50 protein-coding genes (1 of these 50 running past the window's edge) are annotated in these 57671 nt (G+C 65.2%); 17 read left to right on the forward strand and 33 right to left on the reverse strand.

Annotated features, from left to right (window positions below; genetic code table 11):
* Positions 1-46: 46 nt before the first annotated feature.
* The 4 genes from WFI16_RS14915 to WFI16_RS14930 all read right to left on the reverse strand — a co-directional run bounded on the left by WFI16_RS14915 (position 47) and on the right by WFI16_RS14930 (position 3394).
* Positions 47-289, reverse strand: coding sequence for a hypothetical protein (locus WFI16_RS14915; RefSeq protein ID WP_419898614.1), 243 nt, complete (start codon positions 287-289; stop codon positions 47-49).
* 329 nt (positions 290-618) lie between these two features.
* Positions 619-810, reverse strand: coding sequence for a hypothetical protein (locus WFI16_RS14920; RefSeq protein WP_419898615.1), 192 nt, complete (start codon positions 808-810; stop codon positions 619-621).
* A gap of 204 nt (positions 811-1014) precedes the next feature.
* Positions 1015-1323, reverse strand: a complete 309-nt coding sequence (locus WFI16_RS14925) for a hypothetical protein (protein ID WP_419898616.1) — start codon at positions 1321-1323, stop codon at positions 1015-1017.
* Positions 1324-1627: 304 nt separating this feature from the next.
* On the reverse strand, positions 1628-3394 hold the full coding sequence (locus WFI16_RS14930) for a putative bifunctional diguanylate cyclase/phosphodiesterase (RefSeq protein ID WP_419898617.1): 1767 nt from the start codon (positions 3392-3394) through the stop codon (positions 1628-1630).
* A 165-nt stretch (positions 3395-3559) separates the two neighbouring features.
* Here WFI16_RS14930 and WFI16_RS14935 point away from each other — a divergent pair, with 165 nt between their 5' ends.
* From WFI16_RS14935 to WFI16_RS14950, 4 genes are all read left to right on the forward strand, one after another.
* Positions 3560-4267: a response regulator transcription factor gene (locus WFI16_RS14935; protein ID WP_419898618.1), complete on the forward strand. Its 708-nt coding sequence runs from the start codon at positions 3560-3562 to the stop codon at positions 4265-4267.
* 179 nt (positions 4268-4446) lie between these two features.
* Entirely contained in the window at positions 4447-6558 is a 2112-nt protein-coding gene (locus tag WFI16_RS14940; protein ID WP_419898619.1) for an ATP-binding protein, read from the forward strand.
* Positions 6559-6679: 121 nt separating this feature from the next.
* Positions 6680-8347 (forward strand): methyl-accepting chemotaxis protein, encoded by a 1668-nt coding sequence (locus WFI16_RS14945; RefSeq protein ID WP_419898620.1) that lies wholly within the window; start codon positions 6680-6682, stop codon positions 8345-8347.
* Positions 8348-9435: 1088 nt separating this feature from the next.
* Positions 9436-9759, forward strand: coding sequence for a helix-turn-helix domain-containing protein (locus WFI16_RS14950; RefSeq protein ID WP_419898621.1), 324 nt, complete (start codon positions 9436-9438; stop codon positions 9757-9759).
* Between the two features lie 27 nt (positions 9760-9786).
* Here WFI16_RS14950 and WFI16_RS14955 read toward each other — a convergent pair whose 3' ends face one another.
* From WFI16_RS14955 to WFI16_RS15005, 11 genes are all read right to left on the reverse strand, one after another.
* Positions 9787-10095 (reverse strand): IS66 family transposase, encoded by a 309-nt coding sequence (locus WFI16_RS14955; protein WP_419898622.1) that lies wholly within the window; start codon positions 10093-10095, stop codon positions 9787-9789.
* Positions 10096-10257: 162 nt separating this feature from the next.
* Positions 10258-11817 (reverse strand): IS66 family transposase, encoded by a 1560-nt coding sequence (tnpC, locus tag WFI16_RS14960; RefSeq protein ID WP_419898623.1) that lies wholly within the window; start codon positions 11815-11817, stop codon positions 10258-10260.
* A 46-nt stretch (positions 11818-11863) separates the two neighbouring features.
* On the reverse strand, positions 11864-12211 hold the full coding sequence (gene tnpB, locus WFI16_RS14965; protein WP_419898624.1) for an IS66 family insertion sequence element accessory protein TnpB: 348 nt from the start codon (positions 12209-12211) through the stop codon (positions 11864-11866).
* Positions 12208-12657: an IS66-like element accessory protein TnpA gene (gene tnpA / locus WFI16_RS14970; protein ID WP_419898625.1), complete on the reverse strand. Its 450-nt coding sequence runs from the start codon at positions 12655-12657 to the stop codon at positions 12208-12210. Before tnpA ends, tnpB begins: the two co-directional genes overlap by 4 nt.
* Before the next feature lie 1317 nt (positions 12658-13974).
* Positions 13975-16260 (reverse strand): TniQ family protein, encoded by a 2286-nt coding sequence (locus WFI16_RS14975; protein WP_419898626.1) that lies wholly within the window; start codon positions 16258-16260, stop codon positions 13975-13977.
* Positions 16257-17231 (reverse strand): TniB family NTP-binding protein, encoded by a 975-nt coding sequence (locus WFI16_RS14980; RefSeq protein ID WP_419898627.1) that lies wholly within the window; start codon positions 17229-17231, stop codon positions 16257-16259. Before WFI16_RS14980 ends, WFI16_RS14975 begins: the two co-directional genes overlap by 4 nt.
* Positions 17231-19360 (reverse strand): DDE-type integrase/transposase/recombinase, encoded by a 2130-nt coding sequence (locus WFI16_RS14985; protein WP_419898628.1) that lies wholly within the window; start codon positions 19358-19360, stop codon positions 17231-17233. Before WFI16_RS14985 ends, WFI16_RS14980 begins: the two co-directional genes overlap by 1 nt.
* Complete coding sequence (locus WFI16_RS14990) at positions 19360-19887, reverse strand: hypothetical protein (protein ID WP_419898629.1); 528 nt, start codon at positions 19885-19887, stop codon at positions 19360-19362. The genes WFI16_RS14985 and WFI16_RS14990 overlap by 1 nt, the downstream gene beginning before the upstream one ends.
* Positions 19888-20158: 271 nt before the next feature.
* Complete coding sequence (locus WFI16_RS14995; protein WP_419898630.1) at positions 20159-20953, reverse strand: hypothetical protein; 795 nt, start codon at positions 20951-20953, stop codon at positions 20159-20161.
* A 349-nt stretch (positions 20954-21302) separates the two neighbouring features.
* The gene (locus WFI16_RS15000; RefSeq protein WP_419898631.1) at positions 21303-22325 is read right to left on the reverse strand and encodes a nucleotidyl transferase AbiEii/AbiGii toxin family protein; all 1023 of its coding nucleotides are present in this window, start codon (positions 22323-22325) and stop codon (positions 21303-21305) included.
* Positions 22326-22329: 4 nt separating this feature from the next.
* Positions 22330-22881, reverse strand: a complete 552-nt coding sequence (locus tag WFI16_RS15005; protein ID WP_419898632.1) for a type IV toxin-antitoxin system AbiEi family antitoxin domain-containing protein — start codon at positions 22879-22881, stop codon at positions 22330-22332.
* A gap of 415 nt (positions 22882-23296) precedes the next feature.
* On the opposite strand from WFI16_RS15005, the gene WFI16_RS15010 reads away from it, so the two are divergent.
* From WFI16_RS15010 to WFI16_RS15020, 3 genes are all read left to right on the forward strand, one after another.
* Positions 23297-23605: a DUF6634 family protein gene (locus tag WFI16_RS15010; RefSeq protein WP_419898633.1), complete on the forward strand. Its 309-nt coding sequence runs from the start codon at positions 23297-23299 to the stop codon at positions 23603-23605.
* A 582-nt stretch (positions 23606-24187) separates the two neighbouring features.
* Complete coding sequence (locus WFI16_RS15015; protein ID WP_419898634.1) at positions 24188-24820, forward strand: hypothetical protein; 633 nt, start codon at positions 24188-24190, stop codon at positions 24818-24820.
* Between the two features lie 83 nt (positions 24821-24903).
* The gene (locus tag WFI16_RS15020) at positions 24904-25551 is read left to right on the forward strand and encodes a hypothetical protein (RefSeq protein ID WP_419898635.1); all 648 of its coding nucleotides are present in this window, start codon (positions 24904-24906) and stop codon (positions 25549-25551) included.
* A gap of 1630 nt (positions 25552-27181) precedes the next feature.
* On the opposite strand, the gene WFI16_RS15025 is transcribed toward WFI16_RS15020, so the two are convergent.
* On the reverse strand, positions 27182-27397 hold the full coding sequence (locus WFI16_RS15025; RefSeq protein WP_419898636.1) for a hypothetical protein: 216 nt from the start codon (positions 27395-27397) through the stop codon (positions 27182-27184).
* 1599 nt (positions 27398-28996) lie between these two features.
* On the opposite strand from WFI16_RS15025, the gene WFI16_RS15030 reads away from it, so the two are divergent.
* Positions 28997-29263, forward strand: a complete 267-nt coding sequence (locus tag WFI16_RS15030; protein WP_419898637.1) for a hypothetical protein — start codon at positions 28997-28999, stop codon at positions 29261-29263.
* A gap of 553 nt (positions 29264-29816) precedes the next feature.
* On the opposite strand, the gene WFI16_RS15035 is transcribed toward WFI16_RS15030, so the two are convergent.
* Entirely contained in the window at positions 29817-30437 is a 621-nt protein-coding gene (locus WFI16_RS15035; RefSeq protein WP_419898638.1) for a type IV toxin-antitoxin system AbiEi family antitoxin domain-containing protein, read from the reverse strand.
* Positions 30438-31564: 1127 nt separating this feature from the next.
* Between WFI16_RS15035 and WFI16_RS15040 the strand changes: the two genes are divergently transcribed.
* Positions 31565-31738, forward strand: coding sequence for a hypothetical protein (locus tag WFI16_RS15040; RefSeq protein WP_419898639.1), 174 nt, complete (start codon positions 31565-31567; stop codon positions 31736-31738).
* 735 nt (positions 31739-32473) lie between these two features.
* Here the strand turns inward: WFI16_RS15040 and WFI16_RS15045 are convergent.
* The 3 genes from WFI16_RS15045 to WFI16_RS15055 all read right to left on the reverse strand — a co-directional run bounded on the left by WFI16_RS15045 (position 32474) and on the right by WFI16_RS15055 (position 33751).
* Complete coding sequence (locus WFI16_RS15045; RefSeq protein WP_419898640.1) at positions 32474-32641, reverse strand: hypothetical protein; 168 nt, start codon at positions 32639-32641, stop codon at positions 32474-32476.
* 169 nt (positions 32642-32810) lie between these two features.
* Complete coding sequence (locus WFI16_RS15050; RefSeq protein WP_419898641.1) at positions 32811-33149, reverse strand: hypothetical protein; 339 nt, start codon at positions 33147-33149, stop codon at positions 32811-32813.
* A 104-nt stretch (positions 33150-33253) separates the two neighbouring features.
* Positions 33254-33751 carry a DUF3990 domain-containing protein gene (locus WFI16_RS15055; protein WP_419898642.1) on the reverse strand — a complete coding sequence of 166 codons (498 nt, stop codon included), beginning with the start codon at positions 33749-33751 and terminating at the stop codon, positions 33254-33256.
* A 694-nt stretch (positions 33752-34445) separates the two neighbouring features.
* Here WFI16_RS15055 and WFI16_RS15060 point away from each other — a divergent pair.
* Genes WFI16_RS15060 through WFI16_RS15070 form a run of 3 tightly spaced genes read left to right on the forward strand, consistent with a single transcriptional unit; the run spans position 34446 to position 37066 of the window.
* Positions 34446-36335, forward strand: coding sequence for an AAA family ATPase (locus tag WFI16_RS15060; protein ID WP_419898643.1), 1890 nt, complete (start codon positions 34446-34448; stop codon positions 36333-36335).
* A 15-nt stretch (positions 36336-36350) separates the two neighbouring features.
* Positions 36351-36629: a hypothetical protein gene (locus WFI16_RS15065; RefSeq protein ID WP_419898644.1), complete on the forward strand. Its 279-nt coding sequence runs from the start codon at positions 36351-36353 to the stop codon at positions 36627-36629.
* Between the two features lie 47 nt (positions 36630-36676).
* On the forward strand, positions 36677-37066 hold the full coding sequence (locus WFI16_RS15070) for a hypothetical protein (protein WP_419898645.1): 390 nt from the start codon (positions 36677-36679) through the stop codon (positions 37064-37066).
* On the opposite strand, the gene WFI16_RS15075 is transcribed toward WFI16_RS15070, so the two are convergent.
* Both WFI16_RS15075 and WFI16_RS15080 read right to left on the reverse strand, forming a co-directional pair.
* On the reverse strand, positions 37063-37467 hold the full coding sequence (locus tag WFI16_RS15075) for a hypothetical protein (RefSeq protein WP_419898646.1): 405 nt from the start codon (positions 37465-37467) through the stop codon (positions 37063-37065). The two genes, WFI16_RS15070 and WFI16_RS15075, sit on opposite strands and share 4 nt — an antisense overlap.
* 676 nt (positions 37468-38143) lie before the next feature.
* Positions 38144-38635 carry a hypothetical protein gene (locus WFI16_RS15080; RefSeq protein ID WP_419898647.1) on the reverse strand — a complete coding sequence of 164 codons (492 nt, stop codon included), beginning with the start codon at positions 38633-38635 and terminating at the stop codon, positions 38144-38146.
* Between the two features lie 412 nt (positions 38636-39047).
* Between WFI16_RS15080 and WFI16_RS15085 the strand changes: the two genes are divergently transcribed.
* Together WFI16_RS15085 and WFI16_RS15090 are read left to right on the forward strand one after the other, a co-directional pair.
* Positions 39048-39260, forward strand: a complete 213-nt coding sequence (locus tag WFI16_RS15085) for a hypothetical protein (RefSeq protein WP_419898648.1) — start codon at positions 39048-39050, stop codon at positions 39258-39260.
* 630 nt (positions 39261-39890) lie between these two features.
* Complete coding sequence (locus WFI16_RS15090; protein ID WP_419898649.1) at positions 39891-40556, forward strand: DedA family protein; 666 nt, start codon at positions 39891-39893, stop codon at positions 40554-40556.
* Positions 40557-40607: 51 nt separating this feature from the next.
* On the opposite strand, the gene WFI16_RS15095 is transcribed toward WFI16_RS15090, so the two are convergent.
* From WFI16_RS15095 to WFI16_RS15110, 4 genes are read right to left on the reverse strand one after another with little or no spacing between them, the layout of a single operon-like run.
* The gene (locus WFI16_RS15095; protein WP_419898650.1) at positions 40608-41579 is read right to left on the reverse strand and encodes a Bug family tripartite tricarboxylate transporter substrate binding protein; all 972 of its coding nucleotides are present in this window, start codon (positions 41577-41579) and stop codon (positions 40608-40610) included.
* A gap of 57 nt (positions 41580-41636) precedes the next feature.
* Entirely contained in the window at positions 41637-43301 is a 1665-nt protein-coding gene (locus tag WFI16_RS15100) for an acyl-CoA dehydrogenase family protein (protein WP_419898651.1), read from the reverse strand.
* 15 nt (positions 43302-43316) lie between these two features.
* A complete protein-coding gene (locus WFI16_RS15105) occupies positions 43317-44540 on the reverse strand; it encodes a CoA transferase (protein WP_419898652.1) in 1224 nt (407 codons plus the stop codon).
* Positions 44537-47101, reverse strand: coding sequence for a 2-oxoglutarate dehydrogenase E1 component (locus WFI16_RS15110; RefSeq protein ID WP_419898653.1), 2565 nt, complete (start codon positions 47099-47101; stop codon positions 44537-44539). The genes WFI16_RS15105 and WFI16_RS15110 overlap by 4 nt, the downstream gene beginning before the upstream one ends.
* A 145-nt stretch (positions 47102-47246) precedes the next feature.
* Here WFI16_RS15110 and WFI16_RS15115 point away from each other — a divergent pair, with 145 nt between their 5' ends.
* Both WFI16_RS15115 and WFI16_RS15120 read left to right on the forward strand, forming a co-directional pair.
* Complete coding sequence (locus WFI16_RS15115; protein WP_419898654.1) at positions 47247-48230, forward strand: LysR family transcriptional regulator; 984 nt, start codon at positions 47247-47249, stop codon at positions 48228-48230.
* 120 nt (positions 48231-48350) lie between these two features.
* Positions 48351-49850, forward strand: coding sequence for an FAD-binding oxidoreductase (locus WFI16_RS15120; protein ID WP_419898655.1), 1500 nt, complete (start codon positions 48351-48353; stop codon positions 49848-49850).
* A 65-nt stretch (positions 49851-49915) separates the two neighbouring features.
* On the opposite strand, the gene otnC is transcribed toward WFI16_RS15120, so the two are convergent.
* The 7 genes from otnC to ltnD form a co-directional block, all read right to left on the reverse strand.
* Positions 49916-50548, reverse strand: coding sequence for a 3-oxo-tetronate 4-phosphate decarboxylase (gene otnC / locus WFI16_RS15125; protein WP_419898656.1), 633 nt, complete (start codon positions 50546-50548; stop codon positions 49916-49918).
* Between the two features lie 60 nt (positions 50549-50608).
* Positions 50609-52021: a GntP family permease gene (locus WFI16_RS15130; protein WP_419898657.1), complete on the reverse strand. Its 1413-nt coding sequence runs from the start codon at positions 52019-52021 to the stop codon at positions 50609-50611.
* Positions 52022-52096: 75 nt separating this feature from the next.
* Positions 52097-53059 (reverse strand): D-erythronate dehydrogenase, encoded by a 963-nt coding sequence (gene denD / locus WFI16_RS15135; RefSeq protein WP_419898658.1) that lies wholly within the window; start codon positions 53057-53059, stop codon positions 52097-52099.
* A complete protein-coding gene (locus WFI16_RS15140; RefSeq protein ID WP_419898659.1) occupies positions 53056-53850 on the reverse strand; it encodes a DeoR/GlpR family DNA-binding transcription regulator in 795 nt (264 codons plus the stop codon). Before WFI16_RS15140 ends, denD begins: the two co-directional genes overlap by 4 nt.
* A gap of 9 nt (positions 53851-53859) precedes the next feature.
* A complete protein-coding gene (gene otnI, locus WFI16_RS15145) occupies positions 53860-54639 on the reverse strand; it encodes a 2-oxo-tetronate isomerase (RefSeq protein WP_419898660.1) in 780 nt (259 codons plus the stop codon).
* A gap of 12 nt (positions 54640-54651) precedes the next feature.
* Positions 54652-55917: a 3-oxo-tetronate kinase gene (gene otnK, locus WFI16_RS15150; protein WP_419898972.1), complete on the reverse strand. Its 1266-nt coding sequence runs from the start codon at positions 55915-55917 to the stop codon at positions 54652-54654.
* A gap of 2 nt (positions 55918-55919) precedes the next feature.
* Entirely contained in the window at positions 55920-56828 is a 909-nt protein-coding gene (ltnD, locus tag WFI16_RS15155; RefSeq protein WP_419898661.1) for an L-threonate dehydrogenase, read from the reverse strand.
* Between the two features lie 248 nt (positions 56829-57076).
* Here ltnD and WFI16_RS15160 point away from each other — a divergent pair, with 248 nt between their 5' ends.
* Positions 57077-57671, forward strand: partial view of an aminotransferase class V-fold PLP-dependent enzyme gene (locus WFI16_RS15160; RefSeq protein ID WP_419898662.1) — the 5' portion only. It continues 581 nt past the right edge of the window; only the first 595 of its 1176 coding nucleotides appear in the window; it begins with the start codon at positions 57077-57079; its stop codon lies off the right edge, out of view.

Here is a 57671-nt window from a genome sequence, read left to right on the forward strand (position 1 = left end):
GCGCTCTGCTCATCACCACCGGCCTCCTCCCGGCCAACAGGGTGAATCAGATTTCCAGCCGCCCGGGAATCCCCGTCCGAGTCAAACAGGTCGGATCATGCTCTAGGCGCCAATCCTTAGCGTGCTCCACCATCTCGGCAAAGGATATCCGGCACTCGCCCTTGGGCGCCCGCATCTTCCCACGGGAAAGGAGAGTGCTCAACCGGCCGTAGCTGGCGCGGTCCGTCGGCCAGGCCAGCCAAGCCGAGCCGTCGTCCAGCACCAGTCGGTCGCCGACCACGTAGGGCACTTTCTCCTAGCGTGCGGCGACGTGGCCGCGGACCACCCCTGCCAGGATACTGGTGTCGCAGATGCCAATCCAGGCATGCCCCAGCGCCTTGGCACTCAGGGCCAGCTCGGCCGGATGCGACGCTCCGTCAGCAAGGAGAAGTTGGAGCGGGCGCCGAGCTCCACGTAGCCAGAGGACATGGCGTCACGCGAGCTCCCCGTGGAGGAACCAGCGCGGCGCCGCTCCGTCCTCGCGCAACCGGCAGATCCACAGGCGGGGTCCTTCGGCCGTCTGGATCAGGTAGCAGTCCCGGGTAGGCCGGATCAAATCCTCGCCCCACCCCTCCGGTTTCAGACGCTCAGGCCCAGCGCTGCAAGGACTTGGTAGACGTAGCTCCTGCACCGCAGGCGGACCGGCGGTCCGTTTGGCATGCCTACGATAGCCGCCGGGTCGTGATAGCCGTCGCTGTTGAAGCTTTTCAGCACGGCTGCAAGCAGCGTAGGCCCACCGCCGAACAGCGCCTTGACGGCGGTGACGTGCACCGTCAGGCCTCACAGCTATTACCGGCCGACATCGGCCCGAGGCACATCACCCACGTGCCAGTCGCTTCAAGACAGCTACGTCACTGCCGGAGCCCTCGGTGGCGGCGATAAGGTCAGAGCAAAACAGCGTAAGCATCAGCGACCGGACCGGGAAAGGTCCTTAGAGAGTTTAACAGTCTCGCAGCGGAGGAAGGTGAACGCGAATCAGCAGTCGCCTACATTTGATACGTCGGTCAAGGCCGCATCGCGCAGTTCCATAATTGCTGCAGCTATACGTTCAGCGTCGTCAACATGTAGAGCGGCGGCAAGCAGATAAACGGCGCCATGCTGCCGTCCGTCGAATTCAGGGATGGCTGACAGGGTATCGTTAAGAGAATTCAGAATGCCAATGCAAACCTCCTTCCAGGCAGGCGGCACGTCTGTTTCCGGCGTAAGCCATCTCAGATGGCGTAGATAGGCGGCAGCAACGCCGAACCTCCAATCGCCGGGACGGCCAGCCATCATCGGGTACATCGTCAACGCTTCCCGTGCAGCGTCGAGAAGGTAAGACCTTTGGGTGGGCGCAAGCATAGTTGTGAGCCGTATCCGTTAATGTGAGGGATATGACAACTGTCTAGAAATAACCGGATGAACATCTCCTCAGGGGCGACGTCAGCACTCCGATTGCAATGCTTAATCTTTGATAATGGCGCGTCTCCATTAGTTACTGGATTGGTCCGCAAGGGATCGACGGCGTAGAAAGGCGTTGCAGCAGCCTGCATGCCGCCGGACAAGCTGCATCGCGAGTCAACCAAAAGTAGGCAAGTAATAACTCCATTCAGACTTTCTTAAACATTGAGGCGAGTTGCCCTGCGACAATTCCTGGAACCGGCTTTCCAAGGAGGAATCCTTGAGCTGCTTGGAACCCCGCTGAGCAAACAACGTCGAGTTGAGCTTCTTTCTCTATGCCTTCAGCGATAACTACGAGACCCAGCGACTGAACCGCAGCGGTCAAGCCACGAAAGAGCGTTAGTCTATCACTTGAAGCGCCATCATCGGGCAGCAACGAGCGGTCAAATTTCACTATGCTTACAGGTAGTGTGCAGAGGTTACCAAGTGACGAGAAGCCGCTCCCAAAATCGTCCAGCGCGCACCTGACTCCCACCCGCTGTAGTCCATCAATAAACCTCTTGGCACCCGGTCCTAATGCCACACTTTCGGTGAGTTCAACCACCAGTGCCGAACCCGGCAGCGAAAGCTCCGTCAACATCGCCTCGATTCGTTGAAGCAGGCGATCTTGTTCCATTTGACGCGCTGAAACATTGACGGCTACATAAAGTCCTCGGCGACCAGCGCCGTTCCAGCTTGCCAAGTATCGTAGAGCAGTCTCCATCACCCACTCGCCCAATATCCTTATGCTCCCGGTTTCTTCCGCGATGGGAATAAATTCATCTGGGCGAACGCTTCCGAGGGTAGGGGAGCACCACCGTGTCAATGCCTCAAATCCGAGGAGCGACTTCCCTCGTGGCTCGTAAATCGGCTGAAAGTGAAGGCTAAGCTCGTTAGATGCCATAGCTCCTGGCAGCGCTCGCTCAATCGCCAGCCGCCGCTCGGCAGCAGACCGCATCGATTGCCGAAACAATATGCTACGCCCACCTCCATCCGCCTTTGCATGCTGAAGAGCCACATATGCCGCCACTTCGGGCGGAGTCCCGTCATTTTCCGGTCCTGCGGACAGGCCAAGGCTCGGCACGATGACCCAGCGCTGCTGTTTTACCAACAAAGGCATTTCAAGCGAGCGTCGTATCGCTTCAGCTCGGTCGACGAATGCATCCGCAGACGGTGCAACTCCGGCCACGACGCCAAACTCATAGTCGCCAACTCGCGCAAGAAGCCAGTCAGGTTCGAGGAGAGCCGAGATCCGCTCTGCAATCAGACGCAGTACCGCATCGCCTACACCGCTGCCTGCTGCTGAGTTGACCAAGGAGAGGCGGTCGATAGCAATAAGGATAAGTCCAGCGCGCAATGGATCTACGTCAGAAAGACGCGCTTGATATGCAGCCCTGTTCGGTATGCCGGTTGAGGCATCTTCCGAAGCCAATGCATCTCGCTGACGCGTTACTTCCTGTAGCTCAAGGCGCCGCTGATCGTCTTCGATTGCTGATGCGCGGCGGTGACTTGCACGCTGTTGGGCACGTTGAACTACTTCGATCATCGCAGATAGAGTGAAGGGCTTGCGGATGAAGTCGAAAGCGCCAGCCCTCACGGCTGCGGCCGCGTCCTCGATGGTGGCATGGCCGGTCATTACTACCAGCTCAATCGCAGCTTGGGGGCATCGATCCGCAAGGAGGCGCCGGGCAAGTGCTAGCCCATCTCCTCCAGGCATCCTGACGTCGGTGACGACCACAAGGATCTCAGGATGAAGATCCAGGTATGCCTCCGCTGCAGTCGAGGAATTGACGATTGCGGATTTGAGGCCGCTGTCGCTCATGCCTAAGGCAAGTTCCTCTGCGAGCATAAGCTCATCGTCCACGATGAGAATGGAGGGTGCGCCACCATCGCCGCCAGCCTCATCGCCGCAGTTGTTCTCGTCCGAGGGTAGCATTTCATCCCTTCCACATAGCATGGAGACGAGCAGGGAGCACGCATCGCTGCTTTAACAGGGCCATGGATTCTGCCAGGGTATAGCGTTACGTAAAAATCCCAACTTGTCGCGATTTGTCGTTTACGCCAATCCACCCTCACCAATTCGGACCAGGAAACTCGTTGGATGTCTTCTAGGGCAAAGGATATAGACATATCGCATTCACGCATCCTCATTGCTGAGGATGATGTGGCTCTTGCAGATGAGCTTCGCATCGCGCTTGAGGACTATGGAATGTCGCCTCGGGTGGCCGTGACCTGGGACCAGCTATCGGCGCTCCTGAAGGCTGAACTCCCCGAGATCCTGCTTCTCGATCAGCGACTGGGAGAGATTGATGCAGTCACCAAAATACCATCAATAAAAGCGATGGGTGTTTTGAGGGTGATCGTCTTGACGGGCAATCATAGGGAAGTAGACAGGATAGTGGCCTTAGAAATAGGCGCGGATGACTTCCTTCTTAAGCCAATATCATGCCGGGAAGTAGTTGCTAGGATTAGAGCTCATTTGCGGAACTTGCATCCGGCAGAAGCAAAATTTGGTAATGGTTGGGTTTTTTCCTTGGACAGCCGTTCGCTGAAGCGGCCAGATGGAGGAGAGGTTATCCTTACTGCTGCAGAGTTTGACCTGCTTGCAGTCTTCGTCGCGCGTAGAGGCGAAGCCGTAGACCGGCGGGTGTTAACGCAGGAAGTACTAAGGAGGCCATGGCAACCTAACGATCGAGCACTCGACAATTTGGTGATGCGCCTTCGTCAGAAGTTTGGAAACGGAGGGGATCGTGCGATCCAATCGGTGCGGAACGCAGGATATTTATTTGCAGGGTTTCCTGAGAATTAACGCTAACCTTAACGACAAAACGCGAACTTAAACTACATCCAGCTTCCAGGGAGCGCGCGTATAAGTTGCGGCGGTTAGGTCGCGCACAGCCGAAGCCGCTCTGCCTCCCTGAGAAAGCTAAGCAAAATGATTCGCGGGCTTCGCACCACCAGAGACTGTCCGTTGCGGGCGCGCGCATAATGCCGATTCATCGACGCGGCGTGCTCGTCGCAATCGCTATATGGATAGGCTGCCTGCTACTCATCGCCGGTGGAAGCTGCCTGTACATCCAACGTGAGTTCCGAGATGCCGAGCATGAGGAGGAAGCAACTTTAGAGGCGGAAGTTGTCGCCGTAGAGCAAGCACTGCTGCGCGTAGCTGAGGAAGTTGACTGGCTGCATCGGTTGGCAGCGTCCCGACACGGACTTGAGGACAAGGGCAACTTCGGGGCGGCTCAGGCGCTGGCTGAGCAACTCGTGAGTGCAGCGAAGAAGGGCGCCTTTGGAGTTGCGCAGGTTGCGCTCATTGGAGCGAACGGCCACCTAGAGTGGTCAACTGTTCCCGGCTTTCAGCCTGTGGACCTTCGAGATCGGCTGCACTGGCGGGTGTTCGCGGAGCGCCAGATTCCCTACGACGAGACATTCATCACGGCGCCGGTGTTGGGTCGTGCCTCCAACCGCTCGACGATGCAATTTGCTCGCGCTCAACTGAATGATCGCGGGAGTCTGATTGGGGTCAGCGTCGTCTCACTAGACCCTCAGGTGGTTTCAGGAATCCTTGATTCCGTCGGGGGTCGCTCAGGCCACCTGGTGAGCGCACTTCGTATCCCAGGAGGGGCCATCTTGGGTCGCAGCAGGTCTGGCGATCCCACAGCTCTGCACCTGGCCAATTCAACGATGCGAGTCATCGGCACTTCGCTTGATAGGGGCGATCGACGCGCCTACCTGCGTCGCGACTACGATCCTGATGAGGGCATGACTATCAACGCGGTCCGCCCTGTACTCGGATCGTCAATGGCAGCCGTCGTTTCCACAAGTTCCAAGCGCATCAGAGGCGCGGTTCTCGATGAGCAGCTCCCAGCGATTCTCATGGTTGACACTGCTCTTGCCAGTTTGTCCCTCCTCGGGTGTTTTGCCCTTTGGATCGCGGCTGACCGCAGGCGGGTGCGGCAGGCGCTGGCGGAAGCCGCTCATGAGCAGAGGGCTATGGAGTTGGCCCTCGCGGATACCGAACGCCTCCTGCGTGGCCTCCCTGCTGCAGTTTACCGTGGTCACCTGGATGCATCAGGAAACCTAGAAATTAACTTTATCAGCAACAATGCTTGCAGAATTTCTGGGTGGAAAGACCTCACCGTGGTCACACCTTCCTGGCTGTGGCAGCACATGGAACCGGAAGCTCTACAGGCACAGAGCGACTTCAATAGGAAGCTGGCGATGCATGGTGAGGCCAAGCGAGAGTTCCAGTTTAGAAAGCAGAGTGGCGGCTGGCTTCTCATTCGGGACAGCGCACGGATAGAGCAACGTGGAGATGACGGTTCGGCGATAGTGATTGGCCAGCTCATCGATGTCACGGAAGAACGGCTTCTTCAGCAGCGGGCACAAGCTACCTCGCGGATGGCAGCCCTCGGCGAAATGGCCTCCGGATTGGCCCATGAAATTAATCAGCCGTTCGCCATTTCGTCGCTCGCGGCTGAAAACGTGGCTTTCTCACTTCGCCGCTTAGAAATGCCGCTGCCGGAATCCGTATTTTCCAGGCTGGCACGTATAGTTGCGCAAAGTGCCAGAGGGCAGGCAATCCTCGATCAGCTCAGAGCGTTTTGCAAGGATGATGATGGCGTATTTGAAGTCGTTAATCTTGCTGATGTTGTTGATAGCGCTCTTATACTTTATAGGCACACTTTACATTCTTCCGGAATCAGTCTTGACCTGAAGATTGACCCAGATGTGAAAGAAGTAATTGCAACGCCCGCTAAGCTGCAGCAAGTTTTGGTCAGTGTGTTGACCAACGCACGCGAGGCGATCTTGGAGAGAAATCCGGATGTGCGGCGAGTGCTTGTCACTCTTTCCGAAGAGGATGAAGGGCCGGTACTAACGATTGCAGATTCGGGAGGCGGTATAAAGCCCGAAGTACAAAGTCGTATGTTCGAACCGTTCTTCACAACAAAAGGCGATGGCCAAGGCCGCGGCTTGGGTCTGTCAGTTTGCCGTAGTGTGCTGATGGCGATCGGCGGCCGAATCGAGGCCTACAATAATGATGAAGGCGGGGCTTCTTTTTCATTCCATTTCAAAAGAGCTCAGCAATCCGTCAGTTGAGGACAAGCGGCTCTAGCATCTGCTTGCCTCATCAAAGGCCGAATGCCGCCTAGGTCCTGAGCTTCGCTAGTGCAAATTGCCACGTCGGCCGCAACTTGCGGCTCACACAAGGAGTCTGAGAATGTTTTCAAGCATTCGCGGTAAGCTTATCGTCGGATTTGGAGTATTTCTCCTCTTCTTTTTTGTTAATACTGGGCTCTCGCTCATGCAAATGAGGTGGATTGGTGAGTCGACCGACGAGCTTCGGGATCGCTGGATGACTGCGATTTCGGCTATTGGCGACGTCAAAGTGGCGGTTAGTCGTGAGCGCACGCGCGTCTCGCGAGTTATCGGGATTGCCGAGCCTGAGGCGCATGCCAAGGCCATGGCGGATCTCTTGGCCATGTCCAACATCGTCGACCGAAGCATTGAGCATTACCGCAAGAGCGCTCCAGATGAAGAAGGTCGGCGTCGGTTTGCCGAGTTCCTAGAGGGGTATCGCGCCTATCGACAGGACGTAAACAGTCTTGTCGAACGACCCGGTGACGCTGCCCTGATGCATACCCTTAATGGTTCGTCAGCACAGGATTTCACGCGTCTTATCGATTCCCTGGAGGACGCCTCTCGCCTGGTAGTTCTCGGGGCAGACCGCGCGAGCTCGGACGCTGATGCCGTGTTTCACAGAGCTATCCTTATCAACGCGGCTGCAGCGTTGATGGCGATTTTGGTCGTCGGCGCCACAATTGCCTGGCTGACGCGGGACGTCGCAGGAGGCATTCGTGGACTTGCAAGCCTTATGCTGAGGCTTGCGCAACGTGATTACGAGTTCGACCTTCCGCAGGCCCAGCGTCGCGACGAGGTCGGCGCAATGGCTCAGGCTATCGCGAGTTGCAGGAGTGGCCTGCGGGAGGCAGACGATTTGGCTGCCCGACAAGCTGCAGAAACAGAGGCAAAGCTTGAGAGGGGCAGGCGGACCGATGCCCTCGTGACAAGCTTTGACTCGGATGCCGCCAGTATCCTTGGACTTGTCGCGCACGCAGCTAACGACTTGAAGCTGACATCTGAGCAGATGTCCACCATTGCCCACGATGGCATATTGCGGGCGACGTCTGTTGCCGCTGCCTCCGAGGAAGCGAGCACCAACGTGCAAACGGTTGCAGCTTCTGCCGAAGAACTAGCTGCTTCGATAGCGGAGGTCACGCGCCAAGTTGTCCATTGTGCGGAAGTAACTGGACGTGCGTCGCGGGCTGCGCGAGATACCAGCGCCGTTGTAGAAGTGTTGGCGACGAGTAGTCAAAAGATCGGGGATGTCGTTCTCCTGATTAGCGACATTGCAAAGCAGACCAACCTACTGGCGCTGAATGCCACAATCGAAGCTGCTCGTGCTGGCGAAGCTGGTCGAGGTTTTGCTGTGGTTGCGAATGAAGTAAAGGCGTTGGCCCAACAGACTGCCGCCGCGACCGAACAGATTGGTGCGCAGATTACCTGTATGCAAAATGATACTGAGCGAGCCGTGGTAGTCATCTCGGAGATTGTGCGGACTATTGATGAGATTGACGACATCAGTAATCAACTTGCGGCAGCAGCAGAGGAGCAGTCAGCTGCAACCCGCGAGATTGGGAGAGCCGTGGGGGAAGCAGCAGCCGGAGCGCAGGAGGCGGCACGCCATACCGCGGGCGTAACTGGTGACGCCGAGCGTACCGGCACTGTTGCAAGCGACGTCCGTGGTGCGTCGGAAAGTTTGGCGCGCCAAGCAGAAATCCTCCGCGCACGGGTGGACAATTTTTTGAGCAATATCAAGGCAGCCTAGATCCAATACAATTTCACCGCTCGCCGCTGCGCCGCTTCAGCATCAACCCCCAAGATGTTGAGGCGCTCAGTGGTCCGAGGCCGTGATTGCAGTCCCTGGCGATTGTCATCGGTCAGCTTTGACAGCGCCAATTGGCTCAAGGTGCTGCCAGCCTGATCAAAGGTGCTGGTGGCGCCCTAGATTTCCTGTCGTGCTGCTCTGGCGTGGCTCTGCATGCGGCCGGTCTAGAGGGCCTAGTGCCAGGGCTGCCGAATAAGACCATCGTGGCCTGGGTGCAGGTTGCCCGTCGTGCCGGTCGCCTGGTGCTGCACAACCAGGCGAAGATGTAGCGCTACAGGGGCTGACGGTGGAGCTGGAGGTGCTGGCCAATTGGCTGGGGACCGTGGCCCGAGAGGTGAAGCCTATGGTGTGGCGCCTGCGCGAGATCCTGCTCGCCTCGTCACCGCGGTTGGTCCACTAGACGAGGCCTGCCGGTGCTCGATCTCTGACGTGGCAACGTGAAGACGGGGTAGCCCTAGGCGCTTACTTGGGACGGCCGCGCTCGCGGCGGCTAGGATCGTTCACCTCTGGTACTCCATTACGTGTCTCGCCACGGGCAGCGTACTGGGGCGTTGCGGGCAAGGGATCATGGCATCGTCCTACGAGCTCGATAGCTGCCTTCAAGAATGTGGCTTAAGATACGATGCTGGTTTCCTGCCGGGCACATTTCCGGCTTAAGGTGTTCGCCCTCGCTAAAATCGCTTCATCACTGGTGGTCCAGCCAGTGCCCAGCATCGCCTGACCGTTCGAGGCTGAGTGTAGGTGAACCGAGCCATAGCCGCTGACCGACTGCCACACCCGTAGGGCGTGTCACTCCGCTGATCACCTGTCTCGATGCGCGGATGCCGAAAGCGACGAGCAGACTGTCGAGCCGCAACGATCTGGCAGGAGCACCGGATTAGGCGCTCCGGATGCCCGCGCCGGTAGATTTCTTAGGCGGAGATCAGCACTTGAAGGCCTGCTCTGCAACGCTGGTTGGCGTGCTCTCCGAAAGCTGCTCACCCTGAGCGACTCTTGAGAGGATGGATTGTTCCTCGCATAATATGTCCATGACCACTCCTATCCAGGGTTCTAACCTCACATTGACGGGCCCGCAGTTGCGAGCGGCTAGGGCTCTCCTAGGCTGGACTCAGCACCAGCTACATGTTGCTAGCGACATTCCCGAGCGCACGATTGCCAGGCTAGAACGAGGCACGGCTTCTCCTCATAGAGCGACTCTCATCGCTATCCGGGCGGCTCTCGACCTAGCCGGTGTCGAGTTAATTTCGGAAAATGGGGGAGGCGCTGGGGTTCGTCTCCGCAGCCGTAGTGGCGACGCAGAGCCTAGCCTTAGTAAGAGCGGCGACGTCGAGGTGGGCTCTAGCAGTGCCTGAATGGGTTCCCACCACAATGCAAGTTATTCAGGACAGGGCATAGTGGACGGCGTCAGCCGTGGGACTGCGGCCAGGCAGGCGCGCCAACTGCTGCGCGAACCGGGCGAACAGGTCATTCACGAGAGCAGCGCTCCGGCTCGCGTGCGCCGTCAGGCGCTGCGGTGGTGACTGGCCGCGGATCTCCGCTTCGATAGCGTAGAGGGCAGCGATGCGCCGCAGGATTTCCTCGGCGATCGGGGCCGCCTTGCTCTGCGCGAGGTCGTAGTACCGGCGGCGGACATGGCTCCAGCAGGAGGCGAGGAGCGGCGGGTCCGCGTTCGCCGCGGGCGGCAGCATGCTTTTTGGGCGGCGTAGCCGTCGCATTGCAGGGTGCCGCGATAGCCCACGCCAAGCGGATCGGTGCCGCCCAGGGCCAGTCATCGCGCGCGATCGCCCAGAAGTGGCCCCGCCTGGTCCGCCGTAAGCGTTGCTCCGAGACCCATGGCAGCGTTGTAGCGGTCAGCGTGGGCTGGTCGTGGCCCAGCACCACGGCATGAGCTCATCGATGCGGGCCTTTGGCCATCGGTTGACGAGGCGGGTCAGCAGATCGGTGAGGTAGCGCTGGGGGTCGACGGCGTTGAGCTTGCAGGTCTCGATCAACGAGGCGATGGCGGCCCAGTTCTCTCCGCCTTCGTCTGAGCCTGCGAACAGCGCGTTCTTGCGGCTGAGGGCGATGGGACGGATGGCGCGCTCGACCGGGTTGGTGTCGAGGTCGACGCGGCCGTCCTCGAGGAACCGCAGCAGGCCCTCTCGCTGGTTGAGGGCATAGCGGATGGCGTCAGCCGTGAGGCTGCGGCCAGGCAGGCGCGCCAGCTGCTGCGCGAACCAGGCGAACAGGTCATGGACGAGAGCGGCGCTCCGGCTGGCGCGCGCCGTCAGGCGCTGCGACGGTGGCTGGCCGCGGATCTCCGCTTCGATGGCGTAGAGGGCAGCGATGCGCCGCAGGCTTTCCTCGGCAATCGGGGCCGCCTTGCTCTGCGCGAGGTCGTAGAACCGGCGTCGTACATGGCTCCAGCAGGTGGCGAGGAGCGCCGGGCCCGCATTCGCCGCGGGCGGCAGCAGGCTCTTATAGGCGGCATAGCCGTCGCATTGCAGGATGCCGCGATAGTCGCCCAGCAGGGCCCTGGCATGCTCGCGGCCGCGGCCCGGGGCATAGCGATAGACCACGCCAGGCGGATCGGTGCCGCCCCAGGGTCGGTCATCGCGCGCGATCGCCCAGAAGTAGCCCTGCCTGGTCTGCCCGCGCCCCGGATCCAGCACCGGCACCACGGTCTCATCGGCGTAGAGCCGCGCCGAGCCCAGCAGGATTTCGCGCAGCCGCCGCACCACCGGCGCGATCTCGGCGCTGGCCTGGCCGACCCAGGCCGTCAGGGTGGAACGGTCGAGCAGCACGCCCTGCCGGGCGATGATCTGCGCCTGCCGATAGAGCGGCAGGTGGTCGGCGTAGCGCGCCACCAGGGCATGCGCGACCGTCGCCTCGGTCGGCAACCCGCCCTCGACCAGGCGGGGCGGCGCCGGGGCCTGCAGCACGACGCCGTCGCAGGCGCGGCAGGCATATTTGGGGCGGCGGGTGACGAGCACCCGGAACTGCGCCGGGATGACGTCGAGGCGCTCGGCGGCATCCTCGCCGATCCGCACCAGCCTGGCCTGGCAGCAGGGGCAGGCTTGCTGTTCGGGTTCGAGCAGCACCTCGACCCGCGGCAGGTGGGCAGGCAGGGCGCCGCGGCTGGCCCGGCGCCTGGCGATGCGCGCCTGCCGGAGCGTGTCGCTGTTCCGTTCGGCCTCCGCCTCATCCCGGGCGATCGCCGTCTCGATGTCGGCCAGGGCAAGTTGGAGCTGGTCCTCCGGGAGGCGCTCGGACTTGCGGCCAAACTGCAGGCGCTGGAGTTTGAGCAGCAGGTGCCGCAGCCGGTCGTTCTGCGCCTCGAGCCCATCGCGCTCGGCCATGACGCCGACCAGCATCGCGCGCAGCAGCGCCGGATCATCAGGGAGCGCTGCGATGTCGAGCGCGGCGGGCATAAGGGAATCCTCGCCCGCCCCACCGCGTCGCGCCAAGCCGAAATTGCTATCCCGCGACCTCCGGCCGCGCCGTCCAGGCGGGCATGCGCCAGTCGATGCCTTCCAGCAGCATCGACAGTTGGGCAGGCGTCAGCGAGATCGCGCCACCGCGTGCCTGCGGCCAGACAAACTTTCCGCGCTCCAGCCGCTTGGCATAGAGCACGAGCCCCTGGCCATCCCAGAACAACAGCTTGACCAGATGGCCGCGGCGGCCGCGAAAGGCGAACACATGGCCGCTGAACGGATCCCGCCCCAGCACTTCCTGCACCAGCCGCGCGAGCCCGTCGAACCCACGCCGCATGTCGGTCGGGCCTGCCGCCAGCCAGACCCGCACCCCGGCAGGCGGTGCGATCATGCCTCCAGCGCCAGAGCCAGGCGGGCCAGGACGGCCGGATCCGTGGCCGGGCTCACCCGCAGCACCCGCCCGTTGCGCAGCACGATCTCGATGGGCGGGGCGCCACCATCGGCAGCCTTGCCGGAAGACTCGGCCGCCTCGGCGACTTCGGGGCCCATCAGCCGCACCGGCAGCAGCCGTGGCACCGCACCACCCGGCCCGCGCGCCTCAGCCCGCGCATCACGCCGCCAGCGGTGCAGCAGGCTGGAGCAGACACCATGGCGACGCGACACGCCCTGCACCGACGCACCCGGGCGCAGCGTCTCCGCCACCAGCCGGACCTTCTCCTCCGGCGTGTAGCTCCGACGGCCTTCGCCGCGCGTCACGATCTCGATCCGCTCTGCCCTGAGGCTAGCTCGAGTGTCAGCACCAGTGCTGGCTCCAGTGCCAGCCTCATCCATCGACATCGCATCACCTCGACCTGATGAGGTGCTACGTCACGAGATCGGCCCCCTCAGGCAAGGTGGGCCGCGGAGCAACGCTTACTTGGAGCCGGACGACAGCCGAAACGGTCATGTCGGTGCGGGTCGTCTCCTCTCCTCAACCAGCGGGACCTTCTGCTAGGCACTTTAGCGCGCCCGGCGCTCCCGGCCGGGGATCATTTCGACACGCTCGAAAGGCTTGGACATAGGCCCACACTTAGGCGGAAGCCTAGGCCCTCGCGGTCGCGCCGGATGTCCGGGCAAAATGGGGCGAGCTTCACCGGGTGATGTATTGAGCAATGCACCTTCCAGCCGTTGCAACGGCATCCAGCGGTCCAGTCTCGGAATCAGTACGGCCGATAGACATGGTTGAGCCGCGCCCCTCCAGAGGAATGTCACAAGACCAGAACGCTTAGAAAGACAGGTTTACATAGGTGCACTTTATAGCTTGTCTCCCGCTCAGCCTAAATCGGTGCACCCAATGCGCATGGCAACGCTGCTCTTGCTGGCGACATACCCTCATCAGTGCGCCGTTCTTCGCCGCAAGGTGTCGGGCAACGTTTCAGTTCTTGAGCCGGAACGTGTTGCCTCGCTGACAGCACTAGAGGTAAGATCATCACGGACTCGGCATAACCGGTTTCATCAACTGATGAGGAGAAGGTTTGCGCCATGGCTCTGATTTACCGGTCTCTTTTCCGCCGACGTGTCTTGGTGGTGGAGGACAGTTTCTTTCTCGCCAGCCACATCGCAGATATCTTGGAGGACGTCGGTGCCTCAATAGTCGGACCTGTTCCCACTGAGGAGCAGGCGCTTGAGGTGGCTCAGTCCATGGATCTCAATGCAGCGGTATTTAACAGTATCATTTGTGGAAAACGATCAGATCGGTTGGGTGAAAGTCTTAGAACTCGTGGTATTTCGAGTTTGGTGCTTAATCTTACAGGGCGAGACGACGCTGACCCGCTTCTGCGCGATCATGCTGTTCTCCAGTGGCCTTTTGACTCGGGCGTTCTGGTCGAAATGGTCTCAGCGTTGGTGACTCGGCCTACTCCGGGAACCCCAAGGCACCCGCTGAACTGTTTGCATGCACGATGAGGACGCGCAGCTTGCTATCCCCGCTCCAGTAGCCGATGCAAAGGAGGGGTTCGAAAACACTGGCGCACGCACCGGAAGCTCGCCTGCTAACCCGCTGCCATCCGACAAATGATACCATGCCGATGATGGCCTGTGCCCGAAAATCTGGCAGCCGTGGAGGCTTGAGGGCGGTTCATGAAGCTAAGCGTTTGGACTGCGTGGAAGTTGACATCAACTTGGTTCCCCACGTGGTAGCCAGCGCTGCGCGGCGGCAAGCTGTTCATCCTCGATCACACCGTGGGCGTCGGCGCCAAGGTAGATGGTTTCCAGATAGCTGCCGCCATCGGGCAGGATGTCCCGTGCTGACGTCCATGGGAGCAGGACAAAGGAATGGTCTTCAACCAGTGCCAGGGCGAGCATCGCCGTCCGGGCACCTTCAAGCTGCGCGCGAGCGTGTCTGCTGAAGCGGAAAGCATACTTGGAGCTGTAACGCTGGCGTCGACCTGCCAGAACCTGCAAGTAGATTCCGCGCCCGGCATCCGTAAAACCGTTCCACGATCGCTGCAGGTCGGCGCCCAGTTCTGATGCCACCGCTTCAGCTACCTCGCGGGCGAGGCCGAACGCGGCGGAGGCGGAAGCGGCACGACCTGCCGACTTTCGATTGCGCAGGCTGTCCAGCACCGCGGAGGTGATGTCGACCCGGCGGTAGAGCTTGCTGATCGAAGCCGAGGGCAGGGGAAGGTGGCCGTGGAACTTCAGTCGATCCGCCGCCCACCGCCCCGACGTTCCGGCCTGCCTTCCGACTTCCGAACTTGCGATGTACTCCGCCACGAAGGACGTGAGGGCATCATCGGTAATTCTCGTCCCTCGTTCGAAAGGTGAGGTTGAGGTTGTGGCCTTGAGAAAGCCCTCGGCGGCCCACGCCCTGACGCTTTCGATGTCCATCTTCAAGCGCTGCGCCGCCTCCAAGAGCGTCATGGTGGCCCGCGGGGGTGTCAGGGCAGCCTCCACCTCGCCGCTGTCGAATAAGAGGGCGTTGATGCCCTTCCGCTTGGGAGCAGTGCCCCGAGGGACAACTTGGCCGGAGAGGATGGCCTGGATGAGGGTCGATGCGTTGCGGCGCCCGGCCATGGCACCTGCAAAAGAGACCAGCCGGGCACCTTGCCCAACTGGCGCGACCGCATCTAGGGCCCGGCGGACCAACTCTTCCACCTCGTGCCGCAGGAGGAGGCGCTGGTGAGTGACGCGCTCGTCTGGCGGCAGAGAGGTCAGCACCCCGTCCTCGAGCAGCTGCCGCAGGGTGGAGCTGCCGACGCCGAGGAGCGCCTCGGCCTCATGCTTCATCAGGGTGCTCTGCTTCCTCTGTCCAAGTGCGTGCACAAGGTCCGCCCGGAAGAGCAGGGGAGACACGGCATCGGAAGGCGGCACCAGATGCAGGTTCTCGCGTTCAGCGAGTTCCGCCATCTTCTGCGGTGCGACGCCAAGGTACTCGGCGGCGTCGGTAGCGGTCATATGGCGATCTCGGAGCGCACTGGCCGAATTGGCACGCCGGAGCGCCGCAGGAGTTTCCCTCAGGTCGGCCTGACTAGCGAGGTAGCCGGAGAAGGCGTCGTTGAAGGCTGTCGCCCAAGGCTCGGCTCTCACGTCATAGAGCCACCGGTGGAGGCCGCCGAACTCTCGTCGCATACCGAAGCGCCACCCTCGTCCACCCGCGCCCTCGCGGATCGCGTCCAGCGTACGATGCAGGCCGTGGGGCCAGTCCCCAAGAGCCTCCCAGCCTTTGGCCATGGCATCATGGGCCAACACACCCTGCGATCGCAGGAAGGAGTCGTGGCGACCCATTTTCGAAATGCCGATCGCGAAGCCGCCGATGGCAAGGGCGACTTCCGCTGCGCGTCCCACGCCGAGCTCGCAGCCGGGCAGCGTCGCCGTTGGGCCTCGGCGGTAGAGCGTATCGAGGCCGGTGATGTACGCTGGGACCGGCAGGCTGGCCTCGCCTGACCATGCGGAGAGGTCGTGGCGGCAGCCCACGTTGCCGCAGCGATCCAGTCGCTTCCCTTTCCATCTGACGAGGCGCTTGCAGCCCCCACATCTGGTCTGGAGGGGAAGCCCGTGCACGGGGCAGTGCTGCACGGCCAAAATGTCCCAGAACGAGCGATGATGGGCAGAGATGCTCAGGCAATGCGGGCACCCCCTACGAAGGCTGAGGCCGAGCTGCCGGGGACGGAACTGATGACCCCCCACCGTCGCCGAGTTAGGCGACGCGCCCCAAGAGGACATCGTCTCCAGGGTCGCATAATCCACCCCTAACAAGGCGGCGAGACCCTCGGCTGTCGCTGCGGGCGGACGCTCACCGGCGACTGCTGGCAAGAGCTGCCTGTCAAAGCCAAGGCGCCGAACGACCAGCATTGGGTCGGTGAAGCTGTAGCGTGCAGCGTTTCTGGTGATGAGTGACGCCAAGGATTCGTCTTCCAAGGGCGTGCACGGGTTAGGCAGGGAATAGGGACCTTTGCTCACCGCGGGCCATCCTCCGCAAGAGCAAAGCACTCGCCATACTTCTCGACCGAGGCCGCGAGATCTTCGACTCTGAACGGATTGAACTTCAGGCTCGACCAGCTCAGCCGCTTGCTCTCCACCGCCTCCGCCAGCACTTCCGTGGTGAGGCAGGAGTTCCTCCTGTCGCGGGCCAGCTGTCGTGCCTCGGTCAGCAGGTTTACCAGCAGACCCACCCGGCCGCCGCTGGAGATGAGGAGGCGGGCAGCGGTATCGGCGGCGTGCAGCTTGGACGGCGCGCCCATCTTCAGCCCCCGTTCGAGGTCCTGAAGGATGATGCAGAAGGTGGCGAAGCTCACCCGGTCGCTCATCCGGTAAGCCTCCAGGGGCGTGGAGGGGACCAGACGGCCGCCCAGGAAAGGGTTTTCCCTGAGGATGCTGGCGAACCGGCTGTAGCCGATGAGCACCATCGGGCGCCTCGTCTGGTCGAGGATGTGCGTCAACCAATGGGAGCCGTTCTCGCGCACCGACCGCGTCATCGAGCTCGTCAGGTGGTGCACCTCGTCGAAGATCACCATCTCGTAGCCGCCGTCCACGATCATGGAGATGACATCGTCGGTCTGGGTGGTGTCGTGCTTGCCAGCAGAGGGCGCCGGGTGGCCGAGTGCTCTGAGCGTGTGGCTGGGGATCGTGTTCAGGCGGGTGCCCGGCAGTAGTTGGACGTAGAGGTACTTCAGCGGGCGGCGCTCCACCGGCGCGTCGCCGCGGTCACTGATGTCGGAGCGCAGGCAGCGGCGCAGGTACTCCTTGACCAGCAAGGTCTTGCCGCAACGGGCCGGACCGAGGACCGCGACCCCGCAGCCGTTGCTCGCCGTGCAGGGGTTCGCCATGAGGTGGTCCAAGGCCACGAACATGGCGTTGGTCTCGAGCGTGTCCACGAACACGCGGCTCAGGGAATCCTCAGGAAGGTCACTGATGTCCAGGAAGTCGCGCATCACTCGCTCTCCTCGTTGCGGCGGCGGGCGCCAAGCCCGTGCATCCGCCGAAGTTCATCCATGTCCTGCTCCACCGGCGGCTGCGGCTGCACGGCCTCGTCCGGTGGACTGGTCGGCTCGGCGGCCGGGCCTAAGGCGGCATCGAACTGGTCCTGCGGGTCCGGATGCTGCTGCGGGTTCGCCATGCGCCAGTCGCGCTCCGCGGTTTCCCTGGCCTGGCGCAGAATGCGCTGCCGCGCCGCCTCCGCCCCCACCCGGTCGCGGGCGAGCTTGCTGTCGGCCCTGCGGCGCAGTTCTGCGGCGGCCGCTTCATACGCGGCATCCCAATGGGTGTCGTCGTCGCCGAACCTGTCAGGGTTGAAGTCCCGCATGCTCCTGGCGAGCTGGTACTCTTCCAAGGTCCGCCCCTTCACGAGGGGCAGGTGCTCCTTGCACAGCGTGGCCGTGTGCCAGACCTCGCGGGCGGCGTCCGTGACGCGGGAGTCGAGGAACTTGATGGTGGTCAGGTCTGACGGGTCTCGACGGACCAGTACCTCGCGGTCACCCTTCGACTTCGCCAGCATCTCCATCATCAGGCCGTCGGCGGTGAGGTACCGCAACTTGTCAACCTGAATGCCTCCTTTCCTGACCATGCGGCCAACCGAGAGGGAAGTGGCGACCTCGATGTCCTCCCGCGTCAGCGGCGGCCGCTGCTCGAAGGATTCGATGCTGCGCTTCCAAAGGCGGCGCGGCGTGTCGTCGATGCCCCGGTGCCTGCGCCCGAGGTAGTCGTTCACCAGCCAGTGGAGGAGCTTCTCCCAAACCTCGTCCAACGTCGCCACAGCGAGAAGTTCCGGCGCCACGTCGCCATCGTGACGCTCAAGGATGCTCGAGTAGGTGGTGCCCGGTGTCGTGTGGAAGACCTCGCGGGTGGCGGTGCCGATGGCGCGCTCCACCGTGCCCTTCATCCACGCTTTGAGCAGCGGCATGGTCTCGTGCCTCATGCCCAGCCGTGCTACGCCAGCCTTGAACGCCTTGGAGTTGTAGTGCTTCCCTTGGTCGACGTGGATCGCCTCTCCCCGGCCGTGCCCCTCCCAGGCTTCCTCCAGCCGGTCCCGCGCTCCGGGGAAACAGTCCTTAGGGAGCATCGCCAGCCGCACCGCCTCTAGGGCGGTCTCGGTGTCCGGAGGCGAGAAGGACAGCACGAAAGACATGATCATGCGGGTGTGCCGGTCAATGACCAGCGTCAGCCAAGGGCGCCCGATGACGGTCTTACCGTCCTCGCTGAGGCAGATGATGTCTGCGCGGGTGTCATCGATTTCCCACACCTCGTTGGCGTGGGTGGTCAGCCAGTCGCCCTGCACAAGCCTGAATTGCTCGCGTGCCGCCTGCGCACCTTGGCGGCAGTAGGCGCGCGTGAAAGCGCAGATGGTGCGTTCGTGGCGCAGCACAGCGTCGTAACTAGGCGGCTGAATACGGAGATCGGGTGCCCTGCCCTTGTTCAGAGCCTTGATGAGCTTGCAGATCTCCCGGTGCAAGCCAGCAACCTTGGTGCCGTTGAGGACTAGGTAGAACTCGTCCGTGGCCTGCCACATGACGTCCCGGACGGTCCAGCTAAGGCGATGCTCGTAGTTGCCGCGGTGCTCGACCTGCGGGACTACGGCGTCGATCTTCTCGCCGCCGTAGCGCCACTTGCGAATCAGCTGAACCAGGCGGCTGCCCGACATCGCCTTCGGCTCCCACCTCCGCTCCGCATCCGCCCGCGCCTTCCGACGCTCGTGGACGCGCTTGCACAGAGGCTCGAGGCTCTCGTGCGTGCGCGGCACCGATCGGTCCTTCGCCCACTCGAGGATGTACTCGTTGGCCCGCTCCGCCATGAACTTGTCGCGCTCGCAGGCGCTCTCGAACGTCACGCGTGCACGCTGGGCCACCTCGCCGTTGCCGCGTGACGCCACGGAAGGTGCGCTCCAGTCCCGCAACCGGTTGTCCGCGCGGGCTTTCACGAAGTCCTCGTGCGCAAGCGTGCACGGGACGCCGTTGTCGTCCTCGAAGACGTAGGTCTGACCGAGGTCGCGTGCCCTCTTGCGGAAGGTGATGACCTGGCCCGAGAGGAGGAACTTCTGGCCGGGAATGATGGCGAAGGAGGGCATCAGACGTCGCCCCCCTTCGGCAGGAGGCTGACCGATGAGGCGTCCAGCCCATCCTTGCTGACGTCGAGCCGCAGCCGCCGCCGCATGCCGAGGACGCACGCCGCTGCAACCAGCTCGCCGCCGTCTGCCGCCGACCTACGCAACTGACCGAGGGTCGTGCTGCCACCGTGCGTGGCCAGCACCTCGCGCAGCCGCGCGACGCAAGCACTCGTCGTCGCCACACCGGCAAAACGGACCATCATTCGGGCAACGGCAGTCTTGGGGGCGCTGGCGAGGGCCTCTTCGCTCATCGCGGTGAGGTAGAAGCCTTGCGCAGTCAGAGCCTCGTCAAGGAGCCGCTCGAACCTCACGGATTCGCGGTCGTCTCGATCTTTCTCATAGAAGACGTCGACGGCGACCCTGCGCCCGCTCTCGCCGGTGAAGCCGAGGGCAGGCCAGTACTCGAAGGGTTCGCCCCAACCGACCCTGAGGGTTACGGGGAAAGCCCAGGGCTGGAAGTCGACGACGCTGTGCGTCACCTCCATCAAGTTGACAAGGAAGCCCTGCGCCCTCGTGGTCCAAGCGACAATGCGACCGAGCTTCTCGCTCGGCGCCCGCGCCGCCGAGCTCCTGTGGGCGCACCGGCGGATGAAAGCGGGGTGAGCCTCTTGCGGCTCGGCGGCCCCCGCACTCGCGGGGGTGTCAGGATGCGGCATTCGCGTGACCTTTCGGCAGGCACGGTGTCTGTGAAGGCTCGAAGCGAGGCGGACGAACCACCCGGGGGTCCGGGTATTCGCGCGTGCCGAGTGCTCTGGTTGCTCATTGGAAATCCTGTCCTTCCGAGGCGCCGTAGCCACCTGAGGTGGCGTGCTGGTGAATGGTCCGCACCGTTGAATGGTCCCCGATGGGGGACGAGGCGATGTTCAGGGCGAACGCCCCTTGGGCCACTATTGCGAGCAGGTGAGGGCGAGGGGCGCCAGTCGCTTGCGCCAGTTCGCCAAGCGTGCTGACGCCGCTGCGCAAGACACCGAGTGCGGCGTCCACCTGCTCCGGGACAAGCTTGTAGTCGGCGAGGCGCCAGATTCGGTTGGCGTTCGATGCCCTGGGCTCCCGTCGGCTCCAGTCCGGTCGAACGATGCGGTAGGTGATGCCGACTTCCGCAAGGCTGTTGCTCAATGATTCCAGGCGAGCGGCGGCTTCATTCCCTAGTTTCCGGTCGCCCTTGCACTCCCAGAGCTCGACGTCGCCCTGGGTGGTCTCGACGGCTACATCCGGGTACGCGGTGCACCCGCGCCCATCGTGGCCGAACTGGATTGCCACCGCCTGCGGACGGAACGCTCGGACCCGTTCAAGCACATCAGCCAGCAGCAGTACCCACGCCTCCGCCTTCGAATCAGCAGCGAAACAGCGCTTCATCTTGTTGCTGGGAAACTGGTTGACGATGGCCCGGTGCGAAACGCTGGCGGTGCGGCGAGCAAAGCCTTCCGTCGCGATGGCCTGCCGCACCATCGACTTCGCCTCGGCGGCCGACGTGCGGCCGCCCAACAGGTCAAGGGTCCTGGCGATGCGACTGGCTTTGGTCTGGCCCGTGCAGTCGTCGACATGCTCGAACATGCGTCCTCCTCGTCGCCCGCGGGCGGGCAAGCGCTGCAATCAGATGACTAGGTCGACGGCCTGGAACGCGGACATGCGGTCGGCCGCGATGCGACGAGCATGCCCGGTTCCAGTGGAATCGACCTAGAACAAGCGGACGGACACCAGGCCGCACAGGCGGCCCGGTGTCAGTTGCTTGATATTAGACGGAGGAGGAGGAGGGACGACGCGCGGGTCGCCGAGCCAGTGCCCGGCGGGGTCTCGACGGGGGTGTCGGCCGGTTGCGTCATGGGCGGGCTTCTCCCATGCGATCGCCGTTCTGGGAAGAGGCAATCGGTTACGCCTGCGCTCTTATTTTGGTGATCGCGCATCATGCTGCCCGTCCCGGATTGGAATGAGGGTTCGCCGTTCTTCTTGCGCCACATCCGAAGACGAAGCCCTGGTGGCGCGGCAGCTTGATGGACGCCAGGTTGGGCAAAGATGGCTGGTTCGGGCTCGTCACCAGGCAATCCCCATCCGCCGGAGCCCAGCCGGACACGTGGGACCAGCGGCCCGTCGGAAGACTCCCCGCTCGTAGCTGGGCAAGCATAGGAAGCAGGAATTCGGAGACCTGGCGAACGGCGTCTGCAAGTGAGGGCAGGTGGGGAGGATCGGCGGCGGTGGCGGCCAGTTGCTCCCAGGCCACCAGTTCCCGCCGACACAGTCGCCGGGTGTCCAGCGCGCCTTCCCAGTAGCTGTCCCGCCTGGCCAACATTCGTTCGGCGTCTCGGCCGCGAAACACGGTCTGGATGGTTGCGGCCAGCATCGGCGCGTCGAAGTGGGCGCTCCTCTGGATGGCCCACAGGTCGAGAATGTCCTGCACGCGGGTATGGTCGGCGCCGTAGGTCACGAGCAGGGCAGCCTTCTCGGCGATGAGCCATTCCTTCGTCATACAAGGAACCGCATGCTCCGCTGCACCAAGGAAAGGCGTCCGTAGCCACTCGACGTGCCTCGCATCGCCGACATCGTGCGCGATGCTGACGCGGACCGGTGCCCACCTTTCACCACACCGCACTCGTACGTCCGCCAAAGTCCGCGCCGTCCAACCATCACCGGCGACGCGCACCCCCGCCTCACCCACATCGATGTCGGGGCTCTTCATCCTCAGCAGAGCCCGCCTCGCCATGGTGGCCGCCTCGGCGGCAGGGACCAGGGCAGCGAGGTCGATGCCCGACGTCTGGCGCGGCATCTGGTTGAACCAGAACTGGAAGCACCAGGCCCCTCTGAGGGCGAAGGCATCCCGCGGGGCCGATAGCGCTAGCCCCTCCAGGATTGATTCGAGCGTGCGGAGGCTCCTCGCTTGCGCGGGCTGAGCTCGCTCTACGATGCCGATCTGAGGTCTGCGGACCAGCACGGGCCTAGCTCCTGAGCAGCATCACCAGCATGGCGATGCTCTCCATGACGGCCGCTGGCGCACCCACGTCGGCCGCCACTGTCGCAAGCACGTCGAGGTCTCCGCCCGTCTCCGCGTACCGGCGCGCCGCTTCGACGGCTGGCCCCAGGCTTCGAAGGTGGCGGCCATACCGGACCAGGTCGACGACCGTTCGGGCCGGGTCGGTCCAGCGCACCCTCGCTCCCAGCACGTCATACTCCGTGATGCCCACGGTGAAAGCGCCTGGGTAGCTCCATCGGATCCAGCGGTGATCGCCTTCGAAAACCCGGACGGCGTTGGCGCCCTGGGGCAGCGCAAGCCATGCGACCGGAGGCGGTTCCCGGAGCAGGCCGCAAGTGTAAGCGGCTGTGGTCAGACACAGCACCGCCCTGGGCGCCCGGCGGCATGTGTCCGCCACTCGAAGCTCCGTCAGGCGGCCAGTGACCGCAACGCGGTTCGGTTCCTGCGGCTCGAAGCCCGGTGGAACCAGCGGCGGCCCATCGAGCAGCCGTAAAACGTCGTCGTCGCACTCCAGCACGAGCCCCTCCCCATCGATCCGGCAATCTGGCGAGGCAAGGGTCTCCAGACAAAAGCTCTAGAGTCGAGTCATTTATGTAGAGCTTTTGTCTGTTCCGACGAGGATGGGACGAGAGTGCGGCCTGCACTCGGGGCGCTCGGTTTGGGTTGGCGCCGCGAGAAGTTCGATGGTGTGCAAAAAGCGCAGATATTTTCGGAAGAAGAATGATTTTGGCGCCCTGGCGCGGCGGCCAATACTCGCCGCCGTGACACGTCCATGCTCGGGGCAGCGAGGAGCACCGGATTGATGGCGCAGCGGGTGGCGTGGACCGCGTCACCAAGGGTAGCAGCGGGCGCCCCGAGCAAGCTCGCAACGATGGCAGCATCTACGAAGCGCAGAGGACCTGAACGAGATGATTGAGCTACATCGTGGAGGCATGGACGTCGGTCCGAGCCTCATCTTCGAGGCGGGGCGCCTCGAGCGCCTGGCCGCCGACTTGCGGCAAATGGCGGTCGGCGAGTTCCCCTGTCCAAGCGACCTTGTTGCCGCCCCGGTGATCGCCCGGTGGACCTGGGCGGTACGTCCCATGATGTCCCTCGAAGGATTCACGTCAGGGCACCCCCGGCTGGGCAACACAACGGTCCGCACCACCGAGGTCTGGGCCATCGACCTCGAGGCAGGCTGGGCCAGGACGCTCTCGAGGCTTTACGTCCTGGGGGATGCCCACCGTTATGTCGGACAATGAGCGGTTCGAGGGCCCGCTGGACGACGTTGGCGCCACAGCGATCGCAGAAGGCCAGCGATATGGGCGGTTCGCCATCTTACGCGATGTCGACGGAAGCTGGCAGGCGCTTTCCGTCACAGCCGTCATGGCAGCCTGCGAGACCGACAGCGGAACTGTGCTCCTGCTGCCCGGTGGGCGCTTGCTCCAGACTCCGCGCCCGCTCCTCGAGGTGTTGTCGTGGCTGGATCCGGGATGAGCCAAAGAGCAGCCACATCAGGCATCTCGAACCGGCATGAGGGAGGTGCCGCGTCACCCCCGCTCTGTGACGTCAGCCGCAGAAAATTGCGGTCCTCACACAAATGACGATCGACAATGGCCGCTAAGGGCGTCATAAGCCGCGCCACCATGAAGCTGAAGCAGTCCCTCTCGATATCATCCTGACGAACGGCACCCATCCCGGGTGCTCATCGTCTGTGTTGGTCGTGCGAGAGGGCTTTCTCGTTCCATAGTTGGCAGGCAGCAGCCGTAGCAGGCTGGTCATGCTGGCGGAACGAGGCGCGCACCTCGCACGGAGCATTCGCCCGTGTAGCGAGGGGACGCACAATGCGCTTCACTTCCCATCTTCCCGAAGAATCCTTCCCGCTGGCGACCGAAGCGCTTGCGCGGATGAACGAGCCCGGCCTGCTGGGCGACGTCGGCCGCAGCATCAATCATGGGGTCGTGACCTGGGTCTCCCTGAAGCCGGACGCGGCGCTCGCCGTCGAACGCCTGCAGACGGCGCCCAAGCACTTCCTGCTGTCCATCGTGGCCGGGTTGGAGCCGTTCGGCAGCGCCTGGGTCGAGTACACCGACAGCACCGGCACCCGCCGCGGCTTCCTGGGCGGCGCCTACGACGACGGCAGCATCTGGGTACGGCTCATCCGCAGCGAGGGTGGGGCGCCTGCCTATTGCAAGCCCGTCTCGCTGCTGAGGCGCGGCGGCGCGTTTCAGGTGACCACCGACTGGCACACGGTCCTGGCCGGGAACTGGCATCCGGATGCAGCGGCCGATGAGCGCTGGCTGCTGTGGGCCGAGCAGAACATCCAGCTCGAACTCGTCGACCCCGCGCTCACCGTCGAGCGGAGCTTCGAGATGCTCGACGGCATCAGCATCCTCGACCTCGTCGTGCTGGCCTCGGCCATGTCGCGCCGTGGCAGGAGGCCGCTGGCAGCGGCCGACTTCCCCGACGTGACCTGACCCTCCGGCCGGGCACGCGCCCGGCCGCACCTGACCCATTCCATACCTTCCGCAACGCGCCCCTACGGCGCGAAGGAGAACCCATGCCCGCTTCGAAGAACTCCGCACCTTCGTACAACTTGCTGCACCACCTGCTCGACGGCAGCTTCACCGGGCGTCTCGCCGAGGTCGCACGGCGGGCCCGCAAGCAGGAGCACATCCTCCCGATCACGCTGGAGGATGGGTACGCCGAACTCCCCGCAAAGCTGCAGGCGAAGGGTGGAGCGGCCTTCATGCTGCAGGCTGTCGCTGGCATCTGGATGCCGACGAGGTGCATCCTCGTGCAGCTTCCGCTCGGCACCGGCGCCCTTGGCGTGTTCGCCGAGGTGCGGGACGACGGAACTGTCGACATGTTCCGCCTCCAGTCGGACGGCGTGAACATCAAGGAATGCCCCTTCACGGCGCACCTGAAGCCTGCTGACCCGAGGCCCGTCATCGACTGGGACCGGCTCTGGGCTGGCGAGGGGATCGTCGCCGACGGGGCGCGCTGGTCGGGCTGGCTTGAGGCGAGCCTGCGCCTGACCTGTCACGACAAGTCCTTGGGCACTCCCGCCATCCAGCGTTGGGCGGAGGCAACCGTTCTCCACGACTTCTTCGCCCTGGCGCTCGCCCTGTCTTTCGTTGGCAGGCGCCGGATTGACCTCTTCCGGCCGGATGGCTCGCGCATCCCGATGGATGGCGGCCACGCCTGACAACCGGCGGCGCAGGTGGCCCTGCGCCGCCCGCGCCGCTGCCCGCACCAACTCCACGCTTCACCTTGCCAACACAAGGGTGCCCGGAGCTCCAAGGAGACGTTTATGGATAGCGTCCAGCAGCATGAAAACCCGCACCTGTCGGTCTAATAAATCCTTCGCCGAGATGCGCGTGCCGACAGTTGTCCCGCGTTCCGCGCCTTTCGAATGCTTAATAAAAGGAGGTGGTTATTCTTGACTAGGCTGGCCGAAGCGTCCGGCTGCGAGCGTGCGTAGGAGGCCATGACCGCGGGGGCGATGTAGTAAGCGGCTGGAGACAAGTTGTAACATTTAGTCCTGGTGGATCTCTGGAGAGTCGAGAGGGTGGGGTTTGGCGTCCTACAGCTGAGGGAGCCAGAACTCGCTCGCTCGGCCGCCCCCGCGACGAGACTCTTTACTCATCTTCAACCCGCATTTGCATGACCACTAGGACGACCTACTGGAGCAACGCACCGGTTTTTGTTTAAGAGCTGTATCGTGGCGAGTCGGAAAATACTGTACGTTAGTGTACACCGATATGGGAGTGTTAGGTGACACCACTAGCGTAGCTTGGGTGCCGCATTACGGGGTTCCCACCACAAGCGCCGTTGTCCATCATTGAATATTACCTATGTAAATGCACTTCCATTGCATAGAGGGCTATACAGACGAGCCTGGAGACCGTTGCCCCATGCGTTCTGTTAAGCTCACTCGTTTTCCTGACGGCAAAGTCCTAGTCTTCGAGGAATGCAGCCTTGCTGCTGATATCCTTGCGGAGTGTGTTCGCAGCGCGGGCGCCGAAGTTGCTGGCCCGGTAGCAACGCTCAGCGCCGCCCTCGACGCCATTGAGGAGGAGGAGGGCGTGAAGGTTTTGGTGTTTACCGAGGGCTGTGGGGACGAATTCTCCTCACTATATTACCAGTTGAGCACCCGTGGCATTCGCCGCGTGGCGGTCACTTGGCCATTTTCGGAGGCTGAGCTAAGACGCGCCGTTCACGCTTCTATGATCAGTTCAGCCTGGTCAGCGTTGGTCATTCGTCCTAATTGCTACACATTTGATGCGCTGGAACGGTCATCGGCGGTTTGGGTAAGTTTTCGGCGGAGAATCTGCTCTACCTACGAACCTCGTGCCCGAGTTTTGGTACCAAAGCGAAGGCGGCTTTCATGTCGAAGAGTGTTTCTCCTCTCCATGGGCGGCGCCTGCTGCTGGTGGAGCCAAGCTATCTCATGGCGATGGAGATCCGCGACAGCTTGAGGCGGGGTGGCGCCGTGGTGCTCGGGCCTGTGCGTTGCGAGGAGCAGGCACATGCCTTGCTCGATAGTGAGGATGTCGATGGCACATTGTTCAGCGGTCGCCTGAGACATGCCGAGGCTCTAGCGACACGCTTGGCAGCTTGGTGTCGCCCATCTGTACTACTTACCTTCTGGCCCCTCCCCATTAACCACCCGCTCCGTAGCGGCCGTCCCCAGTTGGTGCTCCCCGCAAATACTGATCGCCTTTATGAAGCGGTGGGAGCAGCCCTGCAGTCGCGCTAAGTCACATTTCGCGCAATCAGTCCCAATCAGCAGGATTCATCGTGCGACAATACAATCAAAGCGGACTAAAATTTCCTTAGGGCTTTCCCAGGCTTTTGTGCCTATCACTTTCTTCAATTTTAACGATTACTTCTTCGGGCGAGCCTTCTACAATGGCATAATCATTTTCTTCAGACCCATATTTAACATAGGTTTGCATTTCTTCTCCGTTGTGGGCAGCCAAAAGAATAATCTTCGAGCTGTTGATGAAGAACTCGCCCTGAGTTATGTCGTGTAGCCGAACATAAGCCATGTCCACCTCAGTTAAAGTTTGCGCTTGCAGCCACTCTGCGGGCGCTGGGACAGGTTTCGATATCAAAGCGCGATCATTGTGTCATGCAAAATGATAATCTCCAGGGGCCGAAAGCTCGCCTTCCATCATATGCAGTGATGGAAGCGCCCAAGCTGGCGACCTGGTTTTCACTGGATCCACTAGCCCATGGGCTTGGTGACTAACCAGTGCTCCGAATTAACGCTGAGAGTGTTGCCGGGCACCACTGGCGACGCCTGTTCCGTAATGCCGCACTTATCGGCACCCAGACGACAACCTTTTAAAAGCTGCGCCTTATGCCTTCATCTTCGGACCGAGGGGTGGCCGAAAATTGACGAGCCCCGGTAAGGTGCCATACGGCAGAGGTCAATTGGAGGATAGGCGCAGCCTGGTAGCGATCCAGCCAGTTGGCATTCACCGACCAGTGCCCACGCGAAACACCTGCACGGGCCGTTTCCGGTCGGCCCATTCTGTCCACGCGGACGGCATCAGCAGCTTGACGTCTCCGGTCCCGCCGAGTGGCTGTGAGCCGAGAGGCCGGTCCGCCGCCCTCCGACACGCGGCCTGCGGCGCAATCGCCACAAGCTTTCGACCGCCTAGGGCTGCCAGCCGCCTACGGGATATGTCTAGCGACTGCGAGGCAGGCAAAGCAAGTTTCACCAGGGCGCCGGTGACGAGTGTCTGGGACTGATCAACGAGGATCGGTTCATCGGCGTATCGGGTGCCGTCAGCACCGAGGGTGTGGAGCACGGCGTGGCAAATGCGGTCTACTGCTTTGCGGCCGTTGATGGCGCGCAGGCCCTCAGCAACGACTGGGGCCGGGGGCCATAGGTACCGGACATCGCTACGGCGGCATGGGCTAGGAGTGAGACCTGCGTCAGTCGCCCCGGCATCTCACGTCCAATAGCCCCTGCGGCGCGGCGCAGCGGACATTGCCTGCATTGCCCGTCGCGCGCGTGGTCAGGCCCAGAAGGCTCAAATGCCTGGAAGTGCAGCAATCGGCGCCAGGCAGCGCTCGACGACTTCGCGGATAGTCGAGACAGCGGGCGACCGGTGTCGTCACGCCGCTCCGCAAACGTAGATGACAATGCGCGTAACGGCCGCACGCCTCAGTCCGTCGGCGGCCGAAAGCGTCGCCGACGGCGAACACCCTCTGAAGGCGACCAACTTCCTTGAAGAGGCTTAAGATCGATGGCCGCCATGTATGAGGGTCTTGATCTTAAGCGCGTCATGTTCAGGAACCTGACGGGGCCGGTCTCTTCATGCGGCTTGCCTAGCGGACGCGCTCAAGGTACGGGCCTTTGGTAAGAGTATCGCGGGGTGATAGGGTCCATTAGGAGTTCCAGGGCACAACCGACTGTCCGAACATAATCAATGCAAGCGTGCGGCACCGACCATCCCTAACCTGTTGAACCTTGTCCATCCTGGAAACTCGCTGGTCACATCCGTGTCGCTAATTTGCGACGACGAGAGAATTATGCGATTCGGCTTCACCGAAGTCGGCAAGAAGGTTAGGCTTGCGGAAAGTCTTGTCTGCCTTCACTTTGGTGGGGCGGATCTCATTTTCTACGAGAAAACGCCATGCCTTTCGAGCTTCGCAGCTTTGAAACGCCGTCTTCGGCCCAGGAACTTCTCGCCTGTATTCAGAAATGGGATGCCGCCGTGCAACGCGCAATGCGAGAATACGCAGCAGCCAAGGCGGCCCTGAATAGTCGATGCGATAACGATGTTGCCAAAAATCGCTTTGAGAGGAAAGCGGAAGATCTTCAGAACGCCCTTGAGAGTCGGAATTATTACCAAAATATTTCCGACCAGATGAGGCGGAAAACACTTTCTTCCAGACCCTAATTGCCCATTGCTGTGTCGCAATGTTTTCCGGGTCTCAAGCCATCGCTTCGTAATCGACAAAGCTGCAGTGCCTTACAGCTTGGCCATGGTCCAGTGCTCCAAATAACATGGATTTTTTCGAGGCAGGAGCTAAGCTTCTGTTGATGCCGCAACATGTCGTCTCCATTGACCACACCATCACCGTCTATCCAGCCACACCCACTGGCGAAGGTCTTTGGGTGGCAAGGGCCGTCCTGACGTTGACGAAAAGTGGCGAAACAATCGTAGCCGCCTCAGTTCCACGTTCCAGTCCCAAAGCTGCAAAGGCCGAGGCGGTAGCCTGCGCCCGCCATTTGGCTGGTTTCCCCCTCTAGCCACTGTCTCACGGTTTCTGGCCGTACGGTCTGGCTCGACTTGCTGATGTGAGGGTCGTAATGAACTTGCTCCACCGTGTGATTCACTAATCGTGCACTGAAAAATACTGCGTGAGCCGTCAGTGGAGTGTATGCCTTCGGGCAACGAACCGGTTGGAGGGGATGCAAAGGGAGGCTGCGCGCCAGTGGTAACCGGGCGCTCACGCCATTGGTATGGTGACCTGAAGTGCTTCGAGCCTACGAAGGGTGTCGTCTGGCACGCGCAACTTCTCGGCTATAATGACGACTTCGGCAAACATCCCGCCGCCAGTGACGAAACTGCGTGCGGCCTCGGCGGCGGTGGCCAGGCCGTCCATGTGCCGACCGTACCTGACTAAATCGATCAAGGTGCGCGCCGGACCTGTATATCGGATGACGGTTCCGCCAATTCGGCGTTCCTCAACACCAATTTCGAAGGCCCCCTCATAGCTCCAGCGCAGCAGCCGCCCAGACTGGCCGCAGGCGCTGCTGCCGTGAACTCCGGGTGGGAGAGCAATCCAAGGTTGCTTTGGTGGCTGGCTTGAAAGCCCGGCTAGGTGAGCCGCTGATAGAAGGCAGGCTAGCCCCTGCGACATACGGCCGCAAGCCGCGATCAGGCTGGCAAACTCATGCGCCACCCCTGAATCGGGCCGATAGTAGAAGCCCCTACTCACCTGGGCGACATGACCGGCTGCGAGGGCGTCTGCAATGGCCTGTGGGCGGATGCCCCGTGACCGCAGCATCGATGACCGCCACACGGAGCCGTCTGCGAGCAGGTCTTGGAGCTGCTGCTGCTGGGTCACGGTTATCCTTCGTACTGGCCGGTGCTGATGCTAGGCCGCCTGCGATGGTTCCCGCAGGCTACGAGGTCTAGGCCGGGGACGGCAACACCGAGTTTCGTCGCCGATGGGCAAGGGCACCAAGTGGCACATCGCAAGGATAGTCCACTGGCAGTGAACCCGAATCCTTCGCGTGGCACGATCGGCGAAGCGTCCGGAAACCAGCACAAAGGATTGCTCACCCCATGGCTCCAGATCGCGCACCCTTGGCTAGAACGGTGGCAATGGGCGCCGCCTCTTCGTCCAAGGGAACGTGGAGGACCGACGTGCGGAGCAGAGGTAACAGGCTGAGCCGATTGCAGACATCGCCAACAGGAAAGCCGCTGCGGCGCCTCTGATGATTCGTTGCCGCTTCGCTGTAAGAGACCGATAAGTCCCCGGGTATCGTCACTTGCCGCCGCGTTAGGCCGGTGATTCAGCGGGCGTGCGGTGGTGGTGGCAACGGGATATCACGCGGCGTCGCGCCAGCTACGGCTAGCATTGCAAAGGTGGCGCGTCAGGTGTCCATCACCGACATGTGGCTCGCCCGGCAACCGGCCAACGATGCCGCCGCATGAATCTTTCAGCTCACGCATCTGTACAGCAAGCGAACCGGCAAACGTGAACTGCTGCTGGATTACCTGCACGATGGATGACGCCTCGCGCTGGAGCAAGGGCGTGGCATGCGACCTCACCAAGTAGGCCGGGGACGCACTTCCGTGGCGGAACATGGACCGCGCAGCCGCGCTGGCCGGGGCTCTCCTGCACGGGCGAGCCCACCTTCGCCAAGGTGCTCGCGACCCGATGCGGTGCCTCCCCTCGACATCGGCTCGCTCGGTAATTGGCAGGGCGCGGAGCGGCTAATTCGGCACCATACGCGAACCCCCTGAGCTTCCACGGAGAGCGGCGCCATCTTTCCTGCTTGTGAATGAGATCGATGCCTGCAGCGATCTCGCGGCGGTCCGGCACAGCGAGCGCAGCTAGGTTGTGCAGGTGGTCAGCGCTTTCACTGAGTAGCTGGCCTGCGGCGCCGGGCCTGAGGGGCTTGGCGGTTACCGGCGGCTGCAACGAAGACAGCCGTCGCCAGCCAGTCGTCGTCCGGCTGTGCGGCCTTGAACAACCTGAAGCAGGCGCCGCTGCAGGTTCAGGCAGCTCTCGCATCCATTCAGCGGCACCACATGGGCGACGAGCTGCAGAACGTCTACATGTTGCAGCTCGCGCTCATCGGTCCCGGCGCAACCGGCACCGGGGCTGGGAGATGGGTGCGTGGGATGTGGCCGATGTGATCCCACGCTGCGGGGTTTGGAAAGAGGCGGACCAGAGCTGAGCTGCACTCCCCCAAACGTCCCTGCTGGCACTGGTGCGGAAAGTGATGGCCGCAAGTACTGCTGAGGAGAAGCTCCTCGACAGGGACACCAGGCTGGCCATGACGGCGGTCCTTGGCCTCGGCGAGGCTCGGGTGGACGCCGAATGCCGGATCCCGCCGATGTCCTCAAACTACCCGCAGGGCAGCCTCAAGTCGCGCGCCGTGTGGCCGAGGTGCTGGACGCGCCCCATATTGAGGCCCTGGCGTAGATGCGGCGGCATGCGATCGCGATCCCGTCGCTCGCGGATCGGGTTGCAGACGTGGACCGCGTTGGGCGCTGAGGTTGAAGTGGTGGTAAAGGGGGCGCGCGAGGGGGCTGCCGACGTGGCCTGATGAGGGCGCCTCGCCAACCATCCGATGGATCAACGATCACCACCAAGCATTAAATCGGCTGACGGTCCGAGACTGCAACTACGCCGTCCGATGATCAGTTATGGCGCCCGGAGGATCTCCATCTGATCGCGTTTGCGTGCCTCATGCTCGAGCAGGCGGCGATACCGGACACAGGTTCATCAAGGCGTTCAATGGAACTCGATCTGGGCAGGCTCAACGACCTGCAGTTCCTCCAGTGTCTACTCGGCCCAGCCCGGATCGCGAATTTCCAGGGCCGACGCGAGGTTGCGCAGGTGGGACATCTGCTTGCCATTCGAAAATGCTATGAGGCCGTTGGCTCGAAGGTAGAGGCGGCCATGTTGCCGCGGCTGATGAACTTCTCGATCTGCAGGATGCCTTCCTCGGCAATTCGGCTGCGGTGTTCGTCTTCCATAATGGCCTTCCCCGTGCGGACGCTCAGCATGGCGGCGCCGCTGACAAGGAAAGCCACCCATTGGAAGCGCCCCCCTCGTCGGCGATGTCGCTGATGCTCAAGGCGGATGCTGCGTCGGATCTCCTACGCGCCGGTTTCCGTCGCTGAGCGCTGATCCATCGTGGCGTGGTTAGCGTGCCGGAAGGTTCGGTCCCCAAGTTCCGGTCACCCCGCCCCTCAGGGCCGTTCAGATATCGAAGCCCGAGCGGCGTTCGACCTCGCGGAGGGTGTAGGGCGCGGTCTCGTCCACAGGGCCAGGCCAGGGAAGTGACTTCAAATACTGCCTGTCACGACCAACTTCCACCGCTTGCGCGTAGATCTCCCGGTAGCGATCCCATACATGATCTGGCAGGGCGTCGACTTCCACAACGTCCATGCCCAGGATTTGGCCCGCAACGTAGATAGGCTCCTCGTTCAGGAGCACTCTGCGAACGCCAGGGCGGTGGCTTCTGTAATCGCTTGCCACAAGCTCCAGGTCACGCTCCAGATTGGGTTCGCCTCCCACTCGTAGAAGGCCGAGCGACATGGCTGCAGTCCACATGTGACGCCTGAGTTGATCAATGGGGCTGAGATGACGACTGACCATGTGGGGAACTTAGCAAGTGGCGACGCAAGTGTCTCTTGTCGAAATCAGGGGTCAACCTCAAGGAGAGTCGGCCCATGCATTGCCAGCAGGGAGAGGGCGTACTCCGTGTGGAAGCTCACTTGGTCCAGTTCCTTAATGGCTTCACGCTCCGTGTAGTCACTGCTGGCGGGTCCAACGACAATATCGAAGAATCCATCGGGGTGGGAACGATGCGACCCTCTGACCGTCCTGTTCATGGCGATGAAGCGCCAGAATTCGTCCGCAGTCCGGCCCGCGTCCGCGAAAGCAACCTTCGGCCAGTGGCAGAACTCATCGTAAGGGACGGTCCACCGCAGGACTGCAGGTTGGCTTGCCAACCTTTTGGCGATTTTCCACGACCAGTCTATCGCTCGGTCCTTCCGGGTCGTTGCATAGAACCCTCGACCGAAATCCACATTCGTTCTGGAACGGAGCAGGTCGGGCCCATTGTCCATCAGGCTCGTAGCCCGCTCAATGGTGGTGCCGTGCCAAAGCAGCACATCGCGGCAATCCCAGAATGACAAGAGACCTCCATCGCATCCGACGCGAATGCCTCTTGGCCTGCAAGCCCGGTTGGCGCAATGAGCCTTGTGCGTCCATCCAGCCGCGCCGGGCTGTCGGCGGCGCGCAGCGGGATAGTGCTTCAGAGCGCTCCTTACGGGGACCGGAACGCATCCCTCTGCGCAGATGCGGGATGACAGCGCCCGGCCAAGCTGATTTGGCCTTCGGAAGCCGAAGCGGGCACATGTCACCGGCACCAGACGCGATCCGCCGCCTTTGCGGTCTGGATGGCCATACTGGCGCCCGTTCGCCTTGAATGCACAGCCGCTCACGACGGTTGAGACCGCCTGACCCGGAGTTTGCCGCTGATCTCCAGGTGCTACCGCAGCGCTGGACATGGCCGAGGCCGCCGGGCGCGTGGCGCGAACCTGAACGGCGTCACCTTCGGTCCTGACCACCACTGAGGTCTGGACCAAGGTCCAGGCATCGGTGGGCTTCGGCGCTCCCTCGTTGGCAAACATTTTGGCCGGAAGAATGTTTTGACCGCCGCCACCACGTTCCGGTCCTGTTTCGGTGGCTCGGTTGCTTCGTCCTTGCAGCCAGCACGTCGAAAGAGGAGGCACCTTGCTCATCATCGGTGGAACGAAAACCTTCCGTCGCCAGGCAGGGGCGGACGGCCGTCGAACTGGTGCGCTTGCGCCGAGGCTGCACTGAGCCATGTCGGGTTCCAACGCCAGCCAGACCGAGCCTGATGCCACCGAGCCTCCGCCGGAGGAGAAGCAGGGGGGCGCGGCGCCGCTGACGGATGATGAAGTCTGGGACCTTCTGAACGAGCGGCTTACCGGTGAGTTCGAGGAAGCCCTCGACTCACGGCCGGACGATATCGGCACGTCGCCAGGTGAGGCATGGGGCACCATGCTGCGGGCGGCCGATGGCAGTCCACTCGGCCAGCCAGAGCCAGCCGATCCGGCCCAGATCGCCGCCACCGCCATGGTGCTACGCCTGCTGGAAGCCGACGCTGGTCTGCAGGCGCGGGCAGTTCAGCCCGGCGCCGTGATTGTTGTCGAGGTCCCTGGCGCCGAGTGGGTCGAACCCATCGCCGAGGCTTGGCGCGAGCTTATCCACGCCGCAAAAGGAACCCCTCAGGATGGCAGCGGCCAGGAGGAGCCGCCCGTTCCTGGAGTGGAAAGTGTGAGCTCGCCCTGGGTCGCCGTCCGCCGGGACGGACGTTCGCGCGACCACCGTCCCGACGAAGGGAACCGTGCGGTTCGTGCGGTGGTCGCGAGTGGTCGGCCGGTCTACGGCTTCAGCCCGTCGCCCGCACGCTTCCTGCCCTCCGACCTCATGCGTGCCGCGACGGAACGGGTGGCCATTGGCCCGCCGGACGCCTCAGCGCTCATCGAGGCGGCAACGATCCTGACCGGCGCCCCGCCGGTCATGGTGTCCATCAGGGCAGAGGTTGCGGCACGGGTGACTGTCGCCGACCTGTGGCTCGCCCGGCGACCGGGCCAGGATGCGGATGCCTACCTTACCCGGCTCTCGCAGCTGGCCTCCGGCCAAAACGGCCATCAGGCGCCGAGGCTGGACGGCTTGCACGGGATGGATGAGGCCGTGCACTGGGGTTGGGACGTGGCGCGCGACCTCGCGGACTACGCCGCGGGCACCTTGCCGTGGCGGGAGGTGGACCGCGGGGCGGTTCTGTTCGGCCCCACCGGCACCGGCAAGACCACCTTCGCCAAGGCGCTGGCGGCGCAATGCAGCGTGCCACTCGTGACCGGCTCGCTCGCGCAATGGCAGGGCGCCCGTGATGGCCACCTAGGCACCACGCTCGGCGCCATGCAGAGGACCTTCGATGAGGCGCGGAAGTCGGCGCCGTGCATCCTGCTCGTGGACGAGATCGACGCATTCGGCGACCGAGCTGCCTTCGGCCGCCGCGAGCGCGACTACGCCGTCCAGGTCGTCAACGCCTTTCTGGAGGAACTGGACGGCGCCGCCGGGCGTGAGGGCGTGGTCGTCGTCGGCTGCTGCAACGATGCCAGCCGCCTTGACCCGGCCATCCTGCGGCCGGGGCGCCTGGAGCACCTAATCCAGGTGCCGCTGCCGGACCAGGCGGCCCTCGCGGCCATCCTCCGCCACCACCTGGGCGACGAGCTGCCGGACGCCGACCTGCCTCGCCTCGCGCTCATCGGGCTCGGCTCGACCGGCGCCGAGGCCGAACGGTGGGTCCGCGGCATGCGGCGGCGGGCGCGGAACGCCCGGCGAGGAGCCACGCTGTTGGATTTGGAGGCGGAGGTGAGGGGGAGGGCGTCGAGCCCACCACCGGCCTCCTTGAGGAGAACGGCCATCCACGAGGCCGGGCATGCCTTGATGCTGGCGCTCGAACGACCGGGCGCCGTGATCGCAGCGACGATCGTGCCTTCGAGGGGGCTGGCGGGCCGCGTGCACTGGAAGCAGGTGGACGAGACCCGACCCGCTTTCACCCGTGCTGCTCTGCTCGCGACACTGCGGGAAGCGCTGGCCGGGCGCGCCGCCGAGGAGGAGTTGCTGGGCGAGGCATCGGCCACGAGCGGAGGCGGCCTCGAAAGCGATCTCTGCCGGGCCACGTGACTGGCGACTGTGGCCGTGACCGCCCTCGGCCTCGACCAGGGGCAGGGCGCCCTGGTTTGGCGCGGCATGCCAGATCCCGCCGACGTCCCCGCGCTACTCGCGGAGCAACCGGATGTGGCGCACGGCGTCGCCCAGATGCTGGACGAGGGCTATGCGGAAGCGCGGGCGGTGGTGCGGCGGCATGCGGAGGTGATCCGGCGCCTGGCGCAGCTGCTGGTTGACAGGGAGATCGTGTCGGGAACCGAGGTCGAGGCGCTGGTGGCGGGGGATGCCAGGTACGGCAATGGCTTTTGAACCCTGATGTAGAGAGGTATGAAGCGTCCGCACAAGGAGTCGGGCATATGTCCTCAGTATTCCAAAGGCCAACCTGCATCACGGAAATAGTCGGGGAAGCTGTACCCAGCTACTTCGTGGTGGGCCCGATGGGGTTCAGCCTCGTCACTCGGAGCAAAGACGAGGTTGGCAGCTTTCTGCGTGCTCAGTTCCTCCTGCTGGGCATCGAGCTCACCGATGAAAATCTGAGGGCCGCCAAGCTGCATGCTCAGGTCAGTGGCTCCGTCAGTGACCTGGGTTACGGATATCGCCTGATCGATCTTTACCTGGAGACTGGTTCAGAGCACATCCTGCTCGACGACGACGGCGTCATCCGTGCTGCAGGGGATAAGCCTGAACCTGTTACCAATCTAGCCACAAAGCTCATCAAGCGCCTTGAGCGGGGACCTAATACTTAGTTCTCCCCATCGTTCATCCAGCGGTGCCGGAGGGGGTGGTCAGGGACCAGCAGCGCTCCTGCGCCACCCGCGCTCTCCTCCAGGGCGCGGAACTCGTCGACTGTTGCGCCCAGTTCGACCTCCAGTCGGATCGCCTCCTCGGTGGCAACCTTCGAGGCCAGGATGGCCAGAATTCTGAGCCCACATTGGGCGAGGCTGATTTCACCGCAGGCCAGGAAGCATCTGATCACTTCCGCATGCGCCAGGAGCTGCCCGAACTTCCGGTCAGCTCCCACGTCGCATCTTGGCGACGGCTCCGGAATCAGGAAGCTCCTGACTACGAAACCCTTGGGCACCTTATGTGCAAAAGGAGTGCCGAGGCCCTCGGCGCTGGCGCTTTGATCCGACGGGTTTCCAGACATCTGCAATCTCCAGCCTGCCAGACGGCCTCGAAGGCCACGCTCCATTGTTGTCATGGTCCTTGGCAAGGGAGCCCCACGGCTGTGCGCTCCGGGGCGAGATATGCCTCCACCCTTGGCATCGGCATCCGGCAACGACGCCGCCGCGTCGCGCGGCGCGGGGTCCGCATGGAATGCCAGGGCGGCTGTAACCGCCCGGCCTCGACGAAGGGCACGGCGCCCCGGTTTGGCGGGCCGCGCCGGAGCCAGTCGATGTCCACACTCTCCTGTCTGATCGAATCCTCCACCAGGCATCGCTCCCGCGACCGGCCTCCCAGCGCAGAAGCGTGTGGGCCGTGTGCAAAGGAGCCATGAAGCCGTTAGTCAGCCTGCGCTCCTTATCCCGTTCCGCAAGCCTCACCGAGATGCTGGACGCGACCTACGCCGAGGCGGGCGGGGATGCAGTTACACTCGCTCCGAAGAAGATCAAGGGCTCCTTGGCGGAAGGGTCGATGGTAGTCTGCATGGACAAGAGCGGAGGCACCCATGATGGATGCAGAAATGTCAATCAGCGAACGGCTGAACATCGATCTGCGGAGTCCAGCCTGTTACGTGGAACCGGGTCAAGGTGAACTGTGGGATCCCGATATGTTGCGGCGGAAAGAGCTGATCGCTCAGGTGAAGCGAAGGCTCGCGTTGCTCAATCCTTCGGGCCGGACATCTCTCGAAGAGTGTCAATCATCCAAATAAAACGCTTTAACGCATTCATCAGACGCTCACCCGCGAGTGCGCTGATGAGGTAGACCATGCCTCCTTTCTCATGTTCGCAAATGAGGCGGAAGGATTCCCATCTGCCTGTGGGCTCGATGTGGGCAGACTGGAGGAAGACCCATCCCTCATCCCGGTCGAACCTCTCCCTGTTCCAGGGCGCGAAGCATTCTTCAGTTGCTCCATCATCATTCCGTTGGCCCTCTGCACGCTGGAGGACCGTCACTACTGAGTCATCGGTAAACTCCTCGAGCAACGCGCGAGCTGCAAATTCCCCTATCAACAACGGAAAGCCCTCGGAGGCGTTAGCGTCCAGTCCAAACGCCAACGCCTGAGTCACCGTCGTCGACACTTCCCCAGGCTCACGGAAGGCGAAAAGTGCATCCTTAGCCGCCAAAAAATGTGCCATGCGCCCATCGTCCAAGGATTCGCCCTCCGCGTCAGGGTGCCGAGATATCGATAGTCAGCTCCCGTGTCACGCTTGCTGAGGAGGCGAGCCTTCTAACTTCGGGATTAGACGTCACTTCAACCAAACGGCTGAAATTCAAACAAGCGCCTGCCCCCTCTGGCTCGGTAGCGATGAGTATCTGCGCGCTGGCGACGGCGTGCGGCTTCTGCAGCAGATGGTCTAGCAGCGCCCTCCCGCCCTCCCCACCATCGCATCCGCGCTCGGACATCGCATCGGGCTATGGGCCACTGGGGCCGTCGTTGAGTGCCTCGAGCCGCATTCCATGATTGCGAAGCTGCGGCAGGCGCTTGTCGGGCGCGCAGCCGGTCCCGGCGGCGGTGACGGCTTGTAGCCTTCAAGGGGGCATGGTGCCCAGACTTCGCTGAGCATGCCGGACGCCGCCGACGTCACCGCGCTGCTCGCGGAGGAGCCGGATGTCGCGCGCCGTGTCGCCGAGATGCTGGACGTGGCCTGCGCCCAGGCGCGGGCGGTGGTGCGGCGGCATGCGGGGGTGATCCGGCGCCTGGCGGAGCTGTTGGTGGACAGGGAGATTGTGTCGGGGGCCAAGGTTGAGGCGTTGATGGCGGGCAAGGTGCCCTAGCTAAGCCCTCTATACTCTATGACGTCCAAAACGAAGTTCGGAGACGCAGGAGGCATGCCTCGCTGGCCCGTTGATCTTGCCGTCCCCACGCCCCCCCGCATCGGCGATGTGCTCTTGTAGCTTGCCCCTTGGTGCGCTGCCTGCTTCCTACGCGGCCTGGAAGCCGTTCCTCTATGACGATGACGGGGCATCGGCATGGTCCGGAAACCCACGCCCCCCAGGTTTACGCCATGCCGAGCTCACGATGTGTTCTGAGGCTTGGCAACTGAGGTAAGCAGGAATAGCTCCTCGTGCACTCAGCCCCTTCGCTCGTGAACGCCGCCAGGGCGGCGCCGAACGGTCTGCTATGATAGTGTGGCTTCGCATCCAGTGCGGGTGGGATGCCTCGCATGCACCGTGGGTAGCTCTGCTGTCACTACTCTCGCGTGGAGCATTCCGCGCAGCTTGTTCATGCTGATAGTTGAATGTACGCAAGGAATACAGTCCGACGGCGCTGGATGGATTTGCGGAGCCTATGTGGCTCTTCTTGCGGGCCGCGGAGGGTCGAAGGCTTCAAAGCTCGGTTATGGGGGTGCTGACAACAGCAGAACCCATCTGGCATCGCCACCCCTCCTCGATTACAACCCGTTCATGATCGAAACCGCGCTGGCCTCGCTGGAGGCCTGGATCCGCGTCAATGCCGGCTGGGCAGGTCCGGTGACCTTCGCCATCGCCTTCCTCGAATCATTCCCGATCGTCAGCATCCTGGTGCCGTCCACGGCGCTGCTGCTGGGGCTCGGCGCGATGATCGGCGGCGGGTTGCTGGAGCCCGCGCCGGTGCTGATCGGCTGCATCCTGGGCGGCATCCTGGGCGATGCCGGCGGCTTCTGGCTGGCCCGCGCCGTCGGGCCGCACCGCATCCGCCGCCGCCTGCCGCGCAACTGGCGCCGCCCCTATGCCTGGGCGACGCGGCTGTTCCTGCGCTTCGGCTGGAGCGCGGTCTTCTACGGCCGCTTCATCGGCCCGCTGCGCGCGGTGACGCCGCTGGCCGCCGGCGTCATCCGCATGTCGCACTGGCGGTTCCAGAGCGCCAATGTGCTCTCCGCCATCGTCTGGGCGCCGGTGATGATCATGCCGGGCAGCATCGGCGGCTGGATCGCCAGCCAGGTCGACAAGGACGAGATGCCGCAGGCCATCGCCCTGGCCGCCATCCTCGGCATCGGCGGCTGGCTGGCCTGGCAGCGCCTGGCGCCGCTGGCGCGCGCCTGGGTCCGTGCCCGCTTCTCGACGCCGGCGCTGCGCGGGCCGGTGGAGTGACGCCGGCCGGGCGTCCGAAGGGGCGCCGCCGCGGAAGCGGCGCCCGCCCCATCAATCGATCTTGGTTCCGGTGACCCGCACGATCTCGCCCCAGCGGTCGTAATCGGCGCGCAGCGTCGCGCCGAACTCGGCGGGGCCCGCGTAATCCACCACGGCGCCGATCTCGGCGATGGTGCGCACCAGGTCGCTGTCGGCCAGCGCCTTGGCGACATTCTGCGCCAGGGCCTCGACGATCGGCGCCGGCAGCCTGGCGGGCGCCAGCAGGCCGAGCCAGGCGCCGCCCTGGGTCTCGGGGAAGCCGGCCTCGGCGGTGGTCGGCACCTGCGGCAGCGTCGGCTGGCGCGCCTTGGTGCCGACGGCCAGCGGCACCACGCGGTTGTCGCGGATGAAGGGCAGGGTGCCGATCTGGGTGTCGAAGGTCAGGTCGACGCGGCCGGCGACGATGTCGGTCACCGACTGTGCGGTGCCGCGATAGGGGACGTGGGTCAGGCTGATGCCGGCCTCGCGCGCCAGCATCGCCATCAGCAACTGCGAGGTGGTGCCATTGCCGGTGGTGGCGAAGGTCACCTCGCCCGGCGACTTCTTCGCTTTTGCCACGACATCGGCGATCGAGGTGAAGCCGGTGTGCTTGCCAGCGACCAGGACGTAGGGCAGCTGCACCAGCTGGGCGATCGGCGTGAAGTCGACGCGCGGGTCGTAGCCGAGGTTCGGATAGATATGCGGATTGATCGCCTGCGGCGCCGAGGCGCCGACGGTGATGGTATAGCCGTCGGCCGCCGCGCGGGCGACATAGACCGCGCCGATCGAGCCGCCCTGGCCGCTGCGGTTGTCGACCACGAAACGCTGCCCCATGCCCTGGCTCAGCCGGTCGCCGAGCAGCCGGGCGATGCTGTCGGTCGCCGTGCCGGGCGGGAAGCCGACGACGATGCTGACCGGCTTCGAGGGCCAGGTATCGGCGCGGGCCGGCAGGGTGACGGGCAGCGCGGCGGCGCCCGCCAACGACAACAGGGTACGACGCTTCATCGGTTTCTCTCCCTTTTTTCCTGGACGATGGCGGCCCGTCGTTGCGGGCCGTTCTGGTCAGTTGGCGCGGCCGAGCAGCCCGCGCGCGATCACCTGCGCCTGGATCTCGGCGGCGCCTTCGAAGATCGACAGGATGCGGGCGTCGCAGAGCACGCGGCTGATCGGATATTCCAGCGCATAGCCGTTGCCGCCATGGATCTGCAGCGCGGCATCGGCATTGGCGAAGGCGATGCGCGCGGCCAGCAGCTTGGCCATGCCCGCCTCGATGTCGCAGCGCCGCCCGGCATCCTTCTGGCGGGCGGCGAAATAGGCCAGCTGGCGCGCGAACATGGTCTCGGTCGCCATCATCGCCAGCTTGGCATGCACGCGCGGGAAATGCTGGATCGGCTTGCCGAACTGGCTGCGGTCGCGGGCATAGCCCAGGCCGAGCGCCAGCGCGTTCTGCGCGACGCCCAGCGCGCGGGCGGCGGTCTGGATGCGGGCGCTCTCGAAGGTCTCCATCAGCTGCTTGAAGCCCTGGCCCTCGACACCGCCGAGCAGATGGGCCACCGGCACCTCGAAGCCGTCGAAGGAGATCTCGTATTCCTTCATGCCGCGATAGCCGAGCACCGGGATCTCGGTGCCCGACATGCCCGGCGCGGGGAAAGGATTGCCTTCAGTGCCGCGTGGCTTCTCGGCCAGCAGCATCGACAGGCCGCGATAGCCGGTGCTGCCCGGATCGGTGCGCACCAGCAGCGTCATCAGGTCGGAGCGCGATCCATGGGTGATCCAGGTCTTGGCGCCGAAGATGCGGTAGACATCGCCCTCGCGCACCGCCCGCGTGCGCAGGCTGCCGAGGTCGGAGCCCGTGTTGGGCTCGGTGAAGACGGCGGTGGGCAGCACCGCGCCACTGGCCAGCGGCGCCAGCCAGCGCTCCTGCTGCTCCGGCGTGCCGCCGAGGCGGATCAGCTCGGCGGCGATCTCGGAGCGCGTGCCCAGCGAGCCGACGCCGAGATAGGCGGCGCTCAGCGCCTCGGAGACCAGGCACATGGCGACCTTGCCGAGGCCAAGCCCGCCATGCGCCTCCGGCACGGTCAGGCCGAAGACGCCCATGCCGGCCAGCTTGTCGACGAGATCCATCGGGATCAGCTCGTCGCGCCCATGCCAGCCCGGCGCATGCGGCACGATCTCGGCCGCGCCAAATCGCAGAAATTCGTCGCGCATGGCGGCGAGCATCTCGTCCTCCAGCGCCAGCGCGCCGAAGCGGCCTTCCAGCATCTCCGCCGTCAGCGCCAGACGCGAGGCTTCCAGTGCCGCGCGGTCATTCAGCGCAGCCAGCGCCGGCTCGGCGGCATAGGCGGCGACGGCTTCGGCAGGCAGGTTCAGGTCGGCGGGGCGCGCCATCTCGGCCTGGCTCATCGGGATGCCGCCGGCCAGCTGCGCGCCGTATTCGGCGAAGCCCAGATGCAGGATGGCGCGCTCGGCGGCGCCGAATTCGCCGGTCGCCTGCAGCCGGCGGGCCCAGTCCAGCGCCTGGCGCAGCGCCTCGACATAGGTGGCCTGCCAGGCCAGCGCATGCGCACTGAACTGGTGCTTTTCCAGGGCCGCCGCATCGGGCTTCTGGCCCGGCGCCACCAGCGCGCCGACCGCATGGCGCGCGCCATCGAACAGCTTCTCCGCCGCCGTCAACAGCGCGGCGCAGGAACCAAGCAGGCGATCACCGCCGAGCAGATCGTGGGGCATGACTGACAGGAATCCTCAGGCGGCGTCGGGGAGGGGGCCGGCGACGATGCCGGCATCATGCAGCTTGCCGATGGCGGCTGAAGACAGCCCGAGCACCTCGGCCAGCACCGCGTCGCTGTCCTGGCCCAGGGCCGGCGCCGGCGCCGGGGGCTGCCGCTCGCCGCCGGTGAAGGCCAGCGGCGTGCCCGGTGCCAGCACGCGCCCGGCGCCCGGCTGGTCGATCTCGGCGAACATCGGATTGGCGGTGCTGCAGCGCGGATCCTCGGCCAGCAGCTGGCCGAAATCCTGGTAGGGGCCCCAGAGCACGCCGCTGCCCTCGAAGGCGGCCGCGATCTCCGACAGCGTCCGCGTGGCGCACCAGGATTCCAACAGGGCAAAAATGGCGCCGCGGGCGTGGAAGCGGCCGCCCTCGGTGTCGAGATCGACCTCCATCATCGGCCCGATCATCGCCAGCCGCTCGGCCAGGCCGGTCGCCTTGCCGATGGCGCGCCACTGCCGGTTGGAAATGGCGACGATCATGATCCGCCGCCCGTCGCTGGTCGGAAAGTCGCGGCCGAGCGCGCCATAGAGGTCGTTGCCCATCGGGCCACGGACATTGTTGTTGACGGCGACATCGGCGAGGTAGCCGAGATTGCCGACGCTGGCGAGCATCACGTCGGACAGCGCCAGCGTCACCTCGCGGCCCTGCCCGTCGCGCCGGCGGGCGCGTTCGGCGGCGAGCAGGCCGGTCGACAGATACAGGCCGGCGGCGATATCCCAGGCGGGCAGCACATGGTTGACCGGGGTCTCGCCGCTGCCGGTGGCCATCGGGAAGCCGGAGGCGCAGTTCACCGTGTAATCCACCGCGGCGCTGCCGTCGAAATGCCCGGTCAGCCGCAGCATGATCAGGTCGGCGCGGGCGGCGGAGAGCGCCTGGTGGCTCATCCAGCCGCTGGCCGGCAGGTTGGTCAGCAGGAAGCCGGCATCGGGCCCGGGGGCGGTGATCAGCGCACGCGCGATCTCCTGGCCCTCGGGCTTGTTGAGCGCCAGCGCGATCGAGCGCTTGCCGCGATTGAGGCTGGCCCAGTAGAGGCTGCGTCCCGAGGGCGCCAGCGGCCAGCGGCGGTAGTCGATATTGCCGCCAATCGGGTCGATGCGGATGACCTCGGCGCCGAGCTGCGCCAGGGTCATGCCGCCGAGGGGTGCTGCGATGAAGGCGCTGACCTCGACGAGGCGCAGGCCGGCAAGGATGGTGCTCATTCGGCGGCTTCCTGGCGGGGGGTGATCCGGGCGAAGGCGGCCTCGACGATGGCGCGCTGCTCGGCGTCATGCGCGCCGTGGAAGCTGCCGGCCGGCGAGGCCGAGGCCGGGCGACCGTAATAGGCCGGACGCGGCCGCGCCACGCCGTTCGCCGCGGCCAGCGCCTCGATGTGGCGGTCGAGCCAGCGCCAGGCGCCCATATTCTCCGGCTCCTCCTGCACCCAGGCGAGGCTCGCCTGCGGGTGCCGCCGCAGGATGGCGGCGAGGGCTTCGGCGGGGAAAGGATAGAGCTGCTCCAGCCGGACGATGCCGACCGGCGCACCGGTCGCCGCCCTTTCCTCCTCCAGCTCATAGGCCATCTTGCCGCTGCAGAGCAGGATCTTTGCCGCATCCGCTGGCACGTCGGCGATCACCGGCTGGAAGGCCGCGCCGGGCAGGAAGGCGTCGAGCGGCGACAGCGCGGCGGGCAGGCGCAGCAGCTTCTTCGGGCTCATCACCACCAGCGGCCGGTCATGCCGGCCCAACCCCTGCTCGCGCAGCATGTGGAAATAGTTCGCCGGGGTCGAGGGATTGGCGATGCGCATGTTGTCGCCCGCCGCCAATTGCAGAAAACGTTCTAGACGGGCGGAGGAATGTTCCGGCCCCTGGCCTTCCAGCCCATGCGGCAGCAGCAGCACCAGCCGCGAGGCGCCGCACCATTTCTCCTCGGCCGCGGCGACGAACTGGTCGATGACGATCTGCGCGCCATTGGCGAAGTCGCCGAACTGCGCCTCCCAGATCACCAGCGCCTCGGGCCGCTCCAGGCTGTAGCCGTATTCGAAGCCCAGCACGGCATATTCCGACAGCGGGCTGTTATGGGCGGCGAAGCGCGCCTGCGCGGCGTCGAGCCCGTCCAGCCCGACATGGCGCGTCCCGGTCTCGCGGTCGGTCAGCCGGAAATGCCGGTGCGAGAAGGCGCCGCGCACCACATCCTGCCCGGACAGCCGCACCGGCACGCCCTGCAGCAGCAGGCTGCCGAAGGCCAGCGCCTCGGCGGCGGGCCAGGGGATGCCGGCGGGGTCGAGCGCGCGCTGCTTCAGGATGCGCGGCATGCGCGGATGCAGCGTGGCGCCCTCCGGCACCGCGGCCAGATGGTCGGCGATGCGCTGCAGGAGTGGCGCCTCCACGCCGCTGTCCTCGGCGCGCGCCGGCGGCCGGGGGGCATAGCCGCTCGCATTGCTGCGGAAGGACGCGGCCTCGGCATAGCCGGCCTGAAGCTTCGCCCGCGCCGCGTCCAGCAGGGCCGGAACCGCGTCGGCGGTGACGATCCCGCGCTGCTGCAGCGTCGCGGCAAAGGACTCCAGCACCGGCGGATGCGCGGCGATCCGGGCATAGAGGCCGGGCTGGGTGAAGCCGGGCTCGTCGATCTCGTTATGGCCGTTGCGGCGGTAGCAGACCAGGTCGATCACCGCATCCGCCCGCTGCGCCTGGCGCCAGGCGAGCGCGATGTCGGCGGCCCGCGCCACCGCCTCGGGGTCGTCGCCATTGGCATGCAGGATGGCGGCATCCACCGCCTTCCAGGCGCCGGTGCAATGGCGCGAGGTGCGGCCTTCCTCGGCCTCGGTGGTGAAGCCGATCTGGTTGTTGACCACGACATGCACCGCGCCGCCGACCGAGTACCCCGCCGGCCCGCCGAGCTGGATGCATTCGGCGACGACACCCTGGCCGATCACGGCGGCATCGGTGTGCAGCAGGATCGGCAGCACGCTGTCGCTGTTGCCCAGGGCATCCTGCGCGGCGCGGGCGCGGCCCAGCACCAGCGGATCGACCGCCTCCAGATGCGACGGGTTGGCCAGCAGCGTCACGCGGAGGCTGCGGCCGCCGAAGGCAAGCTCGACATCATCGCCCAGGTGATAGGGCACGTCGCCGGCGCGCGGCGCATCGGCGGGGAAGGGGTGGGCGCCCTTGATCTCGGCCAGCATCCGCGCCAGCGGGCGGCCCAGCAAATTGGCCATGATCGACAGCCGGCCGCGATGCATGGTGCCAATCACCGCGCGGGTGACGCCGGCGGCGGCGGCCTGTTCCAGCAGGCGCCTGAGCAGCGGCAGCAGCGCCTCCGCCCCCTCGGCGCCGAAGCGCTTCTTGGTGGGGAATTTCAGCGCCAGGAAGGCCTCGAATTCCTGCGCCTCGGCCAGGGCCTGCAGCAATGCGCGCGGCTCGGCCGGCGGCGGCAGGCCCGCGCCGCGCTCGACGGCGGCGACCAGCCAGGCGCGGCGGGCGGCATCGTCGATATGCGCGGTCTCCACCGCCAGGCTGCCGGTGTAGCAGGCTTCCAGCGGGTCGGCCGCGGGCGCCGGGCGGGGCGACAGCGGGTCCAGCCAGGCGCGCAGATGGCCGCGGGCGCGCCATTCCTCCAGCGCGCGCGCCGCGCCATCGCCGGGGGGAGAGCCGGCCTCGAGCTCCTCCAGCACCTGCAGCAGCACGCGCCAGCCGGGCTCGACCGAGCCAGGGTCGCGCGCATAGGCGGCCTGCTGCGCGGCCAGATACTGGTAGCTCATGCTGCTCAATGGCGACGAGGCCATGCGCCTTCCCCTGGACCGTTCCCCTGGCCGGAAGGATAGCAGCCGTCGGCCGGGGGGAAATGCAGGGCGCCGGATAAGAGCTATAACCGGATTGGCAGGGCTGCCCCCGCGGCCTAGGCTGCGCGACAACAGGGGGAAGGCGTCCATGGATCTGCTCGAGATCCGCTATTTCCTGGAGACCGCCGCCGCCGGCAGCCTGTCGCGCGCCGCCGTTCGCCTGGGCGTCAGCCAGCCGGCGCTGAGCCGGCAGATCGGCAGCCTGGAGGCCTCGCTCGGGCGGGAGCTCTTCTACCGCCATGGCCGCGGCGTGTCGCTGACCGAGCCCGGCCGGCGCTTCCTCGCGGTCGCCCAGGGCGTCGTGCAGCAGCTGGCCGATGTGCGGGAGGAGCTGTCGACCGGCGCGCTGGATGCGACCGGCAGCGTCACGCTGGGCATTCCGCCCTCGCTCTCCGCCAGCATGGGGGCCGATTTGGCGCTGCGCTTCGCCGCGGCCTTTCCCCGCGCCCGCCTGCGCATCCGCGAGGCCTTCAGCGCCGTGCTGCTGGAATGGAGCGAGGCGGCGCGCATCGACCTGGCCGTGCTCTACGACGCGCGCAGCAGCCCCAGCCTGATCGCGACCCCGCTGCTGCTGGAAGACCTCTTCCTCATCGAGCCGCCGGTCGAGGCGGGGACCGAGGCGCCGCGCGGCCCGGTCTCGCTGGTGGAGCTGGCGGGGCGCGACTGCGTGCTGCCGGGGCCGGAGAACGGGCTGCGCCGGGTGCTGGATGCCGCCTGCGCCGCCGAGGGCGTCCGCCCGCGCGTGCTGACCGAGGTGGATTGCGTCGCCGCCCTGAAGCAGCTGGTCGAGCGCCGCGTCGGCCCGACCGTGCTGCCCTTCGGCGCCGTGCATCGCGAGGTGCGCGATGGCCGGCTGCGGGTGCGGCCCTTCCGCTCCTCGGCGGTGCGGGCGCTGCTGGTGATCGCGACGCCGGCGAACAAGCCGGTGACGCCGCTGGCCCGCGCCACCATGGCGATCCTGCAGGAGGAGGTGGAGCGGCTGGTGCCGCTCGACGTGCTGCGCGGCACCACCCGCAACCCGGATGGTTCGCGGCTGAAGCATCGCGGCGAGGCCGTGGCCGCCGGACCATAACCGGATCGATATAGCTGTTATGCCCGGCCAGCGCTTTGCCACCCGGGCGCCCCGGTCAGAAGATGCCGCCGCCGGGCCGGTCGCATGCTCCGGCGATGACGCCGCAGGGAGAAGAACGGCATGCCCGACCACCACGACCCGGCCGCCGGTCAGGGCCTGCTGCGCGACCCCGCGCGCTTCGAGCGCGACGTCCTGGCGCCGATCCGCGCCATCGTCGGCGAGCGCGGCCTCATCACCGAGGCGGCGGCCAAGCAGCCGCATCTGGTGGCCTGGCGCGACAACTGGACCGGCGCGGTGCCGGCGGTGGTGATGCCGGCGGACACGGCCCAGATGGCGGCGGTCGTCGCGATCTGCGCGGCGACCGGCACGCCGATCGTGCCGCAGGGCGGCAATACCGGCCTGACCGGCGCCAGCCAGCCGCATGCCGACAATTCCGAGATTATTCTTTCCACGTCACGGATGCAGAAGATCCGGGCGATCGATCTCGACAACGATACCATCACCGTCGATGCGGGCTGCGTGCTGGCGACCATCCAGCAGGCGGCCGCCGAGGCCGGGCGGCTGTTCCCCTTGAGCCTCGGCGCCGAGGGCAGCTGCCAGATCGGCGGCAATCTCTCGACCAATGCCGGCGGCGTGCAGGCGCTGCGCTACGGCACGGCGCGCGGGCTGGTGCTGGGCCTCGAAGTCGTGCTGCCCGATGGCCGCGTCTGGGACGGGCTGCGGGGCCTGCGCAAGGACAGTGCCGGCTATGACCTGAAGCAGCTGTTCATCGGCGCCGAGGGCACGCTCGGCATCATCACCGCGGCGACGCTGCGCCTGCTGCCGCAGACGCCGGCCAGCGCGACGGCCTTCCTGGCGGTGCCGGACCCGGCGCATGCGGTGGCCTGGCTGCGGCGCGCGCGGAAACACCTCGGCGAGAACATCACCACCTTCGAGCTGATGGAGCGCCGCTGCCTCGACATCGCCATGCGCCACAACAGCCGCATCGCCGATCCGCTGGCGACGCGCTACGACTGGTACATCCTGGTCGAGCTGAACGCCCAGGGCGACGAGGAAGGCCTGCGCCAACGGCTGCTGGCGGTGCTGGAAGCCGGCATCGAGGCCGGGGAGGTGCTGGACGGCACCCTGGCCGCCTCGGCCGAGCAGGCGGCGGCCCTGTGGCGCATTCGCGAGGGCGCGCCGGAAGGCCAGCGGCTGGAGGGTGCCTCCTACAAGCACGACGTCTCGGTGCCGGTGTCGCAGGTGCCGCGTTTCATCGCCGAGGCCGATGCGGCGCTGGCGGCGCGCTTCCCCGGCATCCGCTCCTTCGGCTTCGGCCATCTGGGCGACGGCAATATCCACTACAACCCGATCCAGGCGGAAGGCGGGGACGTTGCCCTGTGGCAGTCCTACCTGCCCGAGGTGAACCGCATCGTGCATGACATCGTCATCGGCCTCGGCGGCTCGATCACCGCCGAGCATGGTGTCGGCCGGCTGCGCATCGCCGAGCTGGCGCATTACAAGAGCGACCTGGAGATGGAGATGATGGCGCGGCTGAAGCAGTGCTTCGATCCGCGCAACATCATGAATCCGGGCAAGCTGCTGCAGCCGGCATTGCTGGCGCGCCATCGCGACGCCTGAGGCCGGCGCGCAGAAAAGCCCCGGCGCCGCCTGGCGCCGGGGCTTTTCTGCGTCCGCGCGGCGGGTCAGCCGAAGGTGCTGAGCAGGTCCTCGACCTGGGCCGCGGTCAGCGCGCGCGCCGGCTGGCCGCGCAGCATCAGCGCCAGCTTCGCCGATTCCTCGAGTTCCTCGGCGGCATAGACGGCATCGACCAGGCTCTTGCCGGAGACCACCGGGCCGTGATTGGCCAGCAGCATGGCGCGCGCGCCCTTGGCAGCCTCGTGGATCTCGCGCTCCATGGCGCCGTCGCCCGGGCGGTAATACTGGATCACCGGCAGACTGCGACCGACGCGCATGACGAAATAGGGCGTCAGCGGCGGGATCGGCGCGCTCTCGCCGGGGGCGGCGAGGCAGCCGATGGCGGTGGCATACGTCGAATGCAGATGGACCACCGCCCCGGCCTCGGGCCGCGCGGTGAGCACGGCGCGGTGCATGAAGACCTCCTTCGAGGGCTTGTCGCCGCCGATATGGTTCCAGTTCCCGTCCAGCTTGCTGATCCGGTCGGCCTGCAGCCGGCCGAGCGAGGAATTGGTCGGCGTCATCAGGTAGCCGTCCGGCAGACGGACGCTGATATTGCCGGCGCTGCCGACGGAATAGCCCCGCGCGAACAGGCTGGCGCCGAGTTCGACGAGAAGGTCGCGGAGTTCGGACTCGGTCATGGGCAGGGTCCCTGCAGGGGAGGGGAAAGGGCGGGGCGCAGCCTGCGCCCCGCCGCGGGATCAGCCGAAGAGGGCGTTCAGCACCAGCAGGGTCACCAGCGAGGTGGCCCAGCCGATGGTGCTCGGGATCGACCAGGTCAGCATCTGGTGCTTGGCGCTCTTCACGCCGAGGATGCGGTTGATCACCCAGAAGTAGCTGTCGTTGAAATAGCCGAAGACCATCGAGCCGATGCAGGCGGCCTGGGCGGCGAAGACCAGGTTCACATCCGGGATCTGCGCCAGGATCGGCGCCGAGATCGAGGCGCCGGTGATCATCGCCACCGTGCCGCTGCCCTGGATCAGGCGCACCAGCGTGGCGATGACGAAGGGGATCAGCACCGCCGGCAGCGGCAGCGTCGCCACCCACTGGCCGATATAGGTGCCGGTGCCGGAATCGCGCAGCACCGCGCCCAGCGCGCCGCCGGCGCCGGTGACCAGCATGATGATGCCGGCCGCCTCGATGCCCTTCTCCAGCTCGGTCGTGGTGTCGTGCTGCGACAGCCGGCCGGCCAGACCATAGACGGCGATGATCACGCCGATGCCGACGGCGATCACCGGGTTGCCGATGAAGGCGCAGAGCTGGACGATCAGGCTGGACTTCAGCGCCGCGTTGCTGCCGACGATGCCGGCGACCACGGTGTTGACGAAGATCAGCAGGATCGGCACCAGGATCGGCAGCATCGACAGCCACAGCGGCGGCAGCGCCTTCTCCCGCTCGGCGGCGTTGCGCTTGAACTCGGCGAAAGCCTCGGCGCTGCTGGCGGTGCTCAGCGCCTCGCCGGTCTCGCGCTCGATCATCGCCTCGATCCTCGGGCCCATGGTGCGGGCATAGAGGATGATCATGAAGGTGGCGGGCAGCGTCAGCACCACGCCCCAGAAGATCATCAGGCCGATATCGATGTTGAAGATGCCGGCCGCCCCCAGCGGGCCTGGCGTCGGCGGCACCGCATGATGGGTCAGCATCAGGCCGCCGGCGAGCGCGATGCCCAGCGTCAGCACCGAGCGGCCGGTGTTCTTGGCGAGCGCGCGGACCAGCGGGTTGAGGATGACGAAGGCGCTGTCGCAGAAGATCGGGATCGAGACGATGTAGCCGGTGGCCATCATCGCCCAGTCCTCCTTCTTCTCGCCCAGCCAGCGCACCAGGCTGATGGCCAGCCGCTCGGCGGCGCCGGAGATCTCCAGGATGCGGCCCATCATCACGCCGAAGCCGATGACCAGGCCGATGGTGGCCAGCGTCGCGCCGAAGCCGGTGGTGATCGAGCGCACCACGGCATCGGGCGCCATGCCGGCGGAAAGGCCGGCGATCGAGGCGGCGATCACCAGGGCGACGATGGCGTGCACCTTGGTCTTCAGCACCAGGGCGATGAGCAGCAGGATGGCGAAGACGAGGCCGACAATGGCCCCGGGGCCGACCGCGGTGGCGGCAGCGTTCATGGTAGTCTCCAGGCTTCTTCAGTTCCCCGCCGGGCCCGGCGCCCGGCGGGGGGCAGTCATGGATTCAGGCAGCGATCAGCCGACGAACTCCGCCTTGTACTGGCGCACGGCGGAATCGAAATCGGCGTCGCGGATGAAGCCGAGGGCCAGCGGGCGGCTGACCTCGAAATCGCCGGGCCAGGAGCAGACGATGTCGATGACGCGCTGCTCCGGCTCCTGGGTGACGAGCGCGCGGGCGGCAGCGCCGCCGACCCGCTCCAGGCTGTCCAGCATCTCCTGCACGGTGACGGAAATGCCCGGCAGGTTCAGCGTGCGCCACTGCCCGATCTTGGCGCCCTCGACGGTGATGGCGTGGACCAGGTTCTTCACCGTGGTGTCCGGCGAGGACAGCCACATTTTCGTCGAGACCGGCACCGGGCAATTGGAGGCGACGCCGGAAAGCGGCTCGCGGATGATGCCCGAGGCGAAGGACGAGGCCGCCGAGTTCGGCTTGCCCGGCCGCACCACGATGGTCGGCAGGCGGCAGACGCGGCCATCGACGAAGCCCTTGCGGGAATAGTCGTTGACCAGGAACTCGCCGATCGCCTTCTGCGCGCCATAGGTGCTGGCCGGCTGCAGGCCGAGCTCCTCCGGCACCACCGCCGGCATCGGGCCGCCATAGACGGCGAGCGAGCTGGTGAAGATGAAGCGCGGCACGGCGCCGCCCTTGCGCGCGGCCTCCAGCAGGGCGCGGGTGCCGTCGACATTGACCCGCATGGCCAGGTCGAAAGCGGTCTCCGAGCCGCCGCTGAGGACGGCCGCCAGGTGATAGACGGCCGCTGTGTCGGCGTCGATGATCGTCTCGGCGAAGCCGGCATCGGCAATGTCGCCGGTCAGCGAGGTGACGCGCGGATCGGTGATCGGGCAGGGGGCGAGATCGACCGAGACGATGCTATCGAAGCCCGGCAGGCCCGGCATGCCGGCTTCCTGCGCGGCCAGCAGCGAACGGATGACGCGGCTGCCGAGGAAGCCGGCGCCGCCGGTGACGATGATCTTCATGCGGTGAGTTCCCTCGAAGAGACGGTGTCCGGCTCGGCGATGTGCAGCGCGATGCCGCGGGCGCGGATCGCCGTGCGAACGCTGTCCGGCAGGCCGGAATCGATGACGATGGCCGACAGCGCCTCCAGCGGCACGGCGTTGAAGGTGCCGATCCGCCCGTACTTGCTGCTGTCGGTGACGAGGATGCTGCGCGCGGCGCTCTGCGCGATGGCGCGCTTCACCGCCACCTTGTTCTCGGACGGCGTCGAGACGCCGCGCAGCCCGAAGGAGGAGGTGGAGATAAAGGCGATGTCGAAGTTGAAGCGGCGGATCGCCTCGGCCGCCGGGTCGCCGACGCAGGACTGGTTCTCGCGCTCGACCTCGCCGCCGGTGTGGTAGAGGCGGCACTGGCTCTCGCGCGACAGGAAGGCCGCGATGACGAAGTCATTGGTGACCACGGCCACGTCGTCGCGCGCCGCGAGGCCCTGCGCGATCTCCAGCGTCGTGGTGCCGGCGTCGAGATAGATGACGGCGCCGGGCGGCACCAGCGACAGCGCCAGCCGGCCGATCGCCGCCTTCTCGCCATGCGCCATCACCGCCTTGGCGATGTGCGAGGGCTCGACGGAGATCTTCTCCGGCAGGCGGACGCCGCCGGCGACCGACATGACGCGGCCCTCGCGCTCCAGCTGCTGGATGTCCCGCCGCACCGTCATATGCGAGACGCCGAGCAGCTCGGTCAGCTCGGCGATGCTCAGCACCCCGCGCCCGGTGAGGCGCGCGACGATGAGCGTCTGACGTTCGGCGGGAATCATTCTTCTGGCTTAGCCGGCCTTGTAGGGCGCGAACCAGGACAGGCCGGCGGTGGTCTCGCCGCGCGGGTTGTATTCGCAGCCGATCCATCCCTGGTAGCCGGCCTTGTCCAGCACGTTATACAGGTGCGGGTAGTTCAGCTCGCCCTCATCCGGCTCGTGCCGCTCGGGGACGGAGGCGATCTGCACATGGGCGAACTTGCCGGCCATCTTCTCGATCAGCCGGGTCAGGTCGCCATCCATGATCTGCGCGTGGTACAGGTCGAGCTGCACCGCGACATTCGGGCGGTTCACCCGCTCGACCAGCGCCACGGCGTCCAGCTGATGGGCGATGAAATAGCCGGGCATGTTGCGGCTGTTGATCGGCTCGACCAGCAGGGTGATGCCATGTGGCACCAGCTGGTCGGCGGCATACTGGAAGTTCGCCACGAAGGTGGCTTCGCAGGCGGCGCGGTCCAGGCCCGTGGTGATGCCGGACATGGCGTGCAGCGTCCTGCAGCCCAGCGCCTTGGCATAGGTGAGGGCCGTCGCGACGTTGTCGCGGAATTCCTGCTCGCGGCCGGGGATGGCGGCCATGCCGCGCTCGCCCGCCGCCCAGTCGCCGGGCGGCATGTTGAACAGCGCCTGGGTCAGGCCGGCGCTCGTCAGCTTCTCGGCGACCACTTCCGGCGGGTGCTCGTACGGGAAAAGAAACTCGACCGCCTTGAAGCCGGCGGCCGAGGCCGCGGCGAAGCGATCCAGGAAGGCATGCTCGGTGAACATCATCGACAGGTTGGCGGCGAAACGCGGCATGGGTCCGTCTCCTCAGCCGGCCAGGTTCTGCGCGTCGAAGAAGAAGCGCTCCTGGCCGAAATTCCCCGACTTCAGCGCCAGCGACAGCGGCTTCTCCACCGCGCGCACCCAGGGCACGCCCGGGGCGATCTGCGGGCCGATATGGAAGCCGCCGATGCCCAGCGACTGGGTCACGATGCCCGAGGTCTCGCCGCCGGCAACGATGAACTGGTCGAAGCCCGCCGCCTCCAGCTTCTGCGCCAGCGCCCCGAAGGTGCGCTCGACCGCCTCGCTGGACTCGGCCGCGCCATACTTCTGCTGCAGCTTCTTCAGCTCTTCCGGCGGCTGGGTGGCGAAGACCAGCGGGGCCAGGCCGCCTTGCGCCTGGGCCAGCACCCAGTCGGCGAGTTCCTGCGCATAGCCGGCATCGTCGATGCAGCGCGCCACGTCGATTGCCAGCGACGGCGCCTCGGCGCGATAGGCGGCGACCTGGGCATTGGTCATCTGCGAGCAGGAGCCCGAGAGGATGATGGCGCGGCCCCTGGGCGGGCGGCCCTCGGCGGCGGCGGCCGCGGCATCGCCGGCGCCCGTGGAAGCCTGGGCCCAGGCGCGGGCCATGCCGTCGGCCAGGCCCGAGCCGCCGGTGACCAGCTTCATCTCGGCCACCGCCTGGCCCATCACCACCAGATGCGCGTCGCTCAGCGCATCGAGGACCGCATAGCGGAAGCCCTTGGACTTCAGCTCCGCCAGCGCGGCGCGGACGGCCTCGGCGCCCTGGTCCATGACGCGGTAAGAAACATTGCCGGTCTTGCCCTGGGACTGGGCGTCCATCAGGCGCATGACATTGGCGTCGGTCATCGGCGTGACGGGATGGTGGCGCATGCCGGATTCATCCAGCGGCACGCCGTTGACGAAGAGATAGCCGTTGAAGATCGTCCGGCCATTCACCGGCAGCACCGGGCAGATCACGGTGAAATCTTCGCCCAACTCGGCCAGCAGGGCGTCGGTCACCGGGCCGATATTCCCCTTGGCCGTGCTGTCGAAGGTCGAGCAGTACTTGAAGAAGAATTGCGGGCAGTTCCGCGCCTGCAGCCAGGCGAGCGCCGCCAGGCTCTCCTCCACCGCCTGCTGCACCGGGCAGGAGCGGGTCTTCAGGCTGATCACCACCGCATCGGCCTCGACCTGCAGGTCGGCCGGCGGCACGTCGTTCAGCTGCACCGTGCGCAGCCCGTTGGCCACCAGGAAGCCGGCGATGTCGGTCGCCCCGGTGAAGTCGTCGGCGATGACGCCCAGACGCATGCTCACTGCTCCTTCTTCCCGGGCAGGGTGATGCCGGCGAAGGTCTTGATGACCGCGGCATCATCCTCGCGCCCGAAGCCCGCATTGCTGGCATTGGCGAACATGGTGTAGGCGGTGCTGGCCAGCGGCAGCGGGAAGCCCAGCGACAGCGCCGTCTCGGTCACCAGCCGCAGGTCCTTGACGAAGATGTCGACCGCCGAATGCGGCGTGTAGTCGCCATCCACCACATGCTTCATGCGGTTCTCGAACATCCAGCTGTTGCCGGCGGCGTTGGTCACCACCTCGTACATGGTGTCGAGCGGAATGCCGGCGCGTGCCGCCAGCGCCATCGCCTCGGCGCCGGCCGCGATATGCACGCCGGCCAGCAGCTGGTGGATGATCTTGACCGTGGCGCCGAGGCCTATCTCCTCGCCGATGGTATAGACCTTGCCGGCGACGGCATCGAGGACGGGCTTGAGCTTCCCGAAGGCCTCGGACGAGCCCGAGGCCATCACCGTCATCTGCCCGGCCGCCGCCTTCACCGCGCCGCCGGAGACCGGGGCGTCGAGCATCAGCAGCCCGCGCTCGGCCAGGCCCTGGGCGATCTCGCGGGCATCGGCGGCGGAGATGGTGGCCGAGACCATGACGCCGGTGCCGGGGCGGAGCTTCGCCGCCAGCCCGTTCTCGCCGAAGAGCACGGCGCGGCACTGGGCGGCATTGACCACCAGCAGCAGCACGCCGTCGAGCTCGCCGGCAAAGCCCGCGGTGTCGGCGCCGGCGGCTTCCGCCCCGGCCTCGCGCAGCGCCTGGCAGGCGGCGGGGTTCAGATCGACGCCATAGGTGGCGAGACCGGCGGCGATGCAGGACTTCGCCGCGCCCATGCCCATCGAGCCGAGGCCGACGACACAGACCTTGTAGCTGTTCGCGCTCAAGAGGCTCTCCCCCTGGATGTGAAGATTTGAGCAAGCATGCTGTGGCGGGGGTGTTACGCTGATGCCTCGCCGCCGGGAAGGCCGGATCGACACAAAAATTCACAGGATGCTGTGAAAAGATGGGGAGGCATGCACAACAATCGCGCCCCCGCAACATCCGGCCTGAGGTTTGACCGCGTCAAACCTGCGCTTGTGCGGCGGCACCCGGCTGCTAGCCTGCCCGCCCTCCCAGCCGAGCAGGAAACCGCGTGATCGATCTGGCCCGCCTGCGCGCCGAGACCCCCGGCGTCGCCCATCGCATCCACCTGAACAATGCCGGCGCGGCGCTGATGCCCGCTCCCGTGCTGCAGGCCATGACCGGCTACCTGCAGCGCGAGGCCGAGATCGGCGGCTACGAGGCGGCGGCCGAGCGGGCAGCCGACCTGGACAGGGTCTATGACAGCGTGGCGCGGCTGGTGAATGCCGCACGCGACGAGATCGCCCTGGTCGAGAACGCCACCGTCGCCTGGCAGATGGCTTTCTATTCGTTGATGGAATCCATCCCCCTCCGGCCCGGCGCGCGGATCCTGACGGCGCGGGCGGAATATGCCGCCAACTACGTCGCCTTCCTGCAGATGGCACAGCGCAAGGGGATCACCATCGAGGTCATCCCCGATGATGCGGCCGGCGTGCTGGACCCGGCGGCGCTGGAGGCGATGATCGACGACCGGGTGGCACTGATCGCCATCACCTGGGTGCCGACCAATGGCGGGCTGGTCAACCCGGCCGCGGCGGTTGGCCGCATCGCCCGCGCCCATGGCATTCCCTATCTGCTGGATGCCTGCCAGGCGGTGGGGCAGATGC

It is taken from the genome of Roseomonas sp. USHLN139 (assembly GCF_037145735.1).
GTDB lineage: Bacteria > Pseudomonadota > Alphaproteobacteria > Acetobacterales > Acetobacteraceae > Pseudoroseomonas.

What these genes read in the sequence shown, in the direction of transcription:
- WFI16_RS15090 (WP_419898649.1), top strand. Translation starts at nt 39,891, where the DNA reads ATGATCGAAACCGCGCTGGCCTCGCTGGAGGCCTGGATCCGCGTCAAT.
- WFI16_RS15070 (WP_419898645.1), top strand. Translation starts at nt 36,677, where the DNA reads ATGTCCTCAGTATTCCAAAGGCCAACCTGCATCACGGAAATAGTCGGG.
- tnpA (WP_419898625.1), bottom strand. Translation starts at nt 12,657, where the DNA reads ATGTCGATGGATGAGGCTGGCACTGGAGCCAGCACTGGTGCTGACACT.
- otnC (WP_419898656.1), bottom strand. Translation starts at nt 50,548, where the DNA reads ATGACCGAGTCCGAACTCCGCGACCTTCTCGTCGAACTCGGCGCCAGC.
- WFI16_RS15050 (WP_419898641.1), bottom strand. Translation starts at nt 33,149, where the DNA reads ATGTCGCTCGGCCTTCTACGAGTGGGAGGCGAACCCAATCTGGAGCGT.
- WFI16_RS14925 (WP_419898616.1), bottom strand. Translation starts at nt 1,323, where the DNA reads ATGTACCCGATGATGGCTGGCCGTCCCGGCGATTGGAGGTTCGGCGTT.
- tnpC (WP_419898623.1), bottom strand. Translation starts at nt 11,817, where the DNA reads ATGCCCGCCGCGCTCGACATCGCAGCGCTCCCTGATGATCCGGCGCTG.
- WFI16_RS14930 (WP_419898617.1), bottom strand. Translation starts at nt 3,394, where the DNA reads ATGCTACCCTCGGACGAGAACAACTGCGGCGATGAGGCTGGCGGCGAT.
- WFI16_RS14995 (WP_419898630.1), bottom strand. Translation starts at nt 20,953, where the DNA reads ATGTTCGAGCATGTCGACGACTGCACGGGCCAGACCAAAGCCAGTCGC.
- denD (WP_419898658.1), bottom strand. Translation starts at nt 53,059, where the DNA reads ATGAAGATCATCGTCACCGGCGGCGCCGGCTTCCTCGGCAGCCGCGTC.
- WFI16_RS15120 (WP_419898655.1), top strand. Translation starts at nt 48,351, where the DNA reads ATGCCCGACCACCACGACCCGGCCGCCGGTCAGGGCCTGCTGCGCGAC.
- WFI16_RS15100 (WP_419898651.1), bottom strand. Translation starts at nt 43,301, where the DNA reads ATGCCCCACGATCTGCTCGGCGGTGATCGCCTGCTTGGTTCCTGCGCC.
- WFI16_RS15130 (WP_419898657.1), bottom strand. Translation starts at nt 52,021, where the DNA reads ATGAACGCTGCCGCCACCGCGGTCGGCCCCGGGGCCATTGTCGGCCTC.
- WFI16_RS15030 (WP_419898637.1), top strand. Translation starts at nt 28,997, where the DNA reads ATGCCTTTCGAGCTTCGCAGCTTTGAAACGCCGTCTTCGGCCCAGGAA.
- WFI16_RS15010 (WP_419898633.1), top strand. Translation starts at nt 23,297, where the DNA reads ATGGACGTCGGTCCGAGCCTCATCTTCGAGGCGGGGCGCCTCGAGCGC.
- otnK (WP_419898972.1), bottom strand. Translation starts at nt 55,917, where the DNA reads ATGCGTCTGGGCGTCATCGCCGACGACTTCACCGGGGCGACCGACATC.
- otnI (WP_419898660.1), bottom strand. Translation starts at nt 54,639, where the DNA reads ATGCCGCGTTTCGCCGCCAACCTGTCGATGATGTTCACCGAGCATGCC.
- WFI16_RS15085 (WP_419898648.1), top strand. Translation starts at nt 39,048, where the DNA reads ATGCCGGACGCCGCCGACGTCACCGCGCTGCTCGCGGAGGAGCCGGAT.
- WFI16_RS15020 (WP_419898635.1), top strand. Translation starts at nt 24,904, where the DNA reads ATGCCCGCTTCGAAGAACTCCGCACCTTCGTACAACTTGCTGCACCAC.
- WFI16_RS15095 (WP_419898650.1), bottom strand. Translation starts at nt 41,579, where the DNA reads ATGAAGCGTCGTACCCTGTTGTCGTTGGCGGGCGCCGCCGCGCTGCCC.
- WFI16_RS15025 (WP_419898636.1), bottom strand. Translation starts at nt 27,397, where the DNA reads ATGGCTTATGTTCGGCTACACGACATAACTCAGGGCGAGTTCTTCATC.
- WFI16_RS15105 (WP_419898652.1), bottom strand. Translation starts at nt 44,540, where the DNA reads ATGAGCACCATCCTTGCCGGCCTGCGCCTCGTCGAGGTCAGCGCCTTC.
- WFI16_RS14980 (WP_419898627.1), bottom strand. Translation starts at nt 17,231, where the DNA reads ATGCGCGACTTCCTGGACATCAGTGACCTTCCTGAGGATTCCCTGAGC.
- WFI16_RS15015 (WP_419898634.1), top strand. Translation starts at nt 24,188, where the DNA reads ATGCGCTTCACTTCCCATCTTCCCGAAGAATCCTTCCCGCTGGCGACC.
- WFI16_RS14940 (WP_419898619.1), top strand. Translation starts at nt 4,447, where the DNA reads ATGCCGATTCATCGACGCGGCGTGCTCGTCGCAATCGCTATATGGATA.
- WFI16_RS15140 (WP_419898659.1), bottom strand. Translation starts at nt 53,850, where the DNA reads ATGATTCCCGCCGAACGTCAGACGCTCATCGTCGCGCGCCTCACCGGG.
- tnpB (WP_419898624.1), bottom strand. Translation starts at nt 12,211, where the DNA reads ATGATCGCACCGCCTGCCGGGGTGCGGGTCTGGCTGGCGGCAGGCCCG.
- WFI16_RS15110 (WP_419898653.1), bottom strand. Translation starts at nt 47,101, where the DNA reads ATGGCCTCGTCGCCATTGAGCAGCATGAGCTACCAGTATCTGGCCGCG.
- WFI16_RS15075 (WP_419898646.1), bottom strand. Translation starts at nt 37,467, where the DNA reads ATGTCTGGAAACCCGTCGGATCAAAGCGCCAGCGCCGAGGGCCTCGGC.
- WFI16_RS14945 (WP_419898620.1), top strand. Translation starts at nt 6,680, where the DNA reads ATGTTTTCAAGCATTCGCGGTAAGCTTATCGTCGGATTTGGAGTATTT.
- WFI16_RS14955 (WP_419898622.1), bottom strand. Translation starts at nt 10,095, where the DNA reads ATGCTGCCGCCCGCGGCGAACGCGGACCCGCCGCTCCTCGCCTCCTGC.
- WFI16_RS14950 (WP_419898621.1), top strand. Translation starts at nt 9,436, where the DNA reads ATGACCACTCCTATCCAGGGTTCTAACCTCACATTGACGGGCCCGCAG.
- WFI16_RS15060 (WP_419898643.1), top strand. Translation starts at nt 34,446, where the DNA reads ATGTCGGGTTCCAACGCCAGCCAGACCGAGCCTGATGCCACCGAGCCT.
- WFI16_RS14985 (WP_419898628.1), bottom strand. Translation starts at nt 19,360, where the DNA reads ATGCCCTCCTTCGCCATCATTCCCGGCCAGAAGTTCCTCCTCTCGGGC.
- WFI16_RS14935 (WP_419898618.1), top strand. Translation starts at nt 3,560, where the DNA reads ATGTCTTCTAGGGCAAAGGATATAGACATATCGCATTCACGCATCCTC.
- WFI16_RS15115 (WP_419898654.1), top strand. Translation starts at nt 47,247, where the DNA reads ATGGATCTGCTCGAGATCCGCTATTTCCTGGAGACCGCCGCCGCCGGC.